The sequence below is a fragment of the Acidovorax sp. A1169 genome (genome assembly GCF_030704685.1).
In the GTDB taxonomy this organism is placed as follows: Bacteria; Pseudomonadota; Gammaproteobacteria; order Burkholderiales; family Burkholderiaceae_C; genus Acidovorax.
On the sequence record NZ_JAUZDX010000013.1, the window covers coordinates 112,507 to 170,177 of the forward strand.

At 66.6% G+C, this 57,671-nt stretch carries 51 protein-coding genes (2 of these 51 only partly in view); 16 read left to right on the top strand and 35 right to left on the bottom strand.

All coding sequences use genetic code 11. The features are described 5' to 3' along the window. From QYL93_RS20430 to QYL93_RS20535, 22 genes are all read right to left on the bottom strand, one after another. A protein-coding gene (locus QYL93_RS20430) for an AMP-binding protein (protein WP_305745372.1) crosses the window boundary here: on the bottom strand, positions 1–438 show its 5' end (the start). It extends 1,275 nt beyond the left edge of the window; the window shows 438 of its 1,713 coding nt (coding positions 1–438); its start codon is at positions 436–438; its stop codon lies off the left edge, out of view. A 54-nt stretch (positions 439–492) separates the two neighbouring features. Continuing rightward, entirely contained in the window at positions 493–1,044 is a 552-nt protein-coding gene (locus QYL93_RS20435; protein ID WP_305745373.1) for a hypothetical protein, read from the bottom strand. Between the two features lie 25 nt (positions 1,045–1,069). Then, positions 1,070–1,330 carry an acyl carrier protein gene (locus QYL93_RS20440; RefSeq protein WP_305745374.1) on the bottom strand — a complete coding sequence of 87 codons (261 nt, stop codon included), beginning with the start codon at positions 1,328–1,330 and terminating at the stop codon, positions 1,070–1,072. A gap of 29 nt (positions 1,331–1,359) precedes the next feature. Then, entirely contained in the window at positions 1,360–1,620 is a 261-nt protein-coding gene (locus QYL93_RS20445; protein ID WP_007855388.1) for a phosphopantetheine-binding protein, read from the bottom strand. Then, entirely contained in the window at positions 1,607–2,383 is a 777-nt protein-coding gene (locus tag QYL93_RS20450; RefSeq protein ID WP_305745375.1) for a 1-acyl-sn-glycerol-3-phosphate acyltransferase, read from the bottom strand. Before QYL93_RS20450 ends, QYL93_RS20445 begins: the two co-directional genes overlap by 14 nt. Next, positions 2,376–3,137, bottom strand: a complete 762-nt coding sequence (locus QYL93_RS20455; protein ID WP_305745376.1) for a beta-ketoacyl synthase chain length factor — start codon at positions 3,135–3,137, stop codon at positions 2,376–2,378. The genes QYL93_RS20450 and QYL93_RS20455 overlap by 8 nt, the downstream gene beginning before the upstream one ends. Before the next feature lie 226 nt (positions 3,138–3,363). Further along, entirely contained in the window at positions 3,364–3,672 is a 309-nt protein-coding gene (locus tag QYL93_RS20460; protein ID WP_057203445.1) for a hypothetical protein, read from the bottom strand. A gap of 5 nt (positions 3,673–3,677) precedes the next feature. After that, the gene (locus tag QYL93_RS20465) at positions 3,678–4,121 is read right to left on the bottom strand and encodes a hypothetical protein (protein WP_305745377.1); all 444 of its coding nucleotides are present in this window, start codon (positions 4,119–4,121) and stop codon (positions 3,678–3,680) included. 21 nt (positions 4,122–4,142) lie between these two features. Next, entirely contained in the window at positions 4,143–6,191 is a 2,049-nt protein-coding gene (locus tag QYL93_RS20470) for a hypothetical protein (protein ID WP_305745378.1), read from the bottom strand. After that, the gene (locus QYL93_RS20475) at positions 6,188–6,886 is read right to left on the bottom strand and encodes a hypothetical protein (RefSeq protein ID WP_305745379.1); all 699 of its coding nucleotides are present in this window, start codon (positions 6,884–6,886) and stop codon (positions 6,188–6,190) included. Before QYL93_RS20475 ends, QYL93_RS20470 begins: the two co-directional genes overlap by 4 nt. 18 nt (positions 6,887–6,904) lie before the next feature. Further along, positions 6,905–7,246, bottom strand: a complete 342-nt coding sequence (locus tag QYL93_RS20480; protein ID WP_305745380.1) for a hypothetical protein — start codon at positions 7,244–7,246, stop codon at positions 6,905–6,907. Between the two features lie 63 nt (positions 7,247–7,309). Further along, positions 7,310–8,302: a N4-gp56 family major capsid protein gene (locus QYL93_RS20485; RefSeq protein WP_057203384.1), complete on the bottom strand. Its 993-nt coding sequence runs from the start codon at positions 8,300–8,302 to the stop codon at positions 7,310–7,312. Between the two features lie 87 nt (positions 8,303–8,389). Next, positions 8,390–9,484, bottom strand: coding sequence for a hypothetical protein (locus tag QYL93_RS20490; RefSeq protein ID WP_305745381.1), 1,095 nt, complete (start codon positions 9,482–9,484; stop codon positions 8,390–8,392). A 226-nt stretch (positions 9,485–9,710) separates the two neighbouring features. Then, entirely contained in the window at positions 9,711–10,001 is a 291-nt protein-coding gene (locus QYL93_RS20495; RefSeq protein WP_305745382.1) for a hypothetical protein, read from the bottom strand. An 89-nt stretch (positions 10,002–10,090) separates the two neighbouring features. After that, positions 10,091–10,507: a hypothetical protein gene (locus tag QYL93_RS20500; RefSeq protein ID WP_305745383.1), complete on the bottom strand. Its 417-nt coding sequence runs from the start codon at positions 10,505–10,507 to the stop codon at positions 10,091–10,093. Next, positions 10,504–12,195: a hypothetical protein gene (locus tag QYL93_RS20505; RefSeq protein ID WP_305745384.1), complete on the bottom strand. Its 1,692-nt coding sequence runs from the start codon at positions 12,193–12,195 to the stop codon at positions 10,504–10,506. Before QYL93_RS20505 ends, QYL93_RS20500 begins: the two co-directional genes overlap by 4 nt. Before the next feature lie 352 nt (positions 12,196–12,547). Then, positions 12,548–12,808, bottom strand: a complete 261-nt coding sequence (locus tag QYL93_RS20510) for a hypothetical protein (protein WP_305745385.1) — start codon at positions 12,806–12,808, stop codon at positions 12,548–12,550. A 111-nt stretch (positions 12,809–12,919) separates the two neighbouring features. Then, complete coding sequence (locus QYL93_RS20515; RefSeq protein WP_305745386.1) at positions 12,920–13,432, bottom strand: hypothetical protein; 513 nt, start codon at positions 13,430–13,432, stop codon at positions 12,920–12,922. 376 nt (positions 13,433–13,808) lie between these two features. After that, the gene (locus QYL93_RS20520) at positions 13,809–14,648 is read right to left on the bottom strand and encodes a GNAT family N-acetyltransferase (protein ID WP_305745387.1); all 840 of its coding nucleotides are present in this window, start codon (positions 14,646–14,648) and stop codon (positions 13,809–13,811) included. After that, positions 14,645–16,267: a hypothetical protein gene (locus tag QYL93_RS20525; protein ID WP_305745388.1), complete on the bottom strand. Its 1,623-nt coding sequence runs from the start codon at positions 16,265–16,267 to the stop codon at positions 14,645–14,647. The genes QYL93_RS20520 and QYL93_RS20525 overlap by 4 nt, the downstream gene beginning before the upstream one ends. Before the next feature lie 250 nt (positions 16,268–16,517). After that, positions 16,518–17,312, bottom strand: coding sequence for an SHOCT domain-containing protein (locus QYL93_RS20530; RefSeq protein ID WP_305745389.1), 795 nt, complete (start codon positions 17,310–17,312; stop codon positions 16,518–16,520). 173 nt (positions 17,313–17,485) lie between these two features. After that, the gene (locus QYL93_RS20535) at positions 17,486–18,460 is read right to left on the bottom strand and encodes a LysR family transcriptional regulator (protein WP_305745390.1); all 975 of its coding nucleotides are present in this window, start codon (positions 18,458–18,460) and stop codon (positions 17,486–17,488) included. 300 nt (positions 18,461–18,760) lie between these two features. Between QYL93_RS20535 and QYL93_RS20540 the strand changes: the two genes are divergently transcribed. The 3 genes from QYL93_RS20540 to QYL93_RS20550 are packed head-to-tail and all read left to right on the top strand — an operon-like array spanning position 18,761 to position 21,451. After that, positions 18,761–19,906 (top strand): M20 aminoacylase family protein, encoded by a 1,146-nt coding sequence (locus tag QYL93_RS20540; RefSeq protein WP_305745435.1) that lies wholly within the window; start codon positions 18,761–18,763, stop codon positions 19,904–19,906. Positions 19,907–19,966: 60 nt separating this feature from the next. Beyond that, positions 19,967–20,998, top strand: coding sequence for a tripartite tricarboxylate transporter substrate binding protein (locus QYL93_RS20545; protein ID WP_305745391.1), 1,032 nt, complete (start codon positions 19,967–19,969; stop codon positions 20,996–20,998). A gap of 60 nt (positions 20,999–21,058) precedes the next feature. After that, entirely contained in the window at positions 21,059–21,451 is a 393-nt protein-coding gene (locus QYL93_RS20550; protein WP_305745392.1) for a hypothetical protein, read from the top strand. A 41-nt stretch (positions 21,452–21,492) separates the two neighbouring features. On the opposite strand, the gene QYL93_RS20555 is transcribed toward QYL93_RS20550, so the two are convergent. Further along, on the bottom strand, positions 21,493–21,888 hold the full coding sequence (locus tag QYL93_RS20555) for a VOC family protein (protein WP_305745393.1): 396 nt from the start codon (positions 21,886–21,888) through the stop codon (positions 21,493–21,495). Between the two features lie 13 nt (positions 21,889–21,901). After that, positions 21,902–22,624 carry a class I SAM-dependent methyltransferase gene (locus QYL93_RS20560; RefSeq protein ID WP_305745394.1) on the bottom strand — a complete coding sequence of 241 codons (723 nt, stop codon included), beginning with the start codon at positions 22,622–22,624 and terminating at the stop codon, positions 21,902–21,904. A gap of 159 nt (positions 22,625–22,783) precedes the next feature. On the opposite strand from QYL93_RS20560, the gene QYL93_RS20565 reads away from it, so the two are divergent. Further along, positions 22,784–22,963, top strand: coding sequence for a hypothetical protein (locus QYL93_RS20565; protein ID WP_305745395.1), 180 nt, complete (start codon positions 22,784–22,786; stop codon positions 22,961–22,963). Positions 22,964–23,025: 62 nt separating this feature from the next. Here the strand turns inward: QYL93_RS20565 and QYL93_RS20570 are convergent, their stop codons facing one another. From QYL93_RS20570 to QYL93_RS20580, 3 genes are all read right to left on the bottom strand, one after another. Further along, a complete protein-coding gene (locus tag QYL93_RS20570) occupies positions 23,026–24,027 on the bottom strand; it encodes an alpha/beta hydrolase (RefSeq protein WP_305745396.1) in 1,002 nt (333 codons plus the stop codon). Positions 24,028–24,088: 61 nt separating this feature from the next. Further along, positions 24,089–25,009 carry a LysR family transcriptional regulator gene (locus tag QYL93_RS20575; protein WP_305745397.1) on the bottom strand — a complete coding sequence of 307 codons (921 nt, stop codon included), beginning with the start codon at positions 25,007–25,009 and terminating at the stop codon, positions 24,089–24,091. 55 nt (positions 25,010–25,064) lie between these two features. After that, a complete protein-coding gene (locus QYL93_RS20580) occupies positions 25,065–26,039 on the bottom strand; it encodes a quinone oxidoreductase (protein WP_305745398.1) in 975 nt (324 codons plus the stop codon). A 196-nt stretch (positions 26,040–26,235) separates the two neighbouring features. On the opposite strand from QYL93_RS20580, the gene QYL93_RS20585 reads away from it, so the two are divergent. Next, positions 26,236–27,771, top strand: coding sequence for a regulator (locus QYL93_RS20585; RefSeq protein WP_305745399.1), 1,536 nt, complete (start codon positions 26,236–26,238; stop codon positions 27,769–27,771). A gap of 3 nt (positions 27,772–27,774) precedes the next feature. Next, positions 27,775–28,041 (top strand): hypothetical protein, encoded by a 267-nt coding sequence (locus QYL93_RS20590; protein WP_305745400.1) that lies wholly within the window; start codon positions 27,775–27,777, stop codon positions 28,039–28,041. A 59-nt stretch (positions 28,042–28,100) separates the two neighbouring features. Here the strand turns inward: QYL93_RS20590 and QYL93_RS20595 are convergent, their stop codons facing one another. From QYL93_RS20595 to QYL93_RS20610, 4 genes are all read right to left on the bottom strand, one after another. Beyond that, a complete protein-coding gene (locus tag QYL93_RS20595; protein WP_305745401.1) occupies positions 28,101–28,811 on the bottom strand; it encodes a hypothetical protein in 711 nt (236 codons plus the stop codon). A 194-nt stretch (positions 28,812–29,005) separates the two neighbouring features. Beyond that, the gene (locus QYL93_RS20600) at positions 29,006–29,710 is read right to left on the bottom strand and encodes a hypothetical protein (RefSeq protein ID WP_305745402.1); all 705 of its coding nucleotides are present in this window, start codon (positions 29,708–29,710) and stop codon (positions 29,006–29,008) included. A gap of 127 nt (positions 29,711–29,837) precedes the next feature. Further along, a complete protein-coding gene (locus tag QYL93_RS20605; RefSeq protein ID WP_305745403.1) occupies positions 29,838–30,356 on the bottom strand; it encodes a hypothetical protein in 519 nt (172 codons plus the stop codon). 202 nt (positions 30,357–30,558) lie between these two features. Beyond that, complete coding sequence (locus QYL93_RS20610; RefSeq protein ID WP_305745404.1) at positions 30,559–31,380, bottom strand: hypothetical protein; 822 nt, start codon at positions 31,378–31,380, stop codon at positions 30,559–30,561. A 251-nt stretch (positions 31,381–31,631) separates the two neighbouring features. Between QYL93_RS20610 and QYL93_RS20615 the strand changes: the two genes are divergently transcribed. After that, complete coding sequence (locus tag QYL93_RS20615) at positions 31,632–32,468, top strand: dienelactone hydrolase family protein (protein WP_305745405.1); 837 nt, start codon at positions 31,632–31,634, stop codon at positions 32,466–32,468. Positions 32,469–32,744: 276 nt separating this feature from the next. On the opposite strand, the gene QYL93_RS20620 is transcribed toward QYL93_RS20615, so the two are convergent. Next, positions 32,745–34,781 (bottom strand): tetratricopeptide repeat protein, encoded by a 2,037-nt coding sequence (locus tag QYL93_RS20620; RefSeq protein ID WP_305745406.1) that lies wholly within the window; start codon positions 34,779–34,781, stop codon positions 32,745–32,747. A 183-nt stretch (positions 34,782–34,964) separates the two neighbouring features. On the opposite strand from QYL93_RS20620, the gene QYL93_RS20625 reads away from it, so the two are divergent. Together QYL93_RS20625 and QYL93_RS20630 are read left to right on the top strand one after the other, a co-directional pair. Then, the gene (locus QYL93_RS20625; protein ID WP_305745407.1) at positions 34,965–36,824 is read left to right on the top strand and encodes a regulator; all 1,860 of its coding nucleotides are present in this window, start codon (positions 34,965–34,967) and stop codon (positions 36,822–36,824) included. An 83-nt stretch (positions 36,825–36,907) separates the two neighbouring features. Continuing rightward, positions 36,908–38,761, top strand: coding sequence for a regulator (locus tag QYL93_RS20630; protein ID WP_305745408.1), 1,854 nt, complete (start codon positions 36,908–36,910; stop codon positions 38,759–38,761). A 42-nt stretch (positions 38,762–38,803) separates the two neighbouring features. Here QYL93_RS20630 and QYL93_RS20635 read toward each other — a convergent pair whose 3' ends face one another. Together QYL93_RS20635 and QYL93_RS20640 are read right to left on the bottom strand one after the other, a co-directional pair. Continuing rightward, a complete protein-coding gene (locus QYL93_RS20635) occupies positions 38,804–40,390 on the bottom strand; it encodes an amidase (RefSeq protein WP_305745409.1) in 1,587 nt (528 codons plus the stop codon). 2 nt (positions 40,391–40,392) lie between these two features. Then, positions 40,393–41,364, bottom strand: coding sequence for a tripartite tricarboxylate transporter substrate binding protein (locus tag QYL93_RS20640; RefSeq protein WP_305745436.1), 972 nt, complete (start codon positions 41,362–41,364; stop codon positions 40,393–40,395). Between the two features lie 210 nt (positions 41,365–41,574). Here QYL93_RS20640 and QYL93_RS20645 point away from each other — a divergent pair, with 210 nt between their 5' ends. The 6 genes from QYL93_RS20645 (at position 41,575) to QYL93_RS20670 (ending at position 53,791) form a co-directional block, all read left to right on the top strand. After that, positions 41,575–42,486: a LysR family transcriptional regulator gene (locus QYL93_RS20645; protein ID WP_305745410.1), complete on the top strand. Its 912-nt coding sequence runs from the start codon at positions 41,575–41,577 to the stop codon at positions 42,484–42,486. A gap of 125 nt (positions 42,487–42,611) precedes the next feature. Next, positions 42,612–46,409: a hypothetical protein gene (locus tag QYL93_RS20650; RefSeq protein WP_305745411.1), complete on the top strand. Its 3,798-nt coding sequence runs from the start codon at positions 42,612–42,614 to the stop codon at positions 46,407–46,409. A 1,178-nt stretch (positions 46,410–47,587) separates the two neighbouring features. After that, positions 47,588–50,464: a JAB domain-containing protein gene (locus tag QYL93_RS20655; RefSeq protein WP_305745412.1), complete on the top strand. Its 2,877-nt coding sequence runs from the start codon at positions 47,588–47,590 to the stop codon at positions 50,462–50,464. Further along, the gene (locus QYL93_RS20660) at positions 50,404–51,375 is read left to right on the top strand and encodes a hypothetical protein (protein WP_305745413.1); all 972 of its coding nucleotides are present in this window, start codon (positions 50,404–50,406) and stop codon (positions 51,373–51,375) included. The genes QYL93_RS20655 and QYL93_RS20660 overlap by 61 nt, the downstream gene beginning before the upstream one ends. A gap of 857 nt (positions 51,376–52,232) precedes the next feature. After that, positions 52,233–53,489 carry a hypothetical protein gene (locus tag QYL93_RS20665; protein WP_305745414.1) on the top strand — a complete coding sequence of 419 codons (1,257 nt, stop codon included), beginning with the start codon at positions 52,233–52,235 and terminating at the stop codon, positions 53,487–53,489. Positions 53,490–53,506: 17 nt separating this feature from the next. After that, complete coding sequence (locus tag QYL93_RS20670; RefSeq protein WP_305745415.1) at positions 53,507–53,791, top strand: hypothetical protein; 285 nt, start codon at positions 53,507–53,509, stop codon at positions 53,789–53,791. 143 nt (positions 53,792–53,934) lie between these two features. Here the strand turns inward: QYL93_RS20670 and QYL93_RS20675 are convergent, their stop codons facing one another. After that, positions 53,935–54,255 (bottom strand): hypothetical protein, encoded by a 321-nt coding sequence (locus QYL93_RS20675; RefSeq protein WP_305745416.1) that lies wholly within the window; start codon positions 54,253–54,255, stop codon positions 53,935–53,937. 240 nt (positions 54,256–54,495) lie between these two features. On the opposite strand from QYL93_RS20675, the gene QYL93_RS20680 reads away from it, so the two are divergent. Further along, positions 54,496–57,671, top strand: partial view of a hypothetical protein gene (locus tag QYL93_RS20680; protein ID WP_305745417.1) — the 5' portion only. 1,657 nt of this gene lie beyond the right edge of the window; the window shows 3,176 of its 4,833 coding nt (coding positions 1–3,176); the start codon lies at positions 54,496–54,498; its stop codon lies off the right edge, out of view.

Genomic DNA, 57,671 nt, shown 5'->3' on the forward strand with positions numbered 1-57,671 from the left:
ATACTTGACGATTCGCTCGGGCACGCCCGTGGAGCCCGAGGTGAACAGCACGACCTGGGCTGAGCGCAGCGACAGGGGCTGCAGCACCACGGCCGGGGCGGCGGCTTCGTCGGGCTGCAGGGCACCGGGCAGCAGGCCTGCGGTGGCCTGCACCTGGGGCAGCAGGTGCGCCAGGGTGTGCGGCTGCAGGTCGCTGGCCAGCACCGGGGTCTTGCCCGCGTGCCAGGCGCCCCAGAGGGCGGCGGCAAAGGCCAGCGGGTCGTCGAAATACAGGCCCACCTCGGTGCCCTGCACCTGCTGGAAGGCGGCGCACCAGGACTGCACGGACAGCACCCAGTCGGCGTGCTGCACCGTGCTGCCACCGGTGATCGCCACCGCGTGTGCCGCCGCACGGGCCTGCGGCAGGGCCACTTCAGACAGCGCCGTAAATGCTTTCACTTTGCTCGATTCCTGGATTCTTGGAGTTGTTGGACAGGGACGGGGAATTCAAATTCAGGCCAGCGCGCCGCGGCGCTTGACCCACTGGCGCACACACCACTCGGTGCCCATCAGACAGCCCATCAGCACATAGGCGATGAGCCCGTTGTACAGCGCCCAGGTGGCATCGCTGCTGAAGGCCGCGGTGTAGGCCGCCGCAGCGCCGTTGGCCACGAAGAACAGGCACCACACGGCGGTCACCTTGCGGGTGTAGCGTACCCCGGCTGCGGGCAGGTCGGGCTCGGTCAGCCGGGCCAGGCGCTCGACCACCGTGGGCGGGTGGCGCAGGCTCACCAGAAACACCACCAGCAGCACGGCGTTGACCAGCACCGGGTAGAGCTTGACGGCCAGCGCATCGCCCTGCCACCAGGCGGCCAGGGCCAGCACCGCCGCGCCCGAGGCCACGGCCCACCAAAAGCGCTGGCGCGTGACCACGGCGCGCGCCACGGCCAGCGCCACCAGCAGCACGGCCAGCCACTGCGGCGCCACGTGGCCCATGGCCAGGTACACGCCCAGCGGGTACAACACCGTCAGCACCACCAGCACGGCGGTCACGAGCTTGTGCATGGTGGCTGGCAGCTTGCCCGTGCGCTCAGGTGGCGGCGGCAGCGTCGTTCACCAGCCGGTGCAGCGCGTCGACCACGTCCTGCACGGTGCGCACCGACTTGAAGGCGTCGGCGTTCAGGCGCTTGCCCACCCAGGGCTTGAGCTGCACGATCAGGTCCACGGCGTCGATGCTGTCGATGTCCAGGTCGTCATACAGGCGGGCCTCGGGGGTGATGCGGGCGGCGTCGATTTCAAACGTCTCGCGCAGGATGGCGGCGATGCGTTCGTAGATGGCTTCTTTGTTCATGTTGGATTTTTCCGTGAATGCCGCCTGCTTCAGTGCGTGCGGCTGGCGGCCACGAAGGCGGCCAGCGCCTGCACGCTGCCAAAGTGCTTGCGCGTCTGCTCCGAGTCGGCCGACATGCTCAGGCCGTAGCGCTTTTGCAGGGCCAGGCCGAGCTCCAGCGCGTCGATCGAATCCAGGCCCAGGCCTTCGACGAACAGCGGCGCTGCGGGGTCGATGTCCTCGGGCGCGATGTCTTCGAGCGCCAGGCTGGAGATGATGATTTCTTTGATTTCTTGCTCAAGTTGAAGCACGGGCAGGTCCCTTGAAAAGTTGTTCGGACAAGTGCTCGGTCACATGGCGCGCAGCCAGGGAGTCGCTGGCGGCCGAGGCACAGAATTCTTGCACCGCGATGTCGGGCTGCACCTGGATGGTGAAGTGCGGCTTGCGCACGGGCACCTTCCACCACGGCGTGCCCTTGGTCAGCATGGGCAGGCTGCTGTGGATGTGCACCGGCGTGATGTCGATGCGCCCGCGCACCGCCACGTGGGCGGCACCGCGCTGCAGCCGATTGGCGCCCTGCAGCGGGGTGCGCGTGCCCTCCGGGAAGATGATGAGGTTGTTGCCGTCCTTGAGCGAGCGCACGCAGTCTTCCAGCAGCCCCGCGCCATCGCCGTTGGTGATGAAGCCCGCCGCCCGGATGGGGCCGCGCGTGAAGGGGTTGCTCGCCAGCGCCGCCTTGACGATGCAGTCCGCATGGCGCACGAAGGAGATCAGGAACACCACGTCGATCAGCGAGGGGTGGTTGGCCAGGATCAAAAGGCCCCGGCGCTGCAGGCGCTCGGCGCCATGCACCTCGTAGGAGATCACGCCCACCCAGTTCATCAGCCCCACGAAGCCGCGAAAGCAGTAGTGGATGATGGTCTGCGACAGCTGCTGCTGGCGCGCGGCACCGCGCACGAAGAGCATGGCCACGGGGCACACCACGATACCCAGCACGATGCCGCCCAGGCCGAACACGGAAAAGCAGAGCCCCGTGGCCAAGATGCGCCAGGCGCGGTTGATCACTTCAAGCATGCACGCGCTCCCACATCCATCGGCCCGAGGCATGGCCACGCACCAGGCTTTGCCGCTCGCCCTGCAGCAGAAAATGCAGAGCATCGAGCCCGTGCGGCAGGCCGCCCGCCTGGCCTTCGCCCAGCGGCGCATCGTCGTCGAGCGCCTGCAGCACAAAACCTGCTTCGCCCGCCTGCAGGGGCGCCAGCAAGGCGGCCCAGGCGTATTCGGCTGCGGGCTCGTCGTGGAAGGCCGCGTAGTCGGGCGGCAGCACCTCGTCGTAGCAAACCAGCAGCACCCCGGCCGCGCCCGGAGGTGCATCGCTGAGCAGGCCCAGGGCTTCGACCACACCGGCCTCGGGCGCACAGTGCGAGGACGCAACGCAGACCGCGTTGGCGCGCATGCCGCGCAAAATGGAATGCTGGGCCCCTACGGCGTTGTGCACCGACAGGCCGAAGGCGGTGGGCGACAGGGGTTCATCCAGGGCCTGGGAACGCAGCAGCGCCAGCGCCTTGTCGGCATCGCCATAGCGCGAGGCCCAGACCACGGGGATGTCGGCGCCCTCTGCGGGCGGCAGCACCGCATCGGCCACGGCAACCGCCATCTTCGCCAGGTGGCCCAGGCGGCGGCGCGACATGGCGGGCACGTGGGGCAGCTCGACCGCCGTGTCCCCCACGGGGCACACCGGGGCCTTGGCCCACTGCAGCCATTGCTCCTGACTTTGCAGGCCCGGTGCTATCGCAGCCCACGCCCGAACGGCGAACGCAGCGCGCACGGCCCTCTCCTGATTTCATTGGTTAGCGTGTGTACGGCACACACGAGCCAATTATCTCAGAAACCCCCTTGGCGGCGACAGTTTTACCGTTACAAAAACACACAAATACCCGCCCTCGCGCGGGTTGCGCGTGATGGCGCAACGGTTTAAAAGTTAACGCCCACCCGTTCGGGTGGGGCGCTTCGTTGCATCCAGGCGACAAGGGCACCGCAGAGCCCGGCCCGCCCTATTCCTCGAACCCGAACCCTACCGCCGACACCCCGGCCGCACTGGCCCGGGCCACCAGGTACTGGCCCGGCCCGACCACGATGGCCGTGCGCTCGAGCACGCCCGAGGGCGGCAGGTACACGTCGTATTCGATCCACTCCGCATCGGTGGGTGTGGCTGCGGCAGCCAGCGCCACCCGCGCCAGCACGGCCCAGGTGTTGCGGTTGACCAGCGACAGCGTGAGCGTGCCGGTCAGCGTGGCTGGCTGGTAGAGGGTGGTGGCCGTGGCCGCAGCCAGGTCCAGTGCAAAAAGGCGTCCGTTGGCCATGTTGATCAAGCTCCTGAAAGAAAGAAAACCTTGCTGCGCGACTGCACCGGCGCCCACTGATGCACGCCGGCAACCACGAACAGCGCCAGCGGCCGGGCCTGCACCGGCGACACGGGCAGGCCGATGGCCCCGCCCGCCTGGGCGCTGACCCAGGCCTGCACCCAGTTCGTGCTAGCCAGGGCCTGGCTGTTGTCGCCCGGGGGCACGGGCGTGGCGGCGGTGACAGTGCCGGTCACCGTGACGTTGCCCGTGAAGGACTGGTCCCCCGTGAGGGCGTTGCCGCCGGCCAGGTTGGCCTTGGTGGCCAGGCCGGTGGCAAGCTGGCCGGTCTGCCCGGCCACGCCGTCGAAGCCCAGCTCGACGCGCTGGAACTCGTCCTTGAGGACCTGCTCGTCCACGCGCTGGCCGGGCAGCGGGTTGAAGACGCGGTGGTAGAAGGTGTTGGCCATGGGAGGGATTCCTTGGGTTGGCTATCGGTCCAGGCGCCGCGGCGTGTACACCACCGACACGCTCTGCAGCGTGTGGGGCAGCTCGTCGCGCGCGGTGCTCACAACGTTCAGGCTGAGGTCGGTGCCCACGCCGTCCAGCCGCACCTTGGAGAGCACGTTGGCCGGCACGCTGTAGTAGCTCTGGCCGTAGTTGCTCACGCTGTAATAAGCGCCGCCGGCGTTCTGCAGCACGTTGACCACGTCGGTCAGGCCCACCTCGGGCTTGCCCAGGCTGTACTCGCCCTGCACCAGCAGGCGGCAGGCGCTGCGGTTCTTGCTCTCCAGGTCCACGCGCCGAAAGCGCTTTTTCTCCATCGGGCTCTTGGTGTGGTTGAAGGCCAGGCGCAGGTAGGCCTGGATCTGCGCGCCGTCGAAGCTGCGGCCCCGGTCGGCCTCGTAGACAAAGCCGTCGTCGCTGCCGAAGAAGTTGCGCGGCTCGCCGCCCACCACCGCATCGCAGGTGCAGCGCACCGTGCGGCCATAGTCGATGGGCATGAAGGCCAGCGCGCTGCCGCCGTCCGCCGTGGGGATGGGCGTGACGCTCAGGCTCTCGCCCGTGGCGAAGAACAGGCGCATGCGCTTGTCGGCCCGGTTGACCACCGAGGCCGTGACCTGCCGAGCCTTGAGCAACCGCTGGATGCGCGAGGACAGCGGCAGCCGCTCGAAGTTGCCGAAGGCCTGCGTGGCGCTGACCACGGCCACGCCCAGGGTGTCGAACACCAGCACACGGCCCAGGTTCTGCACGCTGCCGCGCTGGGCGCCCACGTCGTCGGCAAAGTTCACGAAGCGCCAGTCGGCACTGCTGCTGCCGTACAGCACCCAGGTGCGCTCGGCAGCGAACACCATGAGTGCGCCGCCCTCGGCGTCCGAGGGCAGCACCTGGAAGCCTGTGACCACGTCGCCGGCCGCGATCTCGGCGGCGCCCACCACGGCGGACCAGCGGCAGGGGTCGCCCACGGCACTGTGCTGCACCGAGCCCTCGAAGCTCAAGAACAGGTGGTTCTTGTGCGCCACGCAGTGCACGGGCTTGTCCACCGCCATGCCGGTGGCCAGGGGCACCAGCACCTCGCCGTCGAACTCGAAGCCGCGGTTCACGCCATCGGCACCGTAGATGCGCTGCTGCCCGGCGCGGCCGTTGAAGTTGTAGACCACGGCATCGAGCCGGCCGCCGGGCAACTGGGTGATCGCCGTCTCGGCGCCGCTGGCGGTGGCGGCCACCCCGGCCGTGAAGGCGCCCGCGGTGAACGGCCCGCCCGACGGCGCCGTGACGATGAAGCGCCCCTTGGCCGTGCCGGCCGCCCAGGTGCCCGACTCGACCACCACGCGCTTGACCATCGCGGACACGACCCCCTTGGTGATGTTGGCGCCCACGGCCGGCTCTGCCCCGCTGCCGCCGGTGAAGGCTAGCTCGTGGTGATGGAACACCGGCATCCAGCCGGTGGCCGAGCTCTTGTAGATGCTGCAGGCCGTGGCGGCCACGTTGTCGCGCCAGGCGTAGACCGTGCCGTTCAATACGGCAATGCCCCGCAGCGGCCCCGACCCCGGCACGGCGCCAATGGCCGCGCGGTAGTGGTCGGCGGCCAGCGCCGCAAAGGCGTTGTCGTCAAAGCCGTCGATGTCCGAGGCATCGCCGTCGAACACGCCCACCGGGCTGCCCGCCACCGTGAGCACCTCGCCCACGGCGAATGCGCCCGTGAGCTTTGTCACCACCATCTGCGCCGCATTGCGCAGCGCCAGCACCAGGGCCGTGGCCCCCGAGGTGGCACCCGCCACCGTCTGCCCCACGGCCATGCCCGTGAAGGCGGTGGCGGCGCGCAGGCATTTGTAGGCCGCATCGCTGGGCCGGGGCCGGCCGTCGAAGCGCTCGTAGCCGCCGATGCGCTCATAGCCCTCCAGGGCCGAGCTTTCGTAGTTGATCGCCCCCGTCACCATGCCCGGACGCAGGGTGAGCTGGGCCGACTCGGCATCGAGCCCGCCCGCGAGCGGGAAATACTGGGTCTTGAGCGCCGGCATGCGCATCTCGCCACTCATGCCAGGGGCCTCGCACCGAAACCCGGGCGTGGCAGCTGCGACTGCGCCAGCGCCGAGAAGCCCATGCTGTAGTTCTGCTCGGCGCGCTGGTAGACCTCGCTGGCCGCGTCGAAGCCGCCGTACTCGCGCAGCGCGCGCCAGCCGATGAGGTTGTGAAAGCGCGCCGGCAGGGCCGGCTCGTCGGCGTCGAGCACCATGTCCACCACGTCCTTCACATAGGCCGCGCGCACCATGTGCGCCGCGTCGGGCGTGGGGCCCACCAGCAGCTCGCCGCCGGGCGCCATGCTCCAGCACTGCAGCGCGCCCGGCGCATGCACACCCACCAGAAAGCGCTGGCGGAACGCCTCGTAGTCGAGCCACGCCAGCGCATGCTCGCTCACCTGCCCATCGGCCACGCGCCAGGCGCTGGGGCGGTAGCCGTCGGCCGCGGGCTTCCAGGCGGCAAAGTCGGCAAGGGCAAAGCCCGGGGCAGCGGCCTCGGGCACCATCAGCATGGCACCGGCCGCCACCTGGCCCAGCGCCTCGCCGCGGCGAAACAGCCAGGACTCGTGCGCCAGCGCGATGTCGCGCCAGGCCCAGTTCACCCACTCGAACACGCGGGCATCGTCGCCACTGGCCGTGGTGGCCGATGCCGGCGGGCCGCCGGACAAGCCGCTCTCGCGCTTGACAGCCCGGGCCAGTTGCAGGAAGTTCATGGTGCGCGCCCTCCCCGCTCAGCTCTTGCGTTGCAGGGGGAAGCGGGGCTTGTCCACCCAGCGCATCCTGTCGATGTTCTCAGGCTCCTCGGGGTCGGCCTCGCGCACCGTGTAGGCCAGGCCTTCGATGTGGTCGGCCATCTCCACCGGCACGCGCACCCAGCGCTCGCGCTGGATCTGGATCTGGTAGTTGTTGAGCCCGAAGAACGGCTGCTGCGGCTCGTGCAGCTCGCCCTTGAAGAGCTTGATCTCGCAGGTCTGGCCCGAGAAGCCGTGCTGCTGCACGGCCACGTCGATATCGGTGTCTGTGCCGGCGGTGGGTTCGGCCAATGTGGCGGCCTTGGGTTGTGCTTTTGCCATGGGGGATGTTCCTTCCAAAGAAGGGGCCGGCAGCGTGCCGGCCCGGGGGTTGCTATGCCAGGGTCAGGCGGACACGCCGTGCTCGATTCGGGTCATCCAGGCGTCGTTCAGGATCGCCGCCGCCGACCACATCTTGAAAGCCACATGCCCGCGCTGGCCCATGGGGTCGCTGTCGCTGGGCTTGGGGTTCACCACGATGGGCGTGAGGCCCGAGCCCGATGCCGACAGGTTCACCGTGGCATAGGCCTCCTTGCCGACGATGACCGACTGGTACACGTCCACCGCCGTGCCGCCCAGCATGCCGTTCAGCGTGGCATTGCCGGCGTTGACCAGCGGCGCGTACAGCGTGGACGAGACGAAGCGGATGTTCTCGAACGAGCCGATCTCGTTCTCGCACAGCGGCTTGAAGGTGCCATAGTTCTGGATGCGCGTGTAGCCGGCCGGGAAGAACGCCGGGTTCTGCAGGTCCATCTCCACGTTGGGGTGCACGAAGCACACGTAGCACGGCGGGATGGGCAGCGTGCCCACGCCATCGGTGGCGTTGAGCACGGTGGTCAGCGCCCGCGCGTCCTGCGCCTTGAGCTGGCGGATCGCGCGGCGCGCCACGTTGGCCGTCATGGTCGTGTTCACCGTGTTGCGCGCCACGCCGTTGGCGTACAGCACCTGCGTGCCGGCCTTGATGGTGTTGTACAGGATCAGCTCCTGCGTCTGGCCCGCGGTCTCGCCCAGCGAGGCGCTCAGTTCGCTGAGCACCGGGTCTTCGTGCGTGTCGGCGATCACGTCGGTGATCTGCACGCGCTGGCCGTACTGCTCCAGGTTGGCCGACACGTCGGTGCTGGTGATGTTGCCCTGCACGGGCGTCACGCCCTCGGTCAGCGGCGTGGTGGTGGGTGCCAGGCGGCCATAGCGGCGCCACTTGACCACCTTGGTCTTGCCCTTGGGCACGGCAGTCACCACGGCAAACTTGGCCATGTTCAGGGAGGGCTGGGCACGCTCCAGCATCTTGTCTACCGCATAGGCGGCGGTACGGGGGGTGATGTCACCGTAAACGGTCATATCGATTGCTCCTCATCGGGAAAATTGGGTGTGGGTGTCCAGGCGCTGCGGGTGGCCGCAGCGCCTGTCATGGAGCGCATGGGGGCGTCAGCCCGCGCGCGTCAGGCGCTGGCGCCGAAAGAAGTCCAGCGACGCCTCGAAGTCGTCCTCAGGGGGCAGCCCGCCCTTGGCGCCGCTGGCGCGCGAAGGCAGGCCCGCCGCCGACTGCAGCCGCGCGGCATTGGCGCTGGCGCGCTGGGCGGCCGGCTGCTGGGGGTAGTGGGCAATGGGCGCACGGCCCGCGCGGCGCAGGTGCGCGTCGTAGGCGTCCATCACCGCAATGGCCTCACCCGGGTCCTGCCCCTGGTAGAAGGCCGCCTGTATGGGCTGCGGCTGGGTGTGGATCCAGGCGCTGAAATCCGTGCTGCGCACCACCTCCACGGCATTCGGGTAGGTGGATTGGAAGGTCTGCATCGCGGCCTCGTAGGCGGCGCTGCGTTGCTCCTGCGCGCGCTGCTCCTGCTCGGCGCGCAGGCCGTGCAACGGCTCGACCATGCGGGCGGCGGTCTGCTCGGCCACCGTCGCGGCCTTCGCATCCACGGCCTGCAGGGCCTGCTGCACGGCGCCCACCAGCCCATGCAGCTCGGGGAACTGCTGCACCTTCTGGGACAGCTCGGCCAGCCGGGCTGCGGCGGCGGATCCATCCGCGGCAGCGCCCGGCGCGGCCTTGCCGCTGCCCTTGAGTTGTGCGTTCTCCTGCAGCAGGCGGTCGCGCTCGGCCCGCGCCTGGTTCAGGTAGCGGTTGAGCTGGCCCACGCGGCCCATCTCGCTGCGCGCCTTGTGCAGCTCTTCCTGCGTGCGGCGCAGCAGCTCGGCGGGGTCGGGGTTGCCGTCCCTGCCTGCGTGTTGCGCGGCGCTGGATGCAGGTGCGCGCGCACGGGTCTGCGCAGCGTCGGTGCCTGTGGCTTCGGCGCCCATCGCCGCTGCTGCGAGCATGCCCCCGTCAGGGCCTGCCGGCATGGCGGTGGTGGGCGCCTGCACCTGGGCATCCGCACCCGTTTCCGCACGCTCCTGGCGCAGCGCATCCAGCGCCTGCGCCATCTGGTCTTCGGCATCGAGCGCGCCGGCTGCGCGCTCGCCGGGTTCGAGGCTGGCGGCGGTGGTGGAGTGGTTGCTGTTGCTGCTGCTGTCGGTGGCGTTCATGGTGCGGTCTATCCTTCTTCGGCATGGCCCGCGCGGGCCAGAGGCAGTGGTGGTTGCTGACACCGGGCACATCGCCCGTGAAAGCAATGTCCGCGAAGAGGCGACCGCGCTGAAGGGGTGGCATATATGCCGCACACCATGGCAACAAACAGGCGAAAAAAAGCCCGCTCGAAGCGGGCTGCCCATGGTTCACGCAGAGACGGGTCTATTCGATCCCCGGAAAGTTCTAGTCGATGAACGAGACCACCAACCCGTTGGGGTCTGCAGGCATGCCGTTGGCCTTGCAGTGCTCCAGGTAGCCTGCCCAGAACCGGCGCACCTGATCGTCCAGGCTCGGCGGGAACTGCATCTGCGCGGCCACCATGTCCTGCCACGACCCCTCGTCGCCATACACCTGCGCCAGCCGGGGCTGCATGGCGACCAGCGCCTCGTCCTGTTCCTCGCTCAACTGCCCCATCACATCCAGAAAATAGCTGTCCAGCAGCCTCAGAAACGGCTTGCCTGCGTAGCGGTCCATCGCATTCCTCCTTGGGTTTATCGGGTGCAGACGAAATTCCCCCCTGGGCACCCGACACTCCAAGATCGGGCGATCACAAATCAGAAAAATCAACCGCCCAAAGCATCCCTGCCGCCACCGAAGCGACGGAAAAACACAGCATCCGGCCATTCGTCGTCGTAGGCCTCCAAAATGCTATGCAAGGCAGTCGACATCTTTCTGGAGTGGAATTCAGAATTCTCCTGCTGAGCAAACGCCAGGATTTCCGGCCAACGAAGCTCTCGCATGCAATACCCTATGGCGGTATCCGAAAAGCATACCTCGCCCTGCCGCCCGCCATACCGCTGCCGACGGATGTCGTCCATGAGCAGCTGCGCCAACTGCTGGCGGTGCTGAGCGTTGCGCTGCAAAAAACCCAGCAGTTCCTCGTACAAAGGCTCCATCTCATCTTCGCCGGTTTCAGCGTAGTTCACGGCGCGGAATTTTTGACACAACCTATTGAAATTTTCGATGATGAGATCATTCATTTCTTCACCCATTTCCTGCTCTTGAAGTCAAAGATTTTGTAGATGTATCTTTCATCAGAAACTTGGAAGCCATGGTTTCGAAAGGCCTTGACTGCGGCCCCCGCTGCTGCGTCTCCGTTGGGAAGGTAATGGCCTGACGCGTTATCGATGTACTTGACAGTTCCCCACAGCACCTTGGCTTCACCGGCGGCAATGACCTTTTCTCCTCGTGCCAGATCGACATGGCCAAAACCACCTGGATCGTGCGGTTTGCGCGCCATGATCAACGCACCATTTTCCTTGAACACATAGAGAACATTTGCAGGCATTCTCAACGCTTGGTCTGTCGTCAAGGCCGGCACATCGCGAAGCTCCCTTGCGTCATCGGGAAATCGATTCGCAAAAACCGGCCCTGGTGGCAATGCATGGATGGGCCAGGCAGGTGGCCCATCGAATGCCTCCGCGCCATTGTGAGAACCAAGGCGCTCTGGAACAAGCTTTCCAGCACCGGTCGCCGAGAAAATCTGCAGCACTTTCTGGACACTGGCTGGCGGCACCAGCACACCTCCTGGAATTTGCAGCCGCTCAGCCTCTCCGATCCCAGCCCGAAGGAGTTGATCCGCAATTTCGGCAGGATCACCGCCCGTTACTGCCAGCGAGCCTTCATCCAACAAAGCCATTCTCGGATGCGAAGGAGTCAAGGCAGGGGATGCGACCGGCAAGACAGGCCCCTGGAGCCCTGAACCTGCATCCGGAGCCTGCGTAAGGGGCGACAAGATACCCCGGGCGCGCTCGGCACTTCGTGGCGCCACCAAAGCGCCTTGCGATCCTGGAAAGATATCCTCAGCAGCAATACCCGCCTGCAGCAATGCGTCGCGGATGAGCGCCAGATCCCCCGTCACGGCCAGCGTACCAGTGGGCTGTGTGTCCACTTGCAGGATAGCGGCGGCCGGGGGTGGGGCAAGCTCCTGCGCCTGCCCGGCTTGCGCTGCATCCCCCTGAGGGTCCACTATTGGCTGTGCCATGTGCGCGGCAGGCTCGCTCACCATCGCAAGCTCAGGCCCCCCTTGCGCCGCTGGTGGGTTCGCGCGCTCGGCCCCGCCCAGGGCGCGATCAGGCGGCAGGTCGGAAGGCACGGACAAGTAGTCCTCAGGCAACGCAGAAGCCTGTTCGGCATGCACTGGTGGCATTGGCGTGGTGTGCTGCTCCCCAACCACTGGCACATCGGCCTTGTGTACTCCATACTGGGCCGGCGCTCCCTTTCCGCCGCGCAAGCCGCCCACCGTGCCGGCATGGGCACCGAACAGGGCGCCGGCTGCGAAGTCATCCACATACTGGGCGCCAGTTCCTTCCCTGAAAGGCGCTCTGCCAGCGCCCAACTCTTCAGGCACACGCTGCACAGCCTCGGTCCCTCCCTGCACGGCCATCTGGATGCCCACGGACTTGCCCAGGCGTTCCAGCGCGTTGCCTTTGAATGTGTGGGTGCTCAGGGCGTTCAGGCCTATCCGGTCCGCCAGTGTGTCGATGGCGGTGGAGACCGTGGCACCGGCCAGCATCGCGGGCAGATTGAGCGCCTTGCCGGTTCTGCGCGCCTCTTCAACCGCTTCACCATAGACAGAACCAAAGGTCTGCACCGTGCTGTTCAACGCAATGCCGACCGCCTCGCCCAGCGCCTTCTTGCCCACGGTGTTCGCGATCAGGCCGCCCATGCCGGCCGAAAGAATGGTGGTTGCATGCCCGCGTTCATTGGGCGATGCAGCACTGGCGCCAAGGCCTGTACCGGGCGGGGTACCGGCGTCCGGCTACCCAAGCAACAGGCGAGCCCTGTCCGCACTGCCAGGCGACACCAACACGCGATCAACTATCTGGATCAGTTCAGCCGTGCCGATACCTGCCCGTTGCAGGCGCGAAATGGTGGCTGCCGGATTGTCGCCAGCTACCGCCCGCAAGCCCCTGTCCAACAATGTGAGGCGCAATGCTGCGGGGCGGCCTGGAGCGCACAGGCCTGTGCAGCATCGGTTTCTGCGGCTCCGCCGCCCACACCCGCCCCGACCGCTTCGACTATCGCCGCAGCAATTCTGCAACCAGGGCGAGCAACGTCACTGCCGCGAACAACGCATAGACCGCCACGACGGCTTTGGCCCAGCGATCCCCGGCCTTGGAGCGGCTCCAGATCACTGCGATCGAGTAAGGGATTTTTCTGGCGGCACAGTAGAGCGCTGGCGCCAGAAGTCCTGTTGCCAAAAGCGGCAGATAGGCCATGGGCAGCAGTGGATGGATACCGTAGAAGAACTGGAAGAGTATCTGCAAGAAAACGCTCACTCAATGTCGATGGGAAAAGCCGAAGGGGCATCCGGGCGGGCGCTCGGTCGCCGAAAAGCGGCAAGGCAGCTGTTTGCACGAACCCTCAAGCGCCGTCACGCCGTCGCCTCTTCACCACAGCACCCCGATCAGCGCAAACGCCCCGCCCAGCACGAACATGGTCTGGAACAGCATGCTGCGCAGCTTTTCGTCGGCGCTTTCGCCGGACCACGACTCCACGCCCGTGAGCTGGATCACCGAGCCCCAGGTGGCGAAGATGGCGCCCAGGGCAGCCAGGACCTTGCCCATGTCGTCCGGAAAAACCAGCTCCAGCGGCCGGCCCAGGCCCGAGTACATGATGACCAGCAGCATGAACACCCCCACGATGGCCAGGCCCGAGCGCCAGAACTGGGTGCGCGTGCGCAGCAGGCGCGCGAGCGATGCCTGGCGCATGGCCTCCAGCTCGGTGCCGGTGCTCCATGCGCCCGCGTTGTAGCGCGCCAGCTGGTCAGCGGGCTGGATGATGATGGCCAGGTCATGCGCGGCCGCCATGTCGGCGAAGCGCTGGCGGCTGAACAGAAACGCCCACAACGTCGGAAAGGTACTGAGACGCTTGGGCACCACGGGGGGCACCGGGGACGGCATGCTAGTGTTCTGAGTTGGAAGTTCGTTGAAGAAAGAAATCTGCCGAAATCGCTGCCAAGCTAGGCGCAAAGCGCAGACATGCCGGGCGCATGGCGAGCATTTGCAACGACGCATGGCGGGGATTGTCGGTAGATTTATTCAACGAATTTCTAACCCGGAACACTAGTGTCCGCCCTCTTTCGCGCTGGCAGCAGCAGCCCATGCACGGCGCCGTGCGAGGGTGCGGTGCAACGGTGCGTGAAGTGGGAAATGCGATCTACTGCCATCCCCGGATCATAGGGGCAGGTGGCACAGGTGCAATGAATCAATGACCGGCATGGTCCCGGCGGCGAACTGTGGTGCCTTTCGGAATGGGGTTGGCAGGCAGTGGGTGCCCTCACCCGGCATTGATCCACAGCATGGGGTCAAGTTGCCGGTCGAGGAGTTCGCCCACCCCCATGCGGGCCGAGACACGCCGCAGACGCTCGTTCTGGTGCAGATTTTTTCGGGTCAGCCCGAACACATTCACCCCCACGAAGCCGAAGGGCGGAAGGAAGTAGTGGTCGGCCAGAAAGCCCTCGTGGTCAAAGCCGAAGTTCTTCGTGAAGTCGCGTGCATGGCCGTTGTCCTCGTACACATACGAGGTCAGCTTGTGGAGCTTGGCGACCGAGAAGGCAAAGCGCAGCACCAGCAGGCTGGCAGCCATGATGGTGCTGGCAGCCACCTCCCCGGGGAAGCCCAGCGAGACCTCGGCCCGGGCGTTGTCCCGGCTGTAGCCCGACAGCGAGGCCAGGCCAACCGGGCGCTGGCGGCTGTCCAGCACCGTCCAGTGGATGGTGCCCGAGTCTTCGAAATGCGACAGATAGGAGTTGCCCAGTGCCCGCGCAAGATCGCCGCGCCAGGGCTTTTGCCGGTTGTACAGGGTGGTGAAGGTGTTCTGCTCGAATGCTTCGCGAAAGAACGCGGCATCACTCGGGCCCGATTTGACGAGGCTGGCGTGCCGCGACGCCTGGGGCTCCCACCACTGCGCGGCATACCGCTGGCCGTACTGGATCCAGCCGAGCAACTGCGCCTGGTCCAGCCGGGCGTGGTTGTCGGCCAGGAACTGCCGCAGCAGCAGGCGGACGCTGGCAGACCCCGTCTGCCTGAGCGCGGCCTCCAGCGCGGGGACCAGTACCTGGCCCTGATCATGTTCCGCCGGGAGGCTGCTGCCGGGCACCTGCATGTCCGGCGTCAAAGCGCCATCAGCAAGCCGGTCGATGCGTACTGCGAGAAGTTGATGGACGTACCCACCAGCTCCAGCTGCGCCACGCCCGACAGGAAGGTGGCCTGCGTGTAGGCGCCGCTGGTGATCAGCGATTCGAATGTGGCCACGGTGGCACTGTCGGCCGTGGCCCCGGTGACCGACTTGTAGACCAGGGAGACGAGCTGGGCGTTCGTAGAGCCACCCGCGAGCGCGGCGATGTAGCCCGAATCGATGAGGTAGGAGCTGACCTCCGTGAGCGAGAAGCCCTGGTCCAGCAGGGGCAGGATGTTGTTGGCGATCAGCCCGCCATCCTTGAGGCCAGGAGCCCCCTTGACGGTGTAGGCCAGCAGGGCGGCATTCTTGCCAGCCTGCCCGTTGCCCAGGTCGAACGCAACGTACTCCTTGTTGGTCCTGAAACGCTCGACATCGGTCAGGATGTTCGTGTTGTCGGCGGTGACGATGGAGGTGGCGCCATCGGCGCGCTTGGTGACCGTGCCCACGGCGTTGCCAGAATAGATCACCGTGTCGGTACCCGCGCCGCCGTTGATGGTCTTGACACCCTTGCCCGAGGCAATGAAATCATTGCCACCCCCGGCACTGATGGTGTCGGTCCCCTTGCCGGTGGACAGGTAGTCGCCCTCCAGCGAGCCGCCCAGGTTGTCGTGCCCGTCGGTACCCACCATGGAGGGATTCGGCGCGCCCTTGAGCGCACGCAGCTCGGCCGTCGAAATGATCCGGTCGGAAAACCGATAGAGCTCGAAGTTCTTGGTGACGTCGACACCATCGCTGCCGGAAGCACTGTGTTCTATGGTGACGACGTTCGTATCGCGGTCCACCCTCACGTTGTATGCGCTGAGGGCGCCGGTGAAGATGGCGGTGTCGATGCCGGCGCCGCCGTCCAGGCTGTCATTGCCCTTGCCACCAGTGATGAAGTCATTGCCCTCGTTGCCGGCAATGGTGTCATTGCCTTTGCCGCCCTTGATCACATCCGCACGCGCCAGGCCAACAAGGCTTTCGGCATTGTCCGTGCCGGTGATGGCATTGGCCGTCGCCGACGTAGGCACGGGAATGGTGATGGGGCTCGGCGCGGGCGATGGCACGGGAGCGGGAGCGGGAGCAGGGGCCGGAGCTGGGGCGGGTGCAGGCGCGGCCACAGCGGTGCCTACATCCTCGTACACCTGAAGCGTGTAGAAGGTGTAGTAGGTGCCCTGATTCCAGCTGGCAGAGACATAGAAGTCACCGGAGTACGGTGCCGTCCAATCGAAGATGGTGTCGCTCTCGTAGTAGGCCCCGTCACTCATCCGCATGGAGGCCAGGTCGTCCCCCTCGCTGTTGGCGACAATGATGTTGCCGCTCTTGTCGGCGATCTTGAGCAGATAGGGGTCGAAGTACGAAGAACTATTGAAGGTGTAGTTTGCACCTTCGCGCGCAGTGAAGCGGTACGTATCGTGCAGCAGCGCATATTTATCGGTGCCAGCAACCAACGCACTGTTGTCCCAGGTCACTCCCGCTACTGTCGGTGTGTAGGGCGTGAGCCTCAAAACCCCGGCAGAGGCCATTTCAGAAGCCGTGAGGTCCGGCAGATAGTCCAGTGTCTGGTAAGCAGCCATCGAGTTTTTTTCCTTGATTATTGGTGAGCTGACAATCGACGATTGCCCGGTTTGGCATCGGATAGGTGCACCGCCGACGCAAAGGCCCTCCCAGGCCCCGCGGCGACTCTATCCGAAATGCCTTCATTCGTAAAATTTTGTAATGCCATTCGGTGCTGGACGGAAATGGCCCATTGGGGTGCGGCATTGGTCGCAGCACGTTGCAGCCGATTGCCGACTGCCCAAAGCTCACGGCGCAATCCGCAGCACCTCACTTCGCCAGCAGCCTGGCCTTGAGGTTCTGGAATTCCAGCTCGGTAATGGTGCCATCGGCCTTGAGCCTGGCGAGCTTTTGCAGCTCATCCGCCACCAGGCCCTGGGTTGCGGAGCCCGACGCCGTGGGGGGTACCGAAGCTGGCGCGGGCACTGCCGCCGGAGCGCTCACCCGGCGGTACTTCGCAGCCTCCACGCCGGCCTGGGCCACCAGGTCGTTCACCACCTGCGCATCGATCTCGATCGGGGTGGGGTTGGCGCCCAGGCCCGACAGCTGTATGCGCAGGGGCTGCGTGCGGGCACGCTCCACGGCGGCGGGCGTAAGGTCGATGAAGATTTCTTCCGCGTAGGAGCAGCCGCTGCGGCACGACACCACCCGTGCGCCCAGGCGGCCAAGCTTGAGGCCCTCGCCCGCATCCGTCTGCGCCACGGACAGCGCCTTCCATGAGCTTGCGCGGTAGATCTCGTAGTAGTGCACGTAGAAGTCGACGTCGCCCGTGGCCTTGCTCACCAGAGCCGACAGTGTCCAGCGCCGCACATCCATCGCACCGGCTTCGCGGCTGACGGGCTGCGCCTCCAGCTTGGCGAAGCGGTAAAAATCGCCGGTACCCGGCTGGAGGGCTCCGCGCTTCTTGGCCGCCGCGTCCTTCACGCTGCCGCCGAGCGGCGGTGCAGGCGTATCGGAAAACACGCCCCGGTTCATGGCCTCCATGTTCTGAGCCTGCTGGGCAAAGGCCGCAGCGGCGCACAGCGCCATGGTGGCCACGGCCAGATTTCTTGCAAGTCCCTGCATGGGTCTCCCTCTCGACTTTGTTGTGTGGGCCCGGCTCTCACCAGGCAGCCGCATGATCATAGAACCTGCCTACAGCAACGCCACAGATGCCGCGGCGGATGACACAGGCGCCCAAAGGACAACGGGCCTACCCGCGCAGGGCCGATGCAGAGGCAACCCCGCCTTGCCCGGCATCACACCCCGGCGCCCACGCCTGGCGCCATTTCCACCGAATAGAACACCCGCCGCAGCTCCGCATCGTCCGACTGCACACTGGCCTGCACCTGCTCGGCAAAGTGCGCCAGAAAGCGCTGTGCAGCGAGCGACGGGGTTTCGTTGCTGCGGCGGATGATGCCCACGGTGCGCGGGGCGAACTGCTCGCGCAGTTGCAGCGCCACCATGCTGCCGCGCAGCGACGCGGTCTCGGCCAGCGGCCAGGGGCAGAAGGTGAGCATGTCGGTCTTTTGCACCAGGGTCAGCATCAGCGAGGCCGACTGCGCCAGGTGGATGTGGTGGCGCGGCACGGCGGCGCCGTGCTGGGTGAAGAGCTGGTCCATCAATTCTCGTTCACCACCGGGGCCGAAGTTGAGCACCCAGTCATCGCCCAGCAATTCGTGGATGGACGATGCGCCCGCACGCGGGTGACCGGCACGGGCCATCACGGTGGCCTCGTAGGTAAAGAGCGGCGTGGACTGCAGGCCCAGCATCTCGTCGGGCGCCGCGATGCGGCCGATCATCAGGTCCAGGCTGCCCTCGCGCAACTTGGGGTAGGCCAGGGCCGAGAAGCCGTCGAACAGCTCCAGCTGCACATGCGGCATCTCGGCGCGAAACGGGGGCAGCACGCGCGCCAGCAGGGTCTGTGCCACCCAGGGGGTGATGCCGATGGAAAGGCGCTGGGGCGCGCCCGCGTCGCGGTGGCGGGCCAGGTCCTGTTCGGCCTGGTGCATTTGCTCGAGGATGCGCTGGGCATGCTGCACCAGGTCGCGCCCGGCAGGCGTGAGACCGATGCCGCCACTGTGCCGGGTGAACAGCGCCAGCTGGCAGTCTGCCTCCAGCTCGCGCATGCCCTGGGTCACGGCCGCCTGCGTCACGCCCAGCGCACGCGCCGCCGCGCGGATGCTGCCGTGCGCAGCCACCGCAGCAATGTAGCGCATCTGGTGCAGTTTCATGCTGGCCATTATGGGTGCCCGCAGGCCCCGGCCGCTCTTGCAGCCCTGCCCCAGCACAACCCAGTGACAACAGCAAGACAAGCACCGCCATGCGGTGCAAGGCAACCCCTGTCTGCCACCGGGAGGGTGCGGTTTCTAGACTTTGCCTGCATACCGCACACCACACCAAGAACCGCCATGAACCAGGTCACCGAACGAGACAACGAACAACAACAGCAGCCGCACCAGCACGCCCATGCGCACGGCAGCGCCTGGCCCGCCGACCCCGTGCTGCCTGGCATCCGCGCCATCGAGGCAGAGATGGTGGCGCTGCGCCATCACATCCATGCGCATCCCGAGCTGGCGTTTGAAGAATTCGCCACCGGCGACCTGGTGGCAGGGCGCCTGGCCGAGTGGGGCTACACGGTGCACCGGGGCCTGGGTGGCACCGGCGTAGTGGGCACGCTGCGCCTGGGCAGCAGCGCGCGCGTGCTGGGCCTGCGCGCCGACATGGACGCCCTGCCCATCCACGAGGAAACCGGCCTGCCCTACGCCAGCACCCACCAGGGCAAGATGCACGCCTGCGGGCATGATGGGCACACCGCCATCCTGCTGGCCGCGGCGCGCCACCTGGCAAAGGAGCGCAGCTTCGACGGCACGCTGCACCTCATCTTCCAGCCTGCCGAAGAGGGTCTGGGCGGCGGCCGCAAGATGATCGAGGACGGCCTGTTCGAGCAATTCCCCTGCGACGCCATCTTCGCCCTGCACAACATGCCCGGACACCCAGTGGGCACCTTCGGCTTCATGGGCGGGCCGTTCATGGCCTCGTCGGACTCGGTCACCATCACCGTCAAGGGCCGGGGTGGCCACGGCTCCGCCCCGCACCTGGCGGCCGACCCGGTGGTGGCGGCCGCGCACATCGTGCTGGCGCTGCAGACCATCGTCTCGCGCAATGTGGACCCGCGCGAGATGGCCGTCATCTCCGTGGGCGCCATCCACGGCGGCGATGCGCCCAACGTGATCCCCGGCAGCGTGCTCATGCGCCTGACGGTGCGCGCCTACCGCCCCGAGATCCGCGCCATGCTGCGCGAGCGCATCACCGCACTGGTACAGGCCCAGGCTGCCACGCTGGGCGTGCAGGCCGAGGTGGACTACCACTGGCGCTACCCGGCCCTGGTGAACGACGTGGCCAGCACCGACTTTGCACGCCAGGTCGCGCTCGACTGGCTGGGCGAGGACGGCCTCATGCCCAACCTGCAGCCCCTGACCGGCAGCGAAGACTTCTCCTTCATGCTGGAGCAGTGCCCCGGCAGCTACCTCATCGTGGGCAACGGCGTGGGTGATGCGCATGGCAGCGGCGGCTGCATGGTGCACAACCCCGGCTACGACTTCAACGACGCCTGCCTGCCGCTGGCGTCGACCTACTGGGTCAAGCTGACCGAGCGCTTCCTGGCAGCGCCGGCCTGATCCCTGCTTGCCCCGCCCCCTTACCCTGTTCGCAACCCTTCACCTCCACGGCCCCCGACCATGCACATGCCCATCTCACGTCTGTTGACCCCCTTCCTCGCCGTGCGGCCCACGCGCCGGGGCGCCCTCGGGCTTGCCGTGGCTGCGGCGGCATGGGCCTGCCATGCGCCCGCCGCCCTGGCCCAGGGCGCGCCAGCCTGGCCCACCAAGCCGGTGAAGATCGTCATTGGCTACCCACCAGGCGGCTCGGTGGACCAGGCCGCGCGCATCATCGGCGACGCGCTGGGCCCCAGGCTCGGCGCCACGCTGGTCATGGACAACCAGAGCGGCGCTGCCGGCGCCATTGCCGCGCAGCGCGTGGTCAGCAGCCCGGCCGACGGCTACACCCTGCTGGTGGGCTCCAGCAACGAGATGGCCGCCACCGGCCTGGTGAACCCGGCGCAGAAGTACGACCCGCTCAAGGACCTGGCGCCCATCGGCCTCATCGCCACCGCCCCCGTGCTGCTGGTGGCCGGCCCCAAGACGGGTGTGAAGACCCTGGCCGAGTTCATCGACCTGGCCAAGCGCAACCCCGGCAAGTTCAGCTACGGCAGCTCGGGCGTGGGCTCCACGCTGCACTTCGCGGGCGAGCTCATCAAGCAGCGCGCCGGCATCTTCATGACGCACATCCCCTACCGCGGCACCGCCTCGCTAACCAGCGACCTGGCCGGCGGCACGCTGGACTTTGCGATGCTGTCGCCCACCGCCGCCCTGCCCTTCATCCAGAGCGGCCGCCTGGTGCCCCTGGCCATCACCAGCGCCGCGCGCAGCCCGGCCCTGCCCAACGTGCCCGCGCTGGCCGAGCACCCGCTGCTCAAGAACTACGACCTGGTCGGCTGGTTCGCCATGGCCGCCCCGCGCAACCTGCCGCCAGCCCTGGCCCAGCAGCTCACTCAGGGCCTCAAGGCCACCCTGCAGGACCCGGTCGTGCGGCGCCGTCTCGAAGACGCTGGCATGGTGCTGCCCACGCCCCAATCCAACCTGGCCACGCTGATGCGTGACGACATGGCGCAGTACGCCAAGCTGGTGGACTTTGCCAAGATGAAAGACTGAACGCCTCGTCAGGGCGTGCGATCATGCGGCAGACCTATATGTTCTTCCAACGGCCTGCCCATGACGACCACTACTGCCTCCCCTGAACAATGCGCCGCCCTGCGCACCGCGCTGCTGGCGCTGCACCGCCACCTGATCGAGCTGGAGCGGCGCGACTATGAAAAGGTGCACGGCCGTCAGTCGGCAGGCGAGTTCCTGCAGGTCATGGCCTATGCCGAGTCCATGCGCTGGCTGGAGCCCCTGAGCCGCCTGATCGTCATGCTCGACGAGGCCATGGAGCCCGACAACGCCGATGCGGCCGAGGCGCCCCAGGTCGTGGCACGCCGCGTGCGCGAGATGCTCAAGCTCGAGCATTCGGCCGAGGCGGATTTTTCAGGGCATTACCAGCGGCACTTTAACACCTCGCCCGAACTGGCGATGGCGCATGCGGCGGTGATCAAGGCGCTGGGGTAGGACTGCACCTGGGCTCGCAGGGGCGCTTCCTGCGGTGCAGCTCAGCCAGCCTCATCGGGCTGAACCAGATTGATCAGATTACCGCAGGTATCCTCCAATAGCACCATCGTGATCGGCCCCGCGCGCATGGGCTCGCCGCGAAACTGCACGCCACTGGCCTTGAGCCGCGCGTAGTCGCCCGCCAGGTCCTTGGTGATGAAGGCCGTGGCCGGAATGCCCGCCTCGAACAAAGCGCGCTGGTACACGGCCGAGGGCGGAAACGCCATGGGTTCAAGCACCAGTTCCACTCCCTCGACCCCGTCGGGCGAGTTGACGGTGAGCCAGCGGAAGGTGCCCATGGGGATGTCCTTGTCCTTCACGAAGCCCAGTTGCTCGGTGTAGAACTTCAGTGCCTTTTCCTGGTCGTCCACGAGGACGCTGGCGAGTTTGATCTGCATGGCGGTTGGCTCCTCAAAGCGGTTTGCGCGCTATTGCATTGAGCAGGGTTTCTTCGCGCTCCTTGGGCACGCCAAAGCCCAGCCACTCCAGGGCGCCCAGGTCCTTTCGGCTCCACCACAGGTAGGGCATGCTGATGTGCTCGGGCTTCACCTCGAAGCCGGCTTCGCCCAGCATCGCCAAAAATTCCGGCGCGCTGCGCTGCACGTGCATGGGATGGCGAAACAGCAGGCGGATGGCCAGGCTGTGGATGTACGCGCGGGTGCTTTCGGCCAGCAGCAGGTGGCCGCCCGGCTTGAGCACGCGAAAGATCTCGGCCAGCGCGGCCTGCTGGTCGACGATGTGGTGCAGGGTCTGGTGGCACAGAACCAGGTCCACCGATGCGTCGGACAGCGGGATGTGCTCGGCATGCGCATGGTGCAGTATGACGGGGGGGCTGACCGTCTGGCGCATCGCTGCGCTGCGCTCGGCAAAGTCCGGCTCGGGATCGAGGGCATGGATCTGGCTGGGGCGAAAGCGCTCCGCCAGCTCCGGGATGGAATGGCCCAGGCCGGTACCGATGTCCAGCACCGCACCGCCCTTGGGCAGATCGGGTGCCAGGCGCTGCAGGTCGTTGAGGGCGCGCTGCAGCACATGCACGCGCCAGGTCGCGGTGGACAGGAACCACAGGCCGAAGCGGGTCTCGGGGATGAAGGCGTGCGCCGTTGTGGCGGCCGGGGGGGATGAAAGAGAGGGCATGGATGGGCTTTAGCTGGGTGCCTGTTCGATGTTCGGGATGGCGGGCCGGACGACAGGTGCCACATCGGACGGCTTTCCACCGGATGATAGGTGAAGGGAACGCCCTGCCCCTAAACCCTGCACGAACAGATTCCTGACCACTTTGGCTAGTGCCGTCCATTGCCTCGTGGCCCCTCTCATGACTTCGCTGGCCGCGCCTGCCGCGAGCAGCAGCAGCCTCTGGCGCACTTGCTGGACACGGTGCTGGACGGCATGGTCGGCATTGCGTTTGCGGTGGTGGTCTCGACACTGGATGGCCGCACGCACCTGACAGAGCACCATGAGATGGCGCTGGCTTAGCAACACTCGCTGCGCAGTCTCAGCTCAGTTGGCTTTGTTCCCCACGCCGGCGCGCAGGGCCGTCACGACCTTGGCTTGGCCTGCGCAACAAACCGCACGATGGCATCCACCAGCCCCGGCGCCAGCGGCTGGCCCGGGTTGGCATAGGTCGCCATGTTGGCTGCGGGGTCGTCCGTCAGCACCGCCTTGAGCACATGGTTGGTATCGGGCAGCAGCACCAGTTGGGCGGCAGGATGGGCCTGGGCCAGCAGGCGCGCGTCCTGCACGCCCACCTGCAGGTCGCGCTCGCCCTGCAGCACCAGCACGGGTTTTTTGGTGGCGGCGATGAGCCTGGCCGGGTCTTGCGCAAAGGCGCTGATCAGAAAGCCCTGCACCGCCTCGTTGAACAAGGGCTGCAAGGCAGGGTGCAGGCTGGCCGGGTCCACGCGGGCGCCGCCCTCCAGCCTGGTGATCGCGGCCAGCGCCTGGTCCAGGATGGGCGCATTGGCCGGGTTGGCGCGCCATTGGTCACTCAATTGGTCGCGCAGCACCTGGCCCAGGGGCCGGCCGGGCGTGGCCACCAGCAGCAGGCCGCAGATGCCCTGCACCTCACTGCCCCCTTGCGCAGCGGCCAGCGCGACCAGCCCGCCCTCGCTGTGGCCCAGCACCCACACGCAGGGCACACCGGTGCTGCGGCGGATGGCGCCCACCCAGCTGTACACGTCGGCCACGTAGTCAGGGATGGTGACGGCGTTCGCATCGGCCACCGCCTTGGCACTGCCGAACATGCCGCGCTTGTCGATGCGCACCGTGGCAATTCCCCGGGCCACCAGGTCCTGCGCCAGCAGCCGGTAGGTGGCGGCATTCACGCCCATGGGGTTGTTGCCATCGCGGTCGGTGGGGCCCGAGCCCGGCACGATCATCACCACGGGCGCGCCCGGCTTCGCAGGCGACAACAGCGTGCCCCTGAGCGGCGCCAGCGGGCCCCGGGCTTCGATGGACTTCTCGCGCAGATCGGCGGCGGGCTGTGCTGCTGCGTCCAGCGATGCGGCCACCGCCACCAGGGCCAGAAGGAGTGCTTTCATGCAGCCGAGTATTTCCTACACGCCATGGCCGGGGTGTTAGAAGGTGTTGCCCATGGGGAATTCACAGCCGCCAGGGCGCGCCCGGCGCGAACTGCCCCACCATCCACGCCTTGAACGCCGCCATGGCCGCCGTGCTGAACCGCCCCGAGGGTCGCACCAGGTAGATGCCCGCATGCGCGTTGAGGCCCCAAGGTTCCAGCACCGGCACCAGGTGGCCGGCAGCAATGTCGGGGCTGACCAGCCAGTCGCCTGCGGCCATGATGCCCAGGCCCAGGCGCGCGGCGGCCAGAAGGGCCTCGTTGTCGTTGCTGATGAGGGTGCCCTTGATCTGTATCGCCTCGGTCACCCCGTCGCGCGTCAGGCGCCATTCGGGGTAGGAGCGCAGCCCCGTGAAACCCAGGCAGTTGTGCGCGCCCAGGTCACCCGGCACCTGGGGCGTGCCTTGGCGCTGCAGATAGGCCGGTGCCGCGCACAGGATGCGCCTGTGCTCGCACAGCCGCGTGGCCACGAGCCGACTATCTTCGAGCTCGCCGATGCGAATGGCCGCATCGAAATGCTCGGCCACGATGTCGACGAAGCGCTCTGCGTATTCCACCTCCACCACCACCTCGGGGTGGGCCATGGCAAAGCCGGCCACCATGGGGCTGAGCCAGCGCCGCCCCATCGCGGCGGGCATGGAAAGGCGCAGCCGGCCACGCACCTCGTGCGATCCCTGCGCGGCCTCCTTCTGCGCCTCAGCGATCAGCAGCGCGGCATGGCGCACCTTCTCCACCAGACGCACACCGTCATCGGTAAAGCGCAGCTGCCGGGTGGTGCGCTCCACCAGGCGCACGCCCAGGCGCGCCTCCAGCGAAGCCAAGCGCCTGGACATCACCGAGGGGTGCTTGTTCAGCACCCGCCCCGCAGCCGCGAACGAACCCTCGGCATGCAGCGCCAGCAGCGTGGCGAGTTCATCGGCGTGTTGGCTGTCGAGCAGGTCCATGGGGCAATCACAATGCAGTCACGGGGACTGTACGCCATGCCCCGGCCCTTCACGGTCAAGGCACCAGCACAATCGCCCCTTGCGACCGGCCCTGCTCCAGGTCCGCATGCGCCGCAGCCACGTCTGCCAGCGGATAGCGCCGCCAGACCTGCGGGCGAACGATGCCGGCCGCCACTGCGGCGAGTACATCGCGCGCACGCTCCTGGTACTCAGCCGCTGTGGCCGTGTGCGCCGCCAGCGAGGGCCGCGTGAGGAACAGCGAGCCCTTGGCATTGAGCGTGCTGACCTCGATGGGCGCCGGCATGCCCGACGCCGCGCCAAACGACACCAGTAGCCCGCGCGGGCGCAGGCTGTCTAGCGAGGCCTCCAGCGTCAGGCGGCCGATGGAGTCGTACACCACGTCGGCCTTGTGGCCCTGCGTGGCCTCCTTCACCTGGTCGGCCAGCGTGGCGGCATCGAACACGAAGACCTCGTTGCAGCCCGCGGCGCGCGCGCGCTCCACACTCTCGGCCTTGGACACCACGCCGATGACCAAGGCGCCCAGGTGCCGCGCCCACGCGGCCATGATCTGCCCCAACCCGCCCGCCGCGCCGTAGACCACGATGCGCGTGCCCGGCCCCACGGCGTACGTCGTTTTGAGCAGGTACTGCGCCGTGATGCCCTTGAACAGCACGGCCGCCGCATCGTCAAAGGCCACCGAGTCGGGCAGCTTCACCAGCCTGTCGGCCGGGAACAGCCGCGCACCCGCATACGCCCCCAGCGGCCCCGTGGCATAGGCCACGCGGTCGCCCACGGCGACGTTGCTGACGCCTGTGCCGATGGCCGCGACCGTGCCCGCCCCTTCGAGCCCCAGGCCCGAGGGCAAAGGGATGCGCACCGCGCCCTTGCGCTGGCTCACGTCCAATGGGTTCACGCCGATGGCGGCCTGGGTGAGCCAGACCTCGCCCGGGCCGGGGGCCTGGGGTTCGGAGGTGCGGAGGTGCATCACTTCGGGGCTGCCGGTTTCATGGATTGCAATGTGGGTGGCCATGCGCGCTGTCCTGATGGGTTGCGTTGAGGGATGGGAAGCAGAGCAGGCAAGCGTAGGGACGCAGCGCCACGACAGCAATCGGCCCCGGTGCAGTTCAGTCGTGCATGGCATGCACAAGTGGGTAGCACCCACCCGAACGGGTGACCAAGTGATTTTTGTGTGTGCACAAGACGCCAAAGCTGCTAGAACACGCCCCATGAACCGTGCCCGCCCCTTCCCCCAGCGCATCGCCCTCTGGCTCTTGGCACTGACTGCCTGGCTGCTGCTGGCCACGATGCCGCCCCCCGCCCAAGCCACCACGCTCAGCACCGGGTATGACACCTCGTGCTCCGTCTCCAACGACTGGGTGGCGCAGTGCTGGGGTGCGGTGCCGCTGGCCAAGACCGGCACCGCGGGCATTGCCGACCTGCGCGCAGGCAAGGGCTTCAATTGCGCGCTGCGCAAGGACGAGACTGTGAGCTGCTGGGGCGACATGGGCAGCCTGTCGTTCGGCCCCGCAACGGGCGACACGCCGGGCCAGGCCATTGCGGGCGTGCGGCAGGCCACCCAGTTGGCCGTGGGCGCCACCCACGCCTGCGCGCTGAGCCGAGGGGTGGTGTACTGCTGGGGCGATGCCAGCCGGGGCCAGCGCGGTGCACCGGTGAGCCCTGCGCCATCGGCCCAGGCCACCTACGTGGAGGGCCTGTACCAGGTGGTGCGCGTGGCCGCCGGCAACGGCAGCACCTGCGGGGTCAAGGGTGATGGCACCGTGTGGTGCTACGGCAGCGGTAGCCAGCTCACCGCACCGGGCGGCATGGCCCCCGCGCCCGGCACAGGCACCATGGTGCCGGGCATCAGCGACGCGGTGGACGTGTCGCTCTTCGACGGCCACGGCTGCGTGCTGCGCAAGACAGGGGCTGTGGCCTGCTGGGGCAGCAATGCCAACGGCGAGTTGGGCACGACGCCGAGCACCACGCCGGTGACCGCTCCATTGGACGTACCGGACCTCGGCGGCGCAGCCAAGGCCGTTGCCGTGGGGCCGGGCTATACCTGCGCCGTGCTCGCCGACGGAACGGTGAAGTGCTGGGGTGGCAATCCCAACGTGCAGCTGGGCATAGGCTACCACCGGGACTCCGCCACGCCAGCAACAGGCAAGGTGCTGGGCATCGCCGATGCCACCACCATCAGCGCAGGCGCAACGCATGCCTGCGCGGTGCTCGATGCCGGCTACGTCAACTGCTGGGGCATCGGCATCGGCCGCGGCGATGGCCTTTGCGATACCGTGGGAGCCTACTACCCAGGCGTGCAATACAGCTACGCCAGCTCCAATCTCGCGGCATGCTTCAGTGGGGCATCCGCCACTCCCTATGCCGTGCGGGCGCTTGGCCCGCTAGCCGATGCGAACCAGGTGATGGACTGGGCAGAGGCCAGCCTGCCACGGACCTTTCCGCCCCAGTTCCAGATCCCCTCGTTGCCTGATCGCATCCACAACTACCTGGTCCGCGCCTACCCTGGCGACACCTACCTCGCCGTCAACGGCCACGGCACGCCGCACCTGATGTACCTGGGCCCCGAGAGCGGCGGCCAGCTGCGCGACCTGGGCCGCCTGGCCCAGTGGGCGCGGCAGGCGCGCGCCTCGCAGCCCGTAACGCCGCCCATCAACACCACGCTGCAACTGCTGCGGACAGAGGTCAACGTGGACTTCTTTCCCGGGGCTCACCGCACCGGCTGCGACAACCTGTCCGTCTGGTAGCAGTTGAGCGCCACCGCAGGCAACGCCCTGCCCGCGGGCCTCAAGCCGACCTCGGTACGGCTGCTCAAGGGCGACACCTATGTTGATGTACCGAACATCCGCGAGGACAGCAGATACCCTGCGCTATCCCCTTTCTACACGGGCACGGCATGGGGCTGCCCCGCCACGTTGATCCGTGGCGACGACGACGTGGAGGTGGTGCTGTACTTCACCATCGGCGGCGAGGCGTGGCAGGTGCGGGCCAAGGTGAAAGTGACGGAATCGTCCTGAGGGCCGGCCCTCTGGCGCAGCGCGAAACAAGACCCGCAGGCCAGGCGCGCACCGCCCCGTCAAAAATCGTACTTGACGCGTGCCGTCAGCATGTTGCCGCGTTGCCCATAAGTCTTGCCGTAGAGGTACGCCGCCTGCCAGCCAAACTCGTGGTCGCCGAACTTGACGCTGCCGAACAGCGCCGGGCCCGCACGGTGCGACTGCTCGCGCCGCGGCGCCCAATCGTCCCACCGCCCCACCTCGCCGAAGCCCTGCGCGCCGAAGTGCAGGTCTGGCATCCAGCGTTGGCGCACCTGCCACTGGTACTTGAGCTGCGTCGGCTTGCGCGAGAAGCCGCCGTAGCCTTTTTCGAAGAACACATTGAAGTTCAGTTGCGTGCGGCCGATGTCGGTCTGGAAGGCCGGGCCGAACTCCAGCGTATGCCCATCGCCCAGGTGCTTCGGTGCCGATACCAGCGTGTGGATCGCCAGGTCGAACGGGTACTCCCCCTGGGTCAGCAGCACGTCGTTCTGCCAGTTCCAGCTCGACAGCGTGGTGGGAGTGTCCGATGCGGTGATCCAGCTGGCGATCACCTCGGTGTACCAGCGGGCGTTGACGTTCCAGCCCAGCCCCACCTCGGGCCACTTGGTCAGCGCCGAGCCCCGCGAGGCCACAGTCCAGTAGCGGAAATCAATGGTCATTTCACCGGGATCGCTGTACGCGGTGACCACGTAGTAGCCCGGGTCCGCCAACGCGGCCCCGCTGGCCAGGGCGGCAGGGATGCACAACACGCGGAATATCGAGCGCAGCAACCGGGGCCTTTCCGGCACGCAGGCATATGGACAACGCGCCCATGCGAATGGATGAGCAGCCCATTGTGCGGGGCCCTGGCAGCGAGGTCGAGCGCTGTTACCTGAGTGAGGCCCTAACGTTGCAAATGCGAGAAAGGCGCGGGCGCTCTCTCAGCAGCCCCTGTGGTGTGAACTCACCGCCCGTGCACCTGCTCCACATACAAACCCAGCCACGACAACCTCCCAGACACTTCGACCGTGCCACCGGCCGGCGGCATGGCACCTTCCAGGCGCCGGTGCAGGCAGATCCTGAAGGAAGTTGCACCCTGGAGTTCGAATGTCGCAGTGTGGTTGCACCCCCGTCGTGCGTGACGCTGCTCGACGGACGCCACCTGGACCTCCGCGCGGGCATCCGAACCAAAGGTCCACCCCAGCAGCGCGGCCCAGCCCCAAGGCGCCGTAGACACCATGCAGGCACTCAGCACCACCAACGCGGGGTACACAAGCAGCCAACGCTCGGCCCAGCTGCGCGCACGGGGTTCCCGCGCGTGCTCAACCCGCATCGCAATGAACCACATGGCCGCAAACACCGGCAGCAAGCCAAGAAAAAGCAGCCACGCCAGCGGGCCGTATGCGACCTCGCCAAACCACATGAATTGCTGCGCCAGGGACAGCCCGAGGACCATGCCGATCACTGTGTAGGCAACGACCAGCAGCACCGAAATCTGGTACTTGCGCGAAAGCATCCAGCGCCTGGGCGCTTTGGCCGGCGCATCAAAGTTCCATGGGCCCTTCCTCTTTTGCGCTGCCTCCCGCGCCTTTATCTCGCGCACCTGGGCCTCGCCAATCGCCAGCAACCGCGCCTCGATGCGGGCCGTCTCCTGTTCGTCCGGATTCACCCTTCGCTCAGGCGTTGCCGGCTCCATTCCAGGCGGGTCTGCCACATCACCCGTACCGGCACCGGGTGGCACGCCATGGAGCCCATCGCCAATCGGGCTCTTGGCCGGTTGCACGGCCGTAGTGCGCTCACTTGGCATGGATCTCTCGCACATACAGCCCCAGGCGCGAAACGCGCCCATACACGGCCACCGTGTCCCCGGCACCCGGCGCCTTTGCGGCCAGGCGCTCCTCCACGCAGATGCGCGCCACCGTTCCACGGAACTCCAGGCGGGCATGTTGACCGCAAGGAACATAGTTTCGCAGCGGCTCGATCGAGAGCACACGGGCTTCCACGCGCGAAGGCGTGCCAGCCATCCAGCCCAGGTAGGCAAGCCATCCCCAGGGCGCAGCGGCCACCGCTACCGCGCACAGCAGGGCCAGGAGGGGGTACGCGATCACCGTGCGAAAAAATACGCCAGGGAGTGGGTCTGCCATTTGGGGCACCACCCTTTCGAGCCGGCACAACACCACGACGAAGACCGGTACCAGCACACCCACCATCCACGGCATGGCAGCGCGCAGGGCGGTGTTGCCGAAGAACAGGAATCCCCCGCCCATGGCCCATTCGAAATAGAGGCCGCCCAACACGAAAACGAGCGACACCATCGCAGGCACCGCGAACCTGCAGGGCAGCAGGATTCTGGCGCGTTCCTGTTCCCGCTGCAGTCGGGCCAGCCGCAGGTGCCGTGCCCGCAGCGGCTGGATTGCACCCATGCCTTTGCGCACTTCGCCCAACACCCGCGCTTCACGCCGGTTCTGCGCAGCCGCCAGTTCCTCAGGGGTCTGCCTTCGCCTTCGTCCGTTGGGCTCACTTCGCATGCACCGCCCCCACATGCAACCCCCAGCGCGACACCAGCCCGGCCACCACCACGGTATTGCCCGCGCGCGGCATCACGCCCGTCACGGCGGTGTTCATGCACACCCTGCCCGTGCTGCCGCGAAACTCCAGGCGGGCGTACTGGTTGCAGCTGCTCGAAATGCGCGGTGCCTCCACCGACACCACGAGCGCCTCCACGCGCGCAGGTTTACCAACCAGTTCGCCCAGGTAGGCGGCCCAGCCCCAGGGGGCGGCACCCAGCGCTGCAGCACTCAGCAGCGCCGCGAAGGGATACACCACCATCTGCCGCACGAACCTGGTGGGCATCTGCGCCACCCACCAGGGCGCCAGCACCTCGGTGCGGCACAGTGCCCAGTACCACAGCGGGGCCGCAGCCAGCACCAGCCAGGGCGTGGCGGAGCGCAGGGTGGCGTGACCGGAGACGAGGAAATGGTCGCCCTGTGCCATCTCGAAGAGGGCACCGCCAAAGACGAAGACGAGCATGGCCACGAAGACCATGGCCAGCCCGTAGGGCACGAACAGGCGCTCGGCAGGCTGCTTATGCAGCAATTGCTCGCGCCGCTGCTGGGCCTGCCGCATCCGTGCGCGGCGCTCCTGCTCTTTTTGCTTTTGCACCTGGCCCTGCACGCGCGACTGGGCGCGCTGCTGGGCGGCGGCCAGCTCTTCGCGGCTGCGGCGGCGCTGTGGTGGTGCATCGGTTGCGCGGGCGGTGCTGCCGGGTGCGGCAGCACCCGTTGCGTAGGCGGCTGGCAGCGCAGGGGCCAGGCCTTCGGGGTGGCGGTGGTCTCTCATGGTGTCTTTTTTTATGGCTCGAAAACTCCCTCGCAACCATCGTAAGCGCAGCCCTTGAATCGGCATATTTCGCGTTTGCCATGCAGGTTGTAGGTGCTTTGGGCCACCCTCAAGACGCTGGGGCAACCGAAGGCAACCTATGCGCCCGGGCACCGCACAACGGCGCCAAAGAGCCTGCAGCATTCCTGTTTGTCACGTACCATGGCACGCCCTGCCGCAACTGTTTTTGACCGAAAAGGAGCTGGACCACCATGTGCGATTCGAATGACGACCTCCACAAGTACACCCGCCGCGACTTTACGGCGTGGGCGGCTTCGGCCGGCCTGCTGACAGCATTGCCTGCGGTGGCCAACGCTGCAGCGGTGGCAGAGCGTGACGTGACCATCACCACGCCAGACGGAAGCTGCGACGCCTACTTTGTCGCGCCGACCTCGGGTCCGGCCCCCGGGGTGCTCGTGTGGCCCGACATCTTCGGCCTGCGCCCGGCTTTTCGGCAGATGGGCAAGCGCCTGGCAGAGTCGGGCTACAGCGTGCTCGTCGTCAACCCTTTCTATCGTCAGAAGAAGGCGCCTACCGCAGCACAGGGCGGCCAGACGCCGATTGCCGAAGTGATGCCGCTGATGCAGGCCCTGACGCCCGCCATGCATTTGAGCGACGGCAAGACCTTCGTGGCGTGGCTCGATGCCCAGGCCGAGGTGGACAAGGCGCGCAAGATCGGCACCACCGGCTACTGCATGGGCGGGCCGATTGCGGTGCGCACGGCCCTGGTGGCGGCGGGCCGCGTGGGTGCGGTGGCCAGCTTCCATGGCGCGGCCATGGTGACGCCAGCGGCTGACAGCCCCCATCGGCTGGTGGCGCAGACCAAGGCGCAGTACCTCATTGCGATTGCCGAGAACGACGATACCAAGGACCCAGAGGCCAAGGCCAGCCTGCGCGCCGCGTTCGAGGGCGCCAAGCTGCAGGCCGAGGTGGAGGTCTACCCCGCCGCCCACGGCTGGTGCCCTCCCGACTCGCGGGTCTACGACGCCGCCCAGGCAGACCGCGCCTGGGCGCGCCTGCTCGCCACCTTCGGCAAGGCACTGGCCTGAAGTGAAAAACACCCCCTGAGTCGCTTCGCGCCTTCACCCCTCTCTCGACTCGCTGCGCGAGTCGGGAGGGGGACGCCCCCAGTGCACGCAAGCGAAGCGCCGCATACGCGGCTTGGCGGCCCTTGCACGGGGGCACTGGCTTTGGCCGCGCCAGTTTCGTGCGTCGCGGGTGGCGCGCAGCGCAATGAATAACTGATACCGGCCTGAATGAATGCATCCCGGGCGCCGCAGCGTCCGGGCATGCATGTGCCGGGTTGCCGCACGCTCCTGGCGCGCTCACTCCCGCCAGCGAAACGACCGCACCAGCATCCACGCGCTCACCGCCATGCCCACCATGGGGATGGCCGCCACCACCGCCACTGCGGCGCGCGCGGCGGGCGGCCAATCGAAGTCGCGCCCCGTGCGCCAGGCGCCGAAGGCGGCGATCAGGCCCATCACGGCCATGCCCGTGCGAAAGCTCGCACCCTCCTTGAAGAACAGGATCAGCAGCACCACGTTGGCCGCGCCAATGAGCAGGGCCAGGTGGCCCAGGTGCAGCGAGAAGGTGGTGCGCTGGTAGCTGCGGTCGCGCTCCGGCATGCGCTCGTCGTCATCCTCGCCCTCGTCCTGCGCCAACTGGCCGCGCGCTCGGCCCGGCGCCGGGCTTTGCGGGGATGCGGCAGCGGCCGGTGGAGTCGGCGCGCCCCCGGCGCGGCCCCAGTCCGTGCCAGACAGGCCTGCCGCTGCGGCAGCGCCGACACCAGCCGCCACAGCGGCGCCCGCCGCACCCTTCGGGGGCGCGCCGATGCCGCCCGCGCCGGCCTGCAGCCCTTTCTCTCGCAGCACGGCGCGCAGGCGGCCCGGCTCGCGCAGAGCCGCCACCAGGGCGCGCACGGGGCCCTGCTCATGGGGCGCAATCTTCAGGTCGTCCACCCGCATGGTGGTGCCGCGCGTGTTGGCCAGCATGAACAGCGCCTTGGCGACCTGCTTGTCCCTGGGGCCGCCAGTGCCGTTCTCGATGGCGACCCCCAGGTTGTAGGTGCCGTCGGCATGGCCGGCCTCGGCCGCCTGGGCATACCAGTCGCGGGCCTGGGCCAGGTTCACCAGGCCGCCGTCGCGGCCATGCTCGTCCAGCGTGCCCATGTAGAACGCCGCATGCGGATTGCCCTCGCGGGCAAACCAGCCCACCAGGTCACGCAGCACCGATCCGGTCCACACCACCGGGGCTGTGGCGGGCGCCGACGGTGCCATGGGCGCCAGGCTCAGGCCGCCGGGGGATTCGGCCTCTTCCTTCGCCTGCCGCAGCTTTTGCTCCTGCTGCCACTGGTCCCTGGCTGCAGCATTCCATTTGGCGGCCTCGGCCATGTCGACCGGGCCGCCCCAGCCGCGCTCGTGCATCAGTGCCAGCAGGCGCTTGGCGGGCTCGTGGTCCCAGTCCACGGCGCGCTGGCACCAGTAGCGGGCGTTCTCGTAGCTGGGCTCCTCCCAGCCGATCACCGACTCCAGCGCGGTGTAGAAGGCCGCCAGCTCGTGGCCCATCGACGCCGCAGCCTTCATGCCATCCGCAGCCTCGATGCGCTTGCGGGTGTACAGCAGCATCTGCTCGTTGTGCACATAGGCATCGTCCACCGCCTTGCGCTCGCCATCCACGATCGTGAGCAGCATGGCGCCCGATGCGGACTTGAGGCGCGCCATCAAGGTCTGTATGCGCCCTTTGGCCTCGACGGGAAAGCGCTCGTAGAAGGCCTGCGCGTCCTGCCGCGTCGGCGCATCGTGCGCGCCCAGCAGCTGCAGCGCGGCCGCCAGGTCAAAGTGCCGGCGCTGGCCCATGGTGCCAAAGCGCAGCGCGCGGCCCATGGCGTACAGGGCGTGCAGGTTGCCGCGCGCGGCATGGGTGCGGTACTCGGCCCAGGCCGTGGCGTCGTCGCCGGCCTTGCGGGCCTGTTCGGCGCGCTTGAGCTGCAGGTCCGGCTCCTCGGGCACATCGCCATTGCCCAGGTAGTGCACGCCGCTTTGCGGGTCGTACAGGTTCAGGCCCAGCCGGGTGGCCTGCGCCCAGGCAAACTCGAAGGCATCGTCCCAGTGTTCGGTGCGGGTGTTGATGCCAAAGCCGAGCGTGGCGTCTTCGGTAACGCCGTCTTCGCTGCCGTCCAGCCACACGTCCATCGCTTCGGGATAACGCTCCTGCAGCGCCCGGCCCCACACCAGGAATCGGGGGTTCTGCCCCGGCGGCGGGGTGGCGAACACGCGCTCGAACTGCGCGTCGGCCTCCGCCTTGGTGGTGGGCCACGGCCAATCGGCCGGCTTTTCCCAGAGCTGCAGCGTGTAACTCATCCTCAGAGCCCTCCCAGGCTTGGTATCTGTCGGGGATTCTAGAGCGGGACATTACCGCGTCACGCCCCTGCCGTGGCCTGCTCGCACCACGTTTCGTTACATCGTGCCTGTGACTGCGGCCACATGCGCGGCAGCCCCCGCGTTCCTAGAATGGCCTTCGACAGTCCCGGGAGGATGAGGACCATGAACTACTACACAAGCAACCCGTTCTTTTTTGCATTGCGGCTTTTGCGCAAGGCCACTGCCATGGCGGCGCTGGCACTGCCTGCTGCTTTCTTCCTCATGTCACCGGCGGCAACGGCCACCACCGTGAGCATGGGCTACGGGCACGGCTGTTCGGTGGCCGATACCAACCAGGTGACCTGCTGGGGCAGCGTGGCGTTGCCTACCCTGGGCACCATTCCAGTGAGGGACGTGCAGGTGGGCCGCGACTTCAGCTGCGCGCGGCTGAACGGCATCGTCAAGTGCTGGGGCAACAATGACTTCTCCCAGCTGGGCGAATCGGCCACCAACCCTGAAGGCCAATGGGCGCGCGGGCCTGAGCAGGCGCAGCAGATCGCTGTGGGGGCGCGGCACGCCTGCGCGCTGTCTTACGGCGCACCGTATTGCTGGGGCGACGCCAGCCAGAGCCAGATGGGCGAGCCCGCCCGAACCACGGTGGCCAAGGCCACTGTGCTGGCGGGCTTGAGGGGCATCTCGCATATTGCGGCGGGCAATGGTGCCACGTGCATGGTGCGATCGGACCGGAGCGTCGTCTGCGTCGGCGCGGGCAGCGGCTTGGCGGGCGCTGACGTGGAACCGCGCACGCCGCGAACGGTGCCAGGCATCACCGACGCACTGGAGGTATCGATCTTCGACGGCCACGCCTGCGTGCTGCGTGTGGCAGGTCAGGTCTCCTGCTGGGGCAACAACCGCCATGGAGAGCTGGGCATACCCGCAGGCAGCGGCCCGCTCACGACCCCGGTCGAGGTCCCGGGCCTGGGCGCTGCGGCCAAATCCGTGGCCGCAGGCAATGGCTACACCTGCGCCCTGCTCGTCAACGGCACCGTCAAATGCTGGGGCACCCATTTCAATGGCCAGTTGGGCACCGGCCTGGGCCCCGACACCGCCACCCCGGCCACCGGCCTGGTCATCGGCATCACCGATGCCACAGCCATCAGCGCGGGGAAAACCGCCGCCTGTGCAGCGCTCGAAGGCGGCTATGTGCAGTGCTGGGGCGAAGGCGCCGGCTGGAGCAGCGCCTACTGTCGCGTGCCAGGCGGGCTGTACCCGGGTGTTCCCGCCTCCTACGGCCCCTACCCCGACCTCCCCATCTGCCGCGTGCCGGGCTCTGCCGCGCCCATGGCGGTCCAGGGCCTGGGCCCGGCGCGCGATGCGGCCCAGGTGCTGGAATGGGCCGAGAAAACCATGCCGCAGACCTTCACTGCGCAGACAACGGCCACCGTGCCAGACCACATCGACAATTTCTACCTGCGCGAGTATCCAGGCGGCCACCAGTTGGCCATCAACGGCCATGGGACCCCGCACCTCATCTACAGCGGCCCCCTGACCGCAGGGCAAGTGGCCGACCTGGGGCCCTTGTACCAATGGCTGCGCAAAGCGACCCAGGACGAGGGCCACAAGAGTGGCCTGCAACTGCAGGCGATGCCGATCATTCACCAGATCAGCTTTGGCAATGTATGCAATGGGTTTGTACTTCCCCACGCCATTCGGGGTGGCATGAACGGTTTGCCATTGGACTTGAAAACCACCTCGGTGCGTGTGGAAAGCGACGCAGGCTCCATGGAATTCCCCGTCCAGGAACGCTACCGCATGACGGTGCTGACTTCCGAAACCGACTGGATTTCCCAACGCATGCGGCGGGAGGGCGAGCCCATTCCTCCCGGGATGAAAGAAGAACCGGTGCTGTACGGTCGCACGGATGCTTGCCCGAAGTTTGACCTTTTGGGCCAGACCGTGGATGTGGTCGTTTTCTACACCCTCGGCAACAGAAAAGGGCAATTGCGCACCCGGGTCAAGGTCATCCCGAGCCCAACCGTGTAGCACGGCTCCGTGCAAAAAGCAACCCGCCCCTTGCTGCCCACCAGCATACCCATTGGCCCGGTGACATCCCTGAAGGACCTCCCATGAACCGCAGATTCCACGCCCTACAGCTTCTGCAGAAGCTGTTTGCCACCGCTGCCCTGTTGCTGACCACCGCCTTCACACCATCAGCCTCCATGGCCACCACTGTGAGCATGGGTTACACCCACGGCTGCTCGGTGGCCGATACCCACCAGGCCAGTTGCTGGGGCAGCGTGCCCGTGCAGGACCAGGCGCCCGCCACGGTGCTGGACGTGCGGGCGGGGCGCGGTTTCAGCTGCGCCCTGCTGGCGGGCGGCATCGTGCGCTGCTGGGGCAACAACGAACTTTCGCAGCTGGGCACCAATGCCCCCACCACCGCCGGCCTGGGCGTGGGAGGCATGTGGCGCTTCACGCAACTGGCCGTGGGCCTGACGCATGCCTGCGCCCTGCTCGACTCCCAGGCCTACTGCTGGGGTGACGGCAGCCGGGGGCAACTGGGCGCTGGCAGTGCAGCCAGATCGGCGGCTCCCATCGCGGTGGAGGGGCTGTCCAAGGCCGTGCACCTCGCGGCGGGCCAGGGTGCCACCTGCGTGGTGCAGTGGGACGGCAAGGTCGCCTGCGTCGGCCTGGGCAGCGAACTCTCCGGCGGCCTGGATGAGCCCCGTGTGGCACGCACCGTGCCCGGCATTACCGATGCACGCGAGGTCGCACTCTTCGACGGCCATGCCTGCGTGCTGCGCGCCGGGGGCAAGGTGTCGTGCTGGGGGCAGAACCGCTATGGTCAACTGGGCATACCGGCCGGCAGCGACATCCTGCGCAGCCCGGTCGAAGTGACGACCCTGGGCGCCGCAGCCAAGGCCGTCGCCGTGGGCAATGGTTTCAGCTGCGCCCTGCTGGTCAACGGCACCGTGAAGTGCTGGGGCATCAACGCCGTCGGCCAGTTGGGCACGGCACTGGGCGGTGCGGCTACGGGCCTGGTCACCGGCATCACCACCGCCACCGCCATCAGCGCCGGGCAGACGGCCGCTTGCGTGGCCTTGCAGGGTGGCTACGTGCAGTGCTGGGGCCAGGGCGCGGGCTGGAGCAACGGTGTCTGTGGCTCAACGGGCGGTACCTACCCGGAGCACCCCACCTCCTGGGGTCCCTATGACGAGCCCGCGATTTGCCGCTTCCCGGGCTCGTTCGCCCCCCTGGCCGTCAAGGGCCTGGGCGCGGCCAGCGATGCAGGCCAGGTGCTGGACTGGGCCGAAAAGGCCATGCCCGGCACCTTCCAGGCCCAGGCATCCAGTGATCCCGATCCAGGCAATAGCCAGCTCTACCTGCGCCAGTACCCGGGCGGGCACAGGCTGGGCGTCAACGCCCACGGCACGCCGCACCTGCTGTACCTGGGCCCCATCAGCGAGGGCAGGCTGCTCGACCTGGGCCCGCTGGACCGCTGGCTGAGCGAGGCGCGTCAGGAGGAAGGCATGAAAAGCGGCCTGCAGCTGCAGGCCGCGCCCTACCTCAACCTCATGCCCGGCGTCGCCTTCACGGACCGGATCCCCAGCCCGTGCAGCTACTTCCTGGTGCCCTTTGCCATTCGCGGCGGCGCGAACGGCCTGCCCAAAGGGCTGGTCGCCACCAGCGTGCGGGTGCAGAACACCAGCGGCACGAGCATGGAGTTCCCCATCCGTGGCCTGGGCCAGTATGCGAGCGAGCGCCTCATCACCGAGACGGACTGGGTCACGCAGCGCTTCCTCCAACCGGGCCAGGCGATGCCGGCCGGTATGAAGCTGGAGACGGTGCTGAGCGACGTCGCCGAAGGCTGCCCCGTGGCCGTGCGCCCGGACGACGAGGTGGGCGTGACGGTTCTCTACACCCTGGGCGGCCGCAAGGGGCAGTTGCGCACGCGGGCCAAGGTCGGGGCGGCTTACTAGGTAATGGGTTGGGCAGCGGTGCCGGCGCGCCGCCTCTGTGGCTCACACAACCGACACGGCCGCAGCGGCCCCCTGCTCCTTCGCACCCAGCACCGGCGGCGTAGTCACGATGGAGCGCAAATTCGGCACCGCTCGCCGCAGCGCCGCCAGATCCGGCCGGGGCCGGCGCAACTCGGGCCGCGTGGCAAACGCCCGCTCCATCGCCAGCGATGCCCCCAGCACCTGGTGGTCCTGCCGAAACCCGCCCACGATCTGTAGGCCGAACGGCATGCCCCGGTGGTCCACGCCGCAGGGCAGCGACAGGGCCGGGTGCGTCATCAGCGTGACCACGTAGGTCAGGCTCAGCCAGCGGTAGTAGGTCGCCTGCTGCTCGCCGTTGATGGTGTCGGCGTACAGCTGCGTCCACGCAAATGGCGAGACGGGCGTGGTGGGCGACAGGATCAGGTCGTAATCCGCAAAGGTGCGCTGCGTGGCCTGAATGATGCGCGTCTGCTCGGCCTGGGCCCAGGCGCTGTCGAGCAGGCTCATGCGCTTGCCCATTTCGTAGTTGGCGCGGGTGTTGGGGCCCAGGCTGTCGGGGTCGCGGTCGTAGGCGGCCTGCATGCCTGCGACAAAGGCCTCGGCGCGCAGCACGTCGAAGCAGCGGTGGGTGTCGCCCAGGTCAAACTTCACCTCATCGCAACTGCGGAACAGGTGCCGCATGGCCGCGATCTTGGCGCGGAAGCTGGCGCGTATGCCCTCGTCCACCGCGCAGGTGCCAAAGTCCTCGGTGTACGCCACGCGCAGGCGGCCCAGGTCCACCTCGGGCGGGGTGAGGAAGCCCATCGCATCGAGCGGGTAGCTCAGCGGGTCGCCCGCGTGCATGCCGGCCGACGCGGCCAGCTGCAGGCACGCATCTTCCACCGTGCGGCCCATGGGGCCGACCACCGAGATGGGTGTCCACCCCAGCGGCTTGCGCACGCTGGGCACCACGCCCGGCGAGGGGCGAAAACCCACCACCCCGCACTTGGCCGCGGGGATGCGCAGCGAGCCCCCCGTGTCCGACCCAGTACACACCGGCAGCAGATCGCAGGCCAGCGCTGCGGCCGAGCCGCCCGAGGAGCCCCCGGCGTTGAGGTTGGGGTTGAACGGGTTGCCCGTGGCGCCCCACACCGTGTTGCGCGAATTGGCGCCCGCACCCAGCTCGGGCACATTGGTCTTGCCGGCCACGATGGCGCCGGCCCGGCGCAGGCGCGCCACGAGCTCGATGTCCTGCGTGGGCACATGGTCGCGGTAGATGGCCGAGCCCCAGGTGGTGAGCAGGCCCTCGGTGGGCTCCAGGTCCTTCACGCCCAACGGCAGGCCGTGCAGCAGGCCCAGGGGCGCAGTGCCATCCACCACGGCCTGCTCGGCCGCGCGCGCCTCGGTGCGGGCGCGGTCGAAGCAGGTGGCGGTGACGGCATTCACGAAGGGGTTGATGCGCTCGATGCGGTCGATGCAGGCATCGAGCAGCTCGACCGGCGATATCTCCTTGCGCCCGATGAGCCGGCGCAGCGCCACGGCGGATTGCTCCACCAGCGCATCGCCGGGGCGGCTGGCGGTGTCGGGGCGGTCGGGTTGAACGAAGGTGGACGAGGCGGTATCGGGCATGGTCAGTCGGCGGTGATGTTGGAACGTGCGGCCACGGCGCGCATCGTCGGCAGCTCGCGCTGGATCAGCTCGCTGGCCGCAGCGCCGCTGCTGAACGCAGGCTCCATGCCCTGGGCAGTCAGCTTGGCCTTGGTCTCGGGGTCGGCCACGGTGGTGGCCAGCGCCTTCTCCAGCTTGGCGCGCACCTCGGGTGGCAGGCCCCTGGGTGCGGCCACCACCAGCCAGGTGTCCAGGTTGATGTCGGGGTAGCCGGCCTCGGCCAGCGTAGGCACATTGGGCAGCAGCGGCGAGCGCTTGGCGGTGGTGACGGCAATGGCTTTGATCTTGCCGGTCTTGAGCTGCGGGATGGCGGCGCTCACCGTGTCCACGGTGAAGGGCACCTGCCCGCCCATCAGGTCCGTCATGGCCGGGGCGCTGCCCTTGTAGGGGATGTGCGCCATCTTCAGCCCCGTGGCCTGCAAGATGGTCTCACCCGCGAAGTGCGCCGTAGTGCCGCTGCCGAACGAGCCGTACGAATACTTGCCCGGCGCCGCCTTCACGTAGTCGACGAACTGCTTGACGCTTTGCACCGGCACCTCCTGGTTGGCCAGCAGGATCAAGCCCGTGCGGCCCGAGATGCCGATGGGCTCGAAGCCCTTGACCGGGTCGTACGGCAGGTTGCTGCGGATGGCCGGGTTCACCGTGAAGGTGGTGCCCGAGCTCATGAGCAGCGTGTACCCGTCTGCCGGCGCCTTGCTCACGTAGCTGGCGCCGATGATGGTGCCCGCGCCCGCGCGGTTCTCGATCACGATGGGCTGGCCCAGCGCCTGCCCCATGCGCAGCGCGATCACGCGGCCCAGCACGTCGGTGGCGCCGCCCGGCGGGAAGGGGATCACCAGCGTGATGGGCTTGGTGGGGAATGCGGTCTCGGCCGCCTTCGCGGGGGCACTGAACGCAGCCAGCGCGGCCACGCTGGCCAGGCCGGCGAACAGCATGGCGTGCAGGCGGTGGGCGCGCTCAGGGTTGGATCGGGTGGCAGACTGCGGCATCGGTGTTTTCATGAACAGCATTCCTGAAAGAGAGGTCGGTTGGTCGTCAGCGTCACATCCACGCCATGCAGCCATGGTAGGAGCCGGTATTGAATGCTACAAGCGCAATCTTTAGAATTGTGGAATGCCAAAACGGCAATCGACACGGAGCACTCCATGGCCAGCCACATCCTGCAAGAGACCGCCGTCCGCTACTTTCTGGAGGTGGTGCGCGCAGGCTCGGTGAAAGACGCCGCCCTGCGCCTGAACGTGGCGCCCTCGGCCGTGAGCCGGCAGGTGGCGCGCCTGGAGCGCGAGATGGACACCCTGCTCTTCGAGCGCCAGGCGCGCGGCATGGTGCCCAATGCGGCAGGCGAGCTGCTGGCCGCGCACGCCAAGCGCGTGCAGCAAGACAACGAGCGCGTGCTGAGCGACATATCCGCCCTGCGGGGCCTGCGCAAAGGCTTTGTGCGCGTGGCCAGCGCGGCCGGCTTTGCCTACGACCTGCTGCCCACGCTGATCGCGCGCTTCGGCGAAACGTATGAAGGCATTCGCTTTCACCTGGAGATGTGCGCCCAGGGCGACGTGCCGGGCCGCATCCGCGACGGCGAGGCCGACATCGGCATCACCCTGAGCGGCCTGCCCGAGCCCGGCATCAAGCTCGAGCTGCGCCACCCTTGCCCGGTGCTGGCCGTCATGTCGCGCCGCCACCCGCTGGCCGCGCAGCGCCAGCTATCGCTCAGCCAGGTGGTGGCCTACCCGCTGGCCCTGCCCACGCCGGTCAGCTCCATCCGCCAGCTGCTGGACACCAGCTGCAGCCGCCAGGGCCTGCAGTACGCCACCGCCATCACCAGCAACCACGCCGACTCGCTGGTGAGCTACGCCGCCACAGCGCCCGAGGCGATTGCCTTCTACGGCGAGCTTTCGGTGCGCACCCGCCTGCAGTCGCTGGACCTGGTGGCCATTGCCCTGCGCGACCGCGAGATGAACGAGCGCTACCTGGAGGTGCAAACCCTGGCCGGCCGCGCCCTGCCGGCCGCGGGCAAGGCGTTTGTGCAGTTCCTCACCGAGCACATCAAGGCCGGGTAGCGGCGGGCAGGCGGGCGGGTGGGGGTTGGCCCCCCGCCCTGCTGCATATATGCCGGCACTCCCCAGCGGCTGAACCGCGCGCCAGAGTGGTCTCGTACCACCAACCTCCGCGCGGAGCCCTTTCCATGAACCTGTACGAACTGGCCTCGCAAGACGAGGCCTGGGGCGCTTTCACCCTCGACGACAACAACGACGGCACACCATTGTCCGCGTGGCCTGCGGACCCGCCCGTCCCCCTACCGCTCGACGCAGCCCTGGATGCTGCCGCCCTCGAATACGGGGTGGACGCCGACGTGCTGCGCGCGCTGGGCCACGGCGGCTCGGTCGATTCCATTTTTGACACCGCAGCCTCGCTGCGCTCGCGCCTGCAGGTCTTCGATGGCGACTACGCCCAGGCCCTGGCCTCCTACCGCTGGGAAGAAGAGGGCAACGCTGGCGATGCCTTGGCGGCACCGGCCGCTGCACCCCTCTCGCCCCCGGCCCTGGCCGATGCGCAGGTGCCCGCCCCGGGGCCTGCACCGACGCCGGCCCCCTCGGCACGGCCCCGGCCCGCGCGGCCCCAGGCAGACGCGCCCGTGCCAGGGGCGCCGCCATCGCAAGCCACAAGGCCAGACCAGCCCCCTGCCCCGCCAGACGGCAGGCTGGGCGCCGCCGACGATCCGCGCAGCCTGGTGTACCGCCAGGCCCACTCAGCGCAGAAGCCTTTGGTGGACGCGGCCAGGAGCCAGCCGGGCAGCAGCATCGATACAGCCAGCTTTGCCCCGGCGCGGCCCGAGGTGCGCCAAGCCTTGGGCAACGCCTGGGACGCGGCCAGCCCCGGGGAACGCCAGCGCATGCAATCCATGCCCGGCTGGCAGGGCCAGCTGGCACGCGAGCGGGCGGCACAGTACGCCCAGGCGGACAAGGGGGTTCTGGCCGCATCGCCGACGGCGGCCCTGCTCGATGGCCGTGCAGAAAGCCGCGCGAAGGCGCAGCCCGCTGCGGGCGCGGCCCCACGCACGGGTGGCAACGACAGGGCGCAGGCCCCTTCCGCGCGGCCAAGCGCCGTGCCTGCGGTGGCGGTCGAGCCTGCATCCCTGACGCAGCGCAGTTGGGGCGAGGCATTCTCAGACACCACAAAATCCGTCGCCCAGGGCCTGCTCGACGTGGCATCGCTTCCGGGCGTGGCCTACAGCGCAGCCACGGGCGACTACGACACAAGCTACCTGAACGCCATCCGCGGCACGCAAGAGGTGCTGCAAGACGAAAAATCGCCCGCCTTGCAAGCCCAGGCGCAGGCCCTGCAACAGAAGCTCGCCACGGCCGAGGGCTGGCGCGAAAAGCTGGCCGTGGGCGGCTGGGAGACACTGAAAAACCCCACCTTGCTGGGCGATACCCTTGCGCGCAGCGGGCCGGGCATGCTCGCCGGGGGCCTGCTCGGGCGGGCAGCAGGCGGCGCGGTCGACGCTGCGGGCAATGCGCTGCTGGGCCGCACCATCGCCACCGGGTCCGAAGCGGCAGCGAGATCGGCCGTGGCGCTCAAGAACGCAGCGCCCGCCATGGCATCGGGCACCGCCGTCGGCGCATCGGCCGCGCAGCAAGGGGCCTCGGTCGCCAACGACCTGTATGCAGAACTGCGCAACCTGCCCGCGTCCGCCTTTGCGGCGGAGCCGGAGTTCCAGCAACTGGCCCGCGAGCATGGCCAGGACAAGGCACGCGACATCCTGGCCGCAGCAGCCACCACCCGCGCATTGCTGGTGGGCACCGGGGCATCGGTGCTGTCGATGAAACTGGTGCCCGGCGGCGATGCCATCGAAAAGGTGTTCCTGCCATCGCACCTGAAGGGCGGCGCGGCGCGCGAGGCCGTGAAATCCAGCTCCTTCCTCACCCAACCACTGACCCGCGGGATGCAGGGCAACCTGGGCACCCAGGCGCTGGAGATCGCGGTGCAAGGGCTCAAGCACGGCACGACCGGCTCGCTCTCCGAAGGGACCGAAGAAGCATCGGGCGCCGTGGCCAAGGGCCTGGAACTCTCGCGCGCCGGCCAGGACGTGAAACTCGGCGACATGGCAGGCGAGGCCGCAGGCCAGGGCATGGCGGCCGGCTTTGCCATGGACGGCGCGGCCGGTACGCGCGGAGCAAACGCCGCACCCCGCGTGCAGAACCAGCCGACATGGCCAAGCACCCCACCCGCCTCGCCCCCGCCAACCGCAACGACCATGGCACGCGGGCAAACAGCGCCCGAGGCGCCCACCGCCAGCGGCCCCGCAGCGCCCCCGCCCCCCTCTCCATCGACCACCCCTGCTGCGGCACTGCTGCCCGGCTATTCACAAGCCAGCGCCACAAAAAAAGCCCAGGCGGAGGCCGAGATACTGCGCCAGGCCGAGGCTCTGCCGGCGCGCGATGCCGCAACCGCCACAACCATCACACCAAGCCCTGCCGCCCCATCGGCAGCGCCCGCGACGCCCTTGCCGGCATCGACGGACGGCAACCGCAGCGGCACGCAGCAAGGCGCCAACGCCTTGCCGCAAGGGCAGGTCAACAGCGATGCAGACCAGGCGGAGACAGCCACCCAGGCAACCGCCACAGATCCCGCCGCCAATGCACCCGGCACCCCAGCTCCAGCCCCAACGCCTTCCACGCTGAATGCTGAAGCGGATGCCAGCGCTGCAGCCACAGAAACAGCACCAACAACCACCCAGCACGGCTCGGCCCACCACACGGCAGCATCCCAGGTGCAGACTCCTGCCCCGATAGAGGCACAGGTCCAGGCCCTGGACTCCGGCATGCTCGTCATCGGCGGCGACCAGGCCACCATACTCGCGCACCTGCAGGCTGGCGGCGTGCGCGGTGCGGAGCCATTCGCGGGCGTGACCCTGGTGCCCGTGGACCAGGCGGCACTGGCACAGCAGGTGCTCAGCCGCCCACTCGCTGCATCGGCTGACACGCGGGCGGATCGGGGGTCTCAGCGCGCATCCGAAACAGCCGCCTTGCCCCGGAGCAGCACTGCAGCACAGCTTGCGCCCTCTGCGACCCGAGCGCCAACGACTGGCGACACCACAGCCGGCCCCAGCGCAGTGGGTGCCAGTGCACCTCGCACGGAGGGGCGGCATGGCTCGCCCGCGAGCGCTGCAGCGTCTCAGCCTGTGCCCGTCATGGAGATGCAGCGCGACGGCACGCTGATGGTCCGAGGCGACCCCGTACAGCTGCAGGAGCGCCTGCGCCAAGGCGGCGTGGACCGCGTGCTGCGGCGCAAGGGCGGCGTGCTCGTCGGGCTTGACCAGGTGGGCAAGGCGCGGCAGTTGCTGCTGCAGCCGCCGCCACGCACCTCGGCCTCGGCAGGCCCCTCCCTGCCCTCACTGCCCTCCTTGCCGGGCCAGCAGTTCAGCCGCAGCGCACCAGATCAGAACTCCAAAGCCAAGGATTTTCTCTCCCACCCGCCCAGAGTGACCAGCTTGGCGACCTTGGCAAACAGCGCCGGGGCCAATTTTGAGAGGATCGTCACGCAGGTCCCTGGCCTTGTGGTGTTGCGTGCCGATGCACTTCACCCAGACAGCCTTGGAAGCACCCTGGACTCTGTTGCCGCGACCTTTTCAGGAGGGCGCTATGCGACCATGGACCTTCTCGAAGACCTGGTGCTGTATCGTGCCTGGACTCCAGGGCAATCGAGGGAGTTTGGAGGCTTCTGGTCATTGGACAAACCAGTTGGATCTCTGCAGACCAGGATTGACTCCGCCTTGCTGCCCGAATGGGGTGTCTTGCGCGGAACCGGCTTTCGTTCACAAGCCACCGACTTCACCACCATCAAGGTTCCTGCAGGTACCAGAGTGCACGCCGGGGAAGTAGGAAGTCAGGGCGGGCAGTGGGTTGGAGGCGGCAGCCAGATACTCATTGAAGGCGGCCCTCAAGAAGTTTGGAAAATCGATGGAGGAAAGCTCAGATGAATAAAGATGCAATGTGCCAATGCGAAATCCGCCAAGTGGGTCGTTTTGACGGCTGGGATGACTTTGACGAATTTATCACCGTCTTGAACGGGGAACCCTCGCTAGTCCCTGCACGTGTCGCTCAACCCGACTCCTATGTGGGCCTGGTCGAACGTTGGTACCAATGTTCGGCCTGCGCGACGATGTGGCGATTGGTAGAGCCGGACCCCCCCTTCGAAGGACTGTGGCAGAAGGTCGATTCTCCGCAGCCGTGAAGGTAGCTTGCTTGGTCTGCCAAAGTACAACCCATCTACGCCGCAAGTACCAAGCTCTCTAACAGCTTGTACCTATTGGCAGAGCGTCGAGGCCGTGGGTGATTGCCACCCAGGCCGACCTCAAGGCGTACAGCGACTTGCCCGGTCCAGCCCCCAGCCCCCGCGCCCATAGATGCACAGATCCAGGCCCTGGACTCCGGCATGCTCGTCGTCGGCGGCGACCAGGCCACCATCTTGGCGCACCTGCAGGCTGGCGGCGTGCGCGGTGCCGAACCATTCGCGGGTGTGACCCTGGTGCCTGTGGACCAGGCGGCACTGGCACAGCAGGTGCTAAGCCTCCCTGCAACGGGCGCTGCACCGACCGGCAGGCTATCCGAGCCAGGCTCTTCGGTGCCAGATGGCGGCGATGGGCAGGTTGCGAAAAGGCGCATGTCTGATGACGTGCAGGACAACTTGGAGGCGAAACCACGAGGGGATGCTGGCGCCTTCTTTCCCCGCAACTTTGCCGACGCCGGCGAAGCGCTTCAGGCATCAGCCGAAGAAGACCATCCCGACTACACTTTGCACGATGACCGAGTACCAAGCTCCTCAACCGGACCCAGTGACGGGGATCGTACGCATGCCGTTTCATCGGATGCTGCCACCCCTGTCATTTTGCGGAGGATGGGAAAACAGGGAGTCGCGCTACGAGACGCGCGGCTTCCTGATCTGGGAGCAGGACGGGCAAGAAGCGGCTCCCCCGACCCTGACCGCGCTATCGCAGCCCACCCACGGAACGGCAAGGACCGCCTGTCAGCACGCGAGCCTGCCCAGCCAGACGATGGATACAGCGTTGGCACAGCGTACTTGGCAAAAGGCGCCGTTGGCGGACCTCGCGGTGGAGGATCCCACCAAAGAGACTTCACGGCACCCCGGGCCACTCTTGTGGGACTTGGAATCGCCGAGCGCATCGCCGTTGCCGGCAGCCAGGCCCTTATCGGTGAGCGGGTAGATTCGCCAGAGCACCTGGCAGAGCTTGCGCAGGTCTACCGGGATCCCCGGTACGAAACGTTTCGGGTTTTCTTCATCAAAGACGGCAAGGTGGTGCATGCCACGGGTGTGAGTGCGCGCCTGCCCGCCAGAACGCCGATGGTGCCTGCGGGCATGACTGAGGCACAGTACCTTGCGCAGTTCCGCGAGGGCATGCGCCGTACCGGGGCCCAAGGCTACTACATTCTGCACAACCATCCATCGGGCAATCCGCACCCAAGCCCCGAGGATCTTGAGCTGACAGAGCACCTTGCCCGGCAGGTGCCAGGGATGCTCGCGCATGTGGTCATCAACAGCAATAAGTACGCGGTTGTCACGCCGCAAGATGCAGCGCAACGGGCGGCGCCCGAAGCGATGGTTCACCTGAAACACTTTGGCCCTGACATGCTGCTTCGGGCAAGCAAGCCGATGGCAGCTCTGGGCGAGACTATCCAATCATCAGATGCACTGGCGATGGTGGGCAAGTCCATGCAAAAGCCGGGCTGGATCACATTGGTTGGCATTGGTTCTGACAGCCGCGTTCGGGCCATCGCAGAAGCCCCCTCAAACATTTTCGCGCGCAGCCCCGCCTACCTGGCAGCCTCGGTCCGCAGATTCTCCCGAATGTCGGGGTCTGCCCAGGTGTTTGCGGTAGGCGATGCCGGCGATATCAACAACAGCCCGGTGCGCCGGGCTGTCGAGGCAGGCATCCTGCGAGACGCCGTGACTGACTTGGGGCAATCGTTGGCCGAGGGGGGACGCATGCCCGCAAGGCGCAACGACCGCGCGCACTTTCGAGACAACACCGAGAGTGCCAATGGACAGCAACCAGAGTTCTCCAACGCTCACCCAACTCCCGCCCCAGTGCGCGTGGAAATGCAGCGCGACGGCACGCTGATGGTCAAAGGCGACCCCGCACAGTTGCAGGAGCGCCTGCGCCAAGGCGGCGTGGACCGCGTGCTGCGGCGCAAAGGCGGCGTGGTTGTCGGGCTCGATCAGGTGGACAAGGCGCGGCAGTTGCTGGGCAGCCTGCAGCCTGCGCAACCTCACAATCCTGCACCCAGCCAAGGCAAGCTCGTTGCAGAGAGCTACCGCAGCGGCTACAGTAGTGTCAATGGACGCGTTCAAGAACCAACCCAGCCCGACGATGGACTCGGACCCACTCAAGGCGACGCCCGAGCGGCCGGCGATGGTGCTTTGCGGCGGGGTGGTGGAGCACCCTTACCGCATCGGACCGCCTCTCTCGTGGGAGTCGGATTTGCCGGGCGAATGGAGCCAGCCGACGACCAAGGGAGCAGCCAGGGGATTCTGCGGCGGGATGGAAGAACATCCCTACCACGTAGGACCGCCGCTCTCGTGGGACTTGGAATCGCCGAGCGAATCGAACGCTCCGGCAGCCAATCCCTCCTTGGCGAGCAAGTAGACAGCCCGCAACGCCTGGCCGAGCTGGCCCAGGTGTATCGCGATCCCCGGTTCGAGACGTTCCGGGTTTTCTTTGTCAAGGACGGCGTGGTGGTGCATGCCACCGGCGTTAGTTCCCGCATGCCTGGCACAGCGCCCATGGCTCCTGCTGGCGTCAGCGAGCAAGAGTATGTGAACCAGATGCGCGACATCAAGCAGAAGACTGGGGCGGACTCTTACTACCTGCTGCACAACCATCCGTCGGGCAATCCCACGCCCAGCCCTGAGGACGTTGGACTCACACGCATGCTGGGGGCGCATGTCCCGGGTCTCGTGGCTCACGTTGTCATCAACAGCAACAAATACGCCGTGATCGACGCTGCGAACCAAGGCAGAGAACCTGCCGACATGGTGCGCTACCAAGACTTCGGCGAGGACAGGCTGCTCAAGGCCAGCAAGCCCATGGCGGTATTGGGCGAAAAGATGGCTGGGCCAGACGACCTTGCCATCGTGGGCAAGTCCATGCAGCGGCCAGGCTGGATCACGCTCATCGGCACCGGCGCAGATGGCAAGGTGCGCGCGATCTCCGAAGCGCCAGCCAGCATCCTCACGCGCAACTATCCCTACCTGGCGGCCACCGTGCGCCGCTTCATGCGCCAGTCAGGCTCGGGCAGCGTTTTCGCGGTAGGCGACGCGGGCGACATAGGGTCCAAGCCTGTGCGCGATGCACTGGCTGCGGGCATCCTTCGTGACGCGCTGCCCGATGCAGGGCGCACACTGCACCAGCAGGGCGTGCATACGGGCGGCAAAGGCTTCTCGCTGACCCGGGGGCGCCGGGTCGCCGAGGGCGAACCTGGGTCGAGCTCCCCAAGCGCCGTGAGCATGCACACGCAGCGCGACGGCACGCTGATGGTCCGAGGCGATCCCACACAGTTGCAGGAGCGCCTGCGCCAAGGCGGCGTGGACCGCGCGCTGCGGCGCAAGGGCGGCGTGCTCGTCGGGCTTGACCAAGTGGGCAAAGCGCGGCAGTTCCTGCTGCAGCAGCCGTCAAGCGCCCCAGCCTGGGCAGGCGCCCCTCCCGGCCCTCCCGCCCCTCCCTATCGGGCCAGCAATTCAGCCGCAGCGCACCAGATCAAGCTTCACAGGCCAGGGGCCTGCCCTCCAAGCCCGCCACCGTGCAGTCCGTGCGCGCCGCAGTGGCCAAGCTCACCATCAGCATGGGCCTGCTGGCCAACGGCCTCGGCCGTGTGGTGGTGGCCACCTCGGCCGACATCCAGGCGCACTGGGAGCCCCTGGTCGGCAAGGTGGACATGGGCTCGCCGGATTCGGGCTTGGCGCAAGGTTTCTACGATCCCAATAGCAAGACCGTCTTCCTCATCTCCGACCACATAGAAGCCGGCCAGGAGATGGCTGTGGCCGCGCACGAGCTGGTGCACAAGCATGGCAAGGCGGTGCTGGGCAAAGCGAGGTGGAGGCAACTGCACGAGGTGATTGGCAGCTGGGCGAACAGGCCCGAGGGGAGCCTGGAGCGCCGGGTCTACGACGAGGCCGCAGCGCGCGTGCAGGCTTCGCGGCCGGCCGGAGCGGATGAGACCAGCTACAGCAGCGAAGAACTCTTCCCCTATGCCGTGCAGGTTGCGATGGAGCTGGGGGTGCAGCCTACGGCGCTGATGCCGGCCAACTCGGTGCAGGGCTGGCTGGCGAGGGTGCGGGCATCGCTGAAGGACGTGCTCGGCAAGCTGACGGGCAATCCACAGGCTTTTGATGGGCAGGATTTGGTGGACCTGGCGTTTGCGGTGGTGCAACGCGAGAACCCAGCGTATCGCGCGCAATCCGAAGCCAGAGCTGTGGAAGAGATCTCACATGAGCGCAACGATCTGCAGTTCAGCCGCGGAGCATCTCGCGCTCCAGACGGCAACTATGTTCCCCCACCCATTGAAAACATCGTGCCCGCAGAAATACTGGCCAGCGCACGTGAAACCATTGAGCGCTTGATGCCACTGGCCGTGGAGACTGCCAACAGCGATCCTCAGGCACTTGCACAAGCAGCGCTGGAGCTGCAGCCCTACCTTGAGCGAGCGGAGCAAGCCAAGCCTGCGTTCGATCAAGCGGTACGTGATGTGGTCAACGAGGCGGGTGCTTTGGGTGTGCAATTGGCGCCAGTCAAAGGGATCAAGCGCGCCGCCGAGAAGGTGGTACTTGATGGGACATCGGTAGCCGGCATCAAGGATCTGTTGAGAGCTACTGTTGTCGTTAGAACTTACGCGGATGCCCAGACTGTTCTGCAAGTCCTAGCAGGCTGAAGAAATACTGTTTTCGGATCGGAAATTTGTTCGATTCGAGGGTGTCTTACCCCTTGCCAGCATCAGAAAAGTCGCTTGTAGCGCGTTCTACGAGGTCGAAGATTTTTGGGAAACGCTGGCCGGGAGGTATTTCTTCAGCCTGCTAGAGAGAAATCTCGATCTGGAGAATGTCAAGAACCGCACTCCTGGAGTTCTCACAAGCGCCATCGGCATTCACATCGAGCACAAGGGAGTGCTGCCTTCAGGTTATGCGGATGTGCTGGTGAATCTTGAGTTTGACGGGGTCAAAGCAGAAGTGCAGATCAATGTGCCCGCAATGTTGTCAGTGAAGGCTGCTGAGGCTCACACCCTCTACGAAATAGAGAGAGTGTTGCCAATGAATTCGCCAGCCAAGCTTGAAGCAAGATTGCAGGCACGCAGACTTCAGGACGCAGCGCGAGCGGCCGCAGCACCATAGAACGCTGCAGACGCGCGGAATCTTTCTTCAGAGATTTCTTCTCCATTGCGAGAGACGGCCATACAGGGAGCCAAGTCACCCAAGTCGGTCACTCTGGCGCACGTACCGTCAGGCATGTAAGCAAAAATGTCACCGCTGTAGGTTTCCTCAAACTTGGTACCTACAGGGAACGAACTGGGAAGAGGGAAAGATGATTTCACAAGAAAAAGCCTCCTTTGGAGGCTTATCTTAATATCAAAGTTTATTAAAGACAAGAATTTTTTCAAATAGATGACTCGCAGCAGGGTAATAAGCCACATAGAAGCGAGCCCTCCCAGGGCACCATACATAGTCCCATCAAGCACGCAATAGTTGCCAAACTCACCAACAGCTGGGCCTGCTGGCCAACGGCCTCGGCCGCGTGGTGGTGGCCACCTCAGCCGACATCCAGAGGCACTGGGAGCCGCTGGTCGGCAAGGTGGACATGGGCTCGCGGGATTTGGGCTTGGCGCAAGGTTTCTATGACCCCCACAGCAAGACCGTCTTCCTCATTGCCGACCACATAGAAACCGGCCAGGAGATGGCCGTGGCCGCGCACGAGCTGGTGCACAAGCATGGCAAGGCGGTGATGGGCGAAGCAAGGTGGAGGCAACTGCACGAGGTGATTGGCAGTTGGGCGAACAGGCCCGAGGGCAGCTTGGAGCGCGAGGTCTACGACGAGGCCGCAGCGCGCGTGCAGGGTTCGCGGCCGGCCGGAGCGGATGAGACCAGCTACAGCAGCGAAGAACTCTTCCCCTATGCCGTGCAGGTTGCGATGGAGCTGGGCGAGCAGCCTACGGCGCTGATGCCGGCCAACTCGGTGCAGGGCTGGCTGGCGCGGGTGCGCGCATCGCTGCAGACAGCGCTCAACAAGCTGACCAACAACCCGCAGGCGTTTGACGGGCAGGATCTGGTGGACCTGGCGTTTGGCATTGCGCAGCAAGAACGCGCAGGGGCTGCCCCGGTTCAGTGGCAAGGCGAAGTGGCACGGTCCGCGGGCGGCAGCGCAAGCCCTTCCTCTCCCTCGTCCTCTTCACCGCCCCGTCCCCTCCAGATGAGCCGCGATACAGGCAAGGACGGTGCGGGGACGGCGAAGGAGAAAGGCCCGCTGGGTTCGGAGGGCAATCCGCGTCCGGTTCCGCTCACAGATTTCAAGGTTCGGATAATTGCGGACGACCACCCAAGTAACGCCATTACGATGCTCGTGGACGGAGAGCATGTTGTTTTTTCCGGCATCGAAATAAAGGATGGCGATCCCATCCTATTTATTGGAAAAAATGGGAAAAAGAAATCAGGAGAGCACATAGTAATCGACGCCCATGGAGTGACAGAGGCGATGCCGAAGGCAGTGATTTCTTATTACATTGAAACGAAGGGCGCCCCTCCGGTTGGATTTCCGGGAAATTTGACTGATGATAATCGCAAAAATTTCCGAAAAGAGTTCGACAAACATTGCGCAAGAGATCACATTGGCACAATGGATGATTGGGCGCAGTCCGCAATAAGGGACATATCGTTCGGTAAAGCCAGGCAGAAACTGGGGTATGGGGTTTTTGAAATAGAGTTGCTGGGCTTTGTCAATGTCGGTGATTTTAAAAATGTGCCCAAAGAAATAAATGTTATTGCAAGGCGCTATTGATTTTTAAAGGAGTTACCATGACGGGGTTGGATGAAGAAGATTTGGAGATGCTGAAGTATTATCTTGGGAGAGACGTTTCCCAGGAGGTAGGGAGCTGTCGTGATTACATGGATGTGTACAATCTGCATATCGAGGATTTGCGCGAGCTTGTTCGAAAAAGAGCGGATGTGTATGCAGCGATGTACGTAATGCATCTTCTTGGGAAGGGGGGGCTTCGGAATGCAAAATTATTTATATGTGATGTTGTTAAAGAGAATGAAAATATTGATGATTGGTTGAGAGATAGTTACCAGGAAGGGTGAGATAATTTTCTGCGAAAGCTATAAGGATGGTCTGCAAAACCCCCATTCGCCAGACCGGCACAGCCTGATGTCGAGCGCAAGGTCACTTGATGCCTGCGTAATCCGCTTTTTGGGACCGGTTTGACACCGTTTGCAGGCCTGTTTCAGACCTTGTGGCGCCCCCTCGAAACGGCGAGTTCAAACACGGTCGCGGCACGCTGGCTGGAATTGCTGAACAAAGAGATCGACTCGGAAGTGATCGCCCTCTGCAACGGATCTTCTACAGCCGCGACAGACGATCCAGTGACGTAGCAGGCTGCCCCGACCCCATAGACGCACAGGTCCAGGCCTTGGACTCCGGCATGCTCGTCGTCGGCGGCGATCAGGCCACCATCCTGGCGCACCTGCAGGCAGGCGGCGTGCGCGGTGCCGAGCCGTTTGCGGGCGTGACGCTGGTGCCCGTGGACCAGGCGGTACTGGCGCAACAGGTGCTCAGCCGCCCACTCGCTGCACCGGCTGACCCGCAGGCAGGCCGTGGGTCTCAGCGCGCATCGGCAATGGTCACCTTGCCAGGGACCAGAGCTGCCGCACAGCTTGCGCCCGCTACTGCTCGAAAACCAACGGCTGGCGACTTCACAGCGGGCCTCAGCGCGGTGGGCGCCGATGCACCTCGCACAGGTCATGGATCGCAGGCGAATGCTGGAGCGCTTCAGCCCGTGCCAGTCATGGAGATGCAGCGCGACGGCACGCTGATGGTCAAAGGCGACCCCGCACAGTTGCAGGAGCGCCTGCGCAAAGGCGGCGTGGACCGCATGCTGCGGCGCAAGGGCGGCGTGCTCATCGGGCTCGACCAAGTAGACAAGGCACGGCAGTTGCTGGGTGCACCCCAACCCCACCCTGCGCAGATAAGCGAAGGCGCAGATACTGCAGGATCGCCACCCATCAATGCCCTCCACGCCAGTTCGGTTGCCTTCGAATCGCCCTCAGCCACCTCAGTTGCATCATCAAGTGACGATGCTCAACGCGAATCCAGAATTCAGGAACAGGCGCGCATACTGCAAGGAGCACCTGTGGCTGTGCTCAAAGGCAATGAAGCGCCTCACGGGTATCCGCTCCTGCGCGACTGGGCGGTGAGACTGTTCCAAGGCTTCGGCAACAAAGCCACGAACAGAGAAATTGGTCAGGTGGTGCTGGACGAACGGTCGGTGCGCGACTTAATGGCACACCGCATGAATCCTTACAAGGCGGTGGCGTTCGCCGCAGCAAGACAGGTGGTGGAGCATGGTGCTCTCGTACTGAGCGCACAGCACAGTCGCGACACCACGGGCCACTTCATCAGCGCGCCGGTGAGCATTGCAGGGGTGGAGAACATAGTCACCGTGCTGGTTCGTACAACGACGAACAGCCAGCGCATGTACCTGCACAGTGCAATCACAAAAGAAAGCCTCCTGAAGTCCGGTAATTCCGGGGCCGACACCGTGGACGGTGTGGAGCGATCCGGCAAGGCAACTTCAGGAGACGTGGCCAGTGTACTTCGCAGGTTGTTGACGGTCAACGTAGAGGTGCCAGTTGCCAGCATCTCCAAGCCTGCACCCCGCAATGCCACATCCAAATTCAGTACGCACAGCGGTAACCACGCACCAGGGCTATCTCCTGAACAGGTGCAGGAGCTTGTGCAGCAGGCCTTGTCGGGGCTCCGGAACCCGCCACCAGTCGACGTCGTGGGGCGGAGCGAAGAGGCTTGGATCGGGGCGCCGGAAGGTGTAATGGGAGCGGCGCTGCCAGAAGAGGGCCGGATCGTGATCGTCGCTTCGGCTCACCAGAACGCCGACGCGGTGGCCGAGACGCTTTTCCATGAAATGTTCCATTTGGGAGTGCGCAATGTATTGCCGAGCCGCGATTATGTGCAGTCCATGCTGGACTTGGCAAAGCGCGACAGACGGGTGCAGCAATACGCGATTGAATGGAAGGCGAAAGCGCCGGATGCTCCGCATCAACTGCGCGTGTTGCGTGAGAGGGGCTTCACCGGAACCGAGCTGACAGCCCAATACGAGGCCCTTGCCATCGAAGAGGGTTTGGCCGTAGTGGCCGAAGAGCTTCGTGCCCAGAAGCTGGCGGGCACCCGTCTGGGCATGCGCATCCGAACGCTGGCCAACTGGCTGGCCAGCGTGGCGGACCGCATGGGCATGGGGCTTCTGGCCGCTTCGATCCGAGCGATGAGCTACAACGAGGCCGAGCGCTTCGTGATGCGCGCCATCGACCAGGCGGGGGCAGTTGGCGCGGAAACTTCGCACACCGGGCAGACACGGTTCAGCACCCGCAGCGCGCAAGATCCATCGGCCGGCCTTCAAACTGATGACAAGAATGATGGCACGCAGATCCACTCCATGCGCATGGAGACGCAGCGCGACGGCACGCTGATGGTCCGAGGCGATCCCACACAGTTGCAAGAGCGCCTGCGCCAAGGCGGCGTGGACCGCGTGCTACAGCGCAAGGGCGGCGTGGTCGTCGGGCTTGACCAGGTACACAAGGCGCGGCAGTTGCTGCAGCAGCCACCAAGCGCCCCAGCCTGGGCAGGCCCCTCCCGGCCCTCCCGCCCCTCCCTGCCGGGCCAGCAATTCAGCCGCAGCGCACCAGATCAAGCTTCACAGGCCAGGGGCCTGCCCTCCAAGCCCGCCACCGTTCAATCGGTGCGCGCTGCGGTTGCCAAGCTCACCAACAGCATGGGCCTGCTGGCAGAGGGCCGTGGCCGCGTGGTCGTTGCCACCTCGGCCGACATCCAGGCGCACTGGGAGCCCCTGATCGGCGAAGTCGATATGGGTTCGCAAGACATCGGTCTGGCCCAGGGGTTCTTCGACCCCAGCACCGACACCGTCTTCCTCATCGCCGACCACATCGAAGCCGGCCAGGAGATTGCCGTGGCCGCGCACGAGCTGGCGCACAAACATGGCAAGGCGGTGCTGGGCGAAGCGGGGTGGAGGCACCTGCACGAAGTGATCGGCAGTTGGGCGAACAGGCCCGAGGGGAGCCTGGAGCGGCGGGTCTACGACGAGGCCATGGCACGCGTGCAGGCTTCGCGGCCAGACAGCGCAGCGCCAGACACCTACAGCAGCGAAGAACTATTCCCCTACGCAGTGCAAGTGGCGATGGAGCTGGGCGTACAGCCTACCGCACTGATGCCGGCCAACTCGGTGCAGGGCTGGCTGGCGAGGGTGCGGGCCGCCATGCATGGGGCATGGGACAGGCTCACGAACAAGCCTGAGCTTTTCGACAGCCAGGACTTGGTGGACCTGGCGTTCGCGGTGGCGCAGCGGGAGAACCCGGCATATGCCAGCAAGTTCGACGAGCCTTCAGCTCCTGTTGCGCCAAGGCCGGGCATAACGGCCCAGCAAGCGCAGGACATTGTGGACAAGGTGCTTCAGGGTTTGGACATGCGTGGGACCGTTACACCAGTGATCGTGCAGAACCCAACTGCTGCTGGTCTTGTCGCGCCTGAGAGCATGCCAAGTGGCGGGGTAAGTGAGGGGAGGCTCTACCTTTTCCTTGAGGGAATCAGGGATGAGGTTGAGGGGTTCAGGGTCGTATTCCACGAACTTTTTCATCTGGGCCTCAGTCAGTCGGTCACGTTGCAAGAATACCGCCAAACCATGCTGCATCTACTGGCAGATCCACTGGTGCGCAAATACGCGGCACGCTGGAAAAATTCGGAGGATGGTCACAGCCGCCGTAGCTCCATGCCCATCAATAATTGGCATGCGCTGGCCGTGGAAGAGGCCCTCGCGGACATGGCTGAAGAAATTCACCATGAGCGTGGTGGCGTCGGCACCCGGGAAATGGCGGACTGGGTGCGCCGCACGATTGCCTGGATGGCCGACTTGGCACACCATTGGGGCATGCCCGG

Coding starts and splice junctions, on each gene's coding strand:
- QYL93_RS20435 (WP_305745373.1), bottom strand. CDS start 1,044: ATGCACAAGCTCGTGACCGCCGTGCTGGTGGTGCTGACGGTGTTGTAC.
- QYL93_RS20440 (WP_305745374.1), bottom strand. CDS start 1,330: ATGAACAAAGAAGCCATCTACGAACGCATCGCCGCCATCCTGCGCGAG.
- QYL93_RS20450 (WP_305745375.1), bottom strand. CDS start 2,383: ATGCTTGAAGTGATCAACCGCGCCTGGCGCATCTTGGCCACGGGGCTC.
- QYL93_RS20460 (WP_057203445.1), bottom strand. CDS start 3,672: ATGGCCAACGGACGCCTTTTTGCACTGGACCTGGCTGCGGCCACGGCC.
- QYL93_RS20465 (WP_305745377.1), bottom strand. CDS start 4,121: ATGGCCAACACCTTCTACCACCGCGTCTTCAACCCGCTGCCCGGCCAG.
- QYL93_RS20470 (WP_305745378.1), bottom strand. CDS start 6,191: ATGAGTGGCGAGATGCGCATGCCGGCGCTCAAGACCCAGTATTTCCCG.
- QYL93_RS20475 (WP_305745379.1), bottom strand. CDS start 6,886: ATGAACTTCCTGCAACTGGCCCGGGCTGTCAAGCGCGAGAGCGGCTTG.
- QYL93_RS20480 (WP_305745380.1), bottom strand. CDS start 7,246: ATGGCAAAAGCACAACCCAAGGCCGCCACATTGGCCGAACCCACCGCC.
- QYL93_RS20485 (WP_057203384.1), bottom strand. CDS start 8,302: ATGACCGTTTACGGTGACATCACCCCCCGTACCGCCGCCTATGCGGTA.
- QYL93_RS20490 (WP_305745381.1), bottom strand. CDS start 9,484: ATGAACGCCACCGACAGCAGCAGCAACAGCAACCACTCCACCACCGCC.
- QYL93_RS20495 (WP_305745382.1), bottom strand. CDS start 10,001: ATGGACCGCTACGCAGGCAAGCCGTTTCTGAGGCTGCTGGACAGCTAT.
- QYL93_RS20500 (WP_305745383.1), bottom strand. CDS start 10,507: ATGAATGATCTCATCATCGAAAATTTCAATAGGTTGTGTCAAAAATTC.
- QYL93_RS20505 (WP_305745384.1), bottom strand. CDS start 12,195: ATGGGCGGCCTGATCGCGAACACCGTGGGCAAGAAGGCGCTGGGCGAG.
- QYL93_RS20515 (WP_305745386.1), bottom strand. CDS start 13,432: ATGCCGTCCCCGGTGCCCCCCGTGGTGCCCAAGCGTCTCAGTACCTTT.
- QYL93_RS20525 (WP_305745388.1), bottom strand. CDS start 16,267: ATGGCTGCTTACCAGACACTGGACTATCTGCCGGACCTCACGGCTTCT.
- QYL93_RS20530 (WP_305745389.1), bottom strand. CDS start 17,312: ATGCAGGGACTTGCAAGAAATCTGGCCGTGGCCACCATGGCGCTGTGC.
- QYL93_RS20535 (WP_305745390.1), bottom strand. CDS start 18,460: ATGAAACTGCACCAGATGCGCTACATTGCTGCGGTGGCTGCGCACGGC.
- QYL93_RS20540 (WP_305745435.1), top strand. CDS start 18,761: ATGGTGGCGCTGCGCCATCACATCCATGCGCATCCCGAGCTGGCGTTT.
- QYL93_RS20545 (WP_305745391.1), top strand. CDS start 19,967: ATGCACATGCCCATCTCACGTCTGTTGACCCCCTTCCTCGCCGTGCGG.
- QYL93_RS20550 (WP_305745392.1), top strand. CDS start 21,059: ATGACGACCACTACTGCCTCCCCTGAACAATGCGCCGCCCTGCGCACC.
- QYL93_RS20555 (WP_305745393.1), bottom strand. CDS start 21,888: ATGCAGATCAAACTCGCCAGCGTCCTCGTGGACGACCAGGAAAAGGCA.
- QYL93_RS20560 (WP_305745394.1), bottom strand. CDS start 22,624: ATGCCCTCTCTTTCATCCCCCCCGGCCGCCACAACGGCGCACGCCTTC.
- QYL93_RS20570 (WP_305745396.1), bottom strand. CDS start 24,027: ATGAAAGCACTCCTTCTGGCCCTGGTGGCGGTGGCCGCATCGCTGGAC.
- QYL93_RS20575 (WP_305745397.1), bottom strand. CDS start 25,009: ATGGACCTGCTCGACAGCCAACACGCCGATGAACTCGCCACGCTGCTG.
- QYL93_RS20580 (WP_305745398.1), bottom strand. CDS start 26,039: ATGGCCACCCACATTGCAATCCATGAAACCGGCAGCCCCGAAGTGATG.
- QYL93_RS20585 (WP_305745399.1), top strand. CDS start 26,236: ATGAACCGTGCCCGCCCCTTCCCCCAGCGCATCGCCCTCTGGCTCTTG.
- QYL93_RS20605 (WP_305745403.1), bottom strand. CDS start 30,356: ATGGTGTCGCTCGTTTTCGTGTTGGGCGGCCTCTATTTCGAATGGGCC.
- QYL93_RS20610 (WP_305745404.1), bottom strand. CDS start 31,380: ATGAGAGACCACCGCCACCCCGAAGGCCTGGCCCCTGCGCTGCCAGCC.
- QYL93_RS20615 (WP_305745405.1), top strand. CDS start 31,632: ATGTGCGATTCGAATGACGACCTCCACAAGTACACCCGCCGCGACTTT.
- QYL93_RS20620 (WP_305745406.1), bottom strand. CDS start 34,781: ATGAGTTACACGCTGCAGCTCTGGGAAAAGCCGGCCGATTGGCCGTGG.
- QYL93_RS20625 (WP_305745407.1), top strand. CDS start 34,965: ATGAACTACTACACAAGCAACCCGTTCTTTTTTGCATTGCGGCTTTTG.
- QYL93_RS20630 (WP_305745408.1), top strand. CDS start 36,908: ATGAACCGCAGATTCCACGCCCTACAGCTTCTGCAGAAGCTGTTTGCC.
- QYL93_RS20635 (WP_305745409.1), bottom strand. CDS start 40,390: ATGCCCGATACCGCCTCGTCCACCTTCGTTCAACCCGACCGCCCCGAC.
- QYL93_RS20640 (WP_305745436.1), bottom strand. CDS start 41,364: ATGCTGTTCGCCGGCCTGGCCAGCGTGGCCGCGCTGGCTGCGTTCAGT.
- QYL93_RS20645 (WP_305745410.1), top strand. CDS start 41,575: ATGGCCAGCCACATCCTGCAAGAGACCGCCGTCCGCTACTTTCTGGAG.
- QYL93_RS20650 (WP_305745411.1), top strand. CDS start 42,612: ATGAACCTGTACGAACTGGCCTCGCAAGACGAGGCCTGGGGCGCTTTC.
- QYL93_RS20670 (WP_305745415.1), top strand. CDS start 53,507: ATGACGGGGTTGGATGAAGAAGATTTGGAGATGCTGAAGTATTATCTT.